General features: G+C 68.1%; 79 protein-coding genes. 8 read left to right on the top strand and 71 right to left on the bottom strand.

Annotation, left to right across the window (positions count from 1 at the left end):
* Positions 1 to 54 precede the first annotated feature (54 nt).
* From FPZ41_RS00710 to FPZ41_RS00695, 4 genes are all read left to right on the top strand, one after another.
* Positions 55 to 333 carry a hypothetical protein gene (locus tag FPZ41_RS00710; RefSeq protein ID WP_152858049.1) on the top strand — a complete coding sequence of 93 codons (279 nt, stop codon included), beginning with the start codon at positions 55 to 57 and terminating at the stop codon, positions 331 to 333.
* 155 nt (positions 334 to 488) lie between these two features.
* Positions 489 to 713 (top strand): hypothetical protein, encoded by a 225-nt coding sequence (locus FPZ41_RS00705; RefSeq protein ID WP_152858047.1) that lies wholly within the window; start codon positions 489 to 491, stop codon positions 711 to 713.
* An 11-nt stretch (positions 714 to 724) separates the two neighbouring features.
* Entirely contained in the window at positions 725 to 1033 is a 309-nt protein-coding gene (locus FPZ41_RS47765) for a hypothetical protein (RefSeq protein ID WP_228022341.1), read from the top strand.
* 2 nt (positions 1034 to 1035) lie between these two features.
* A complete protein-coding gene (locus FPZ41_RS00695) occupies positions 1036 to 1347 on the top strand; it encodes a hypothetical protein (protein ID WP_152858045.1) in 312 nt (103 codons plus the stop codon).
* Between the two features lie 114 nt (positions 1348 to 1461).
* Here FPZ41_RS00695 and FPZ41_RS00690 read toward each other — a convergent pair whose 3' ends face one another.
* The 31 genes from FPZ41_RS00690 to FPZ41_RS46750 form a co-directional block, all read right to left on the bottom strand.
* Positions 1462 to 2421, bottom strand: coding sequence for an exonuclease domain-containing protein (locus FPZ41_RS00690; protein ID WP_194235942.1), 960 nt, complete (start codon positions 2419 to 2421; stop codon positions 1462 to 1464).
* Positions 2418 to 2663, bottom strand: a complete 246-nt coding sequence (locus FPZ41_RS46770) for a hypothetical protein (protein WP_194235941.1) — start codon at positions 2661 to 2663, stop codon at positions 2418 to 2420. The genes FPZ41_RS00690 and FPZ41_RS46770 overlap by 4 nt, the downstream gene beginning before the upstream one ends.
* Before the next feature lie 255 nt (positions 2664 to 2918).
* Positions 2919 to 3077, bottom strand: coding sequence for a hypothetical protein (locus FPZ41_RS46765; protein WP_194235940.1), 159 nt, complete (start codon positions 3075 to 3077; stop codon positions 2919 to 2921).
* Positions 3078 to 3714: 637 nt separating this feature from the next.
* Positions 3715 to 4068, bottom strand: a complete 354-nt coding sequence (locus FPZ41_RS00680; RefSeq protein WP_152858039.1) for a hypothetical protein — start codon at positions 4066 to 4068, stop codon at positions 3715 to 3717.
* A 12-nt stretch (positions 4069 to 4080) separates the two neighbouring features.
* Positions 4081 to 4443 (bottom strand): hypothetical protein, encoded by a 363-nt coding sequence (locus FPZ41_RS00675; protein WP_152858037.1) that lies wholly within the window; start codon positions 4441 to 4443, stop codon positions 4081 to 4083.
* Between the two features lie 27 nt (positions 4444 to 4470).
* Positions 4471 to 5391: an N-acetylmuramoyl-L-alanine amidase gene (locus FPZ41_RS00670; protein WP_152858035.1), complete on the bottom strand. Its 921-nt coding sequence runs from the start codon at positions 5389 to 5391 to the stop codon at positions 4471 to 4473.
* 14 nt (positions 5392 to 5405) lie between these two features.
* On the bottom strand, positions 5406 to 5837 hold the full coding sequence (locus FPZ41_RS00665; protein WP_152858033.1) for a hypothetical protein: 432 nt from the start codon (positions 5835 to 5837) through the stop codon (positions 5406 to 5408).
* Between the two features lie 9 nt (positions 5838 to 5846).
* Positions 5847 to 6458 (bottom strand): hypothetical protein, encoded by a 612-nt coding sequence (locus FPZ41_RS00660; RefSeq protein ID WP_152858031.1) that lies wholly within the window; start codon positions 6456 to 6458, stop codon positions 5847 to 5849.
* Positions 6458 to 6667 (bottom strand): hypothetical protein, encoded by a 210-nt coding sequence (locus tag FPZ41_RS00655; protein ID WP_152858029.1) that lies wholly within the window; start codon positions 6665 to 6667, stop codon positions 6458 to 6460. Before FPZ41_RS00655 ends, FPZ41_RS00660 begins: the two co-directional genes overlap by 1 nt.
* On the bottom strand, positions 6668 to 7387 hold the full coding sequence (locus tag FPZ41_RS00650; protein WP_152858026.1) for a hypothetical protein: 720 nt from the start codon (positions 7385 to 7387) through the stop codon (positions 6668 to 6670).
* The gene (locus tag FPZ41_RS00645; RefSeq protein WP_322619695.1) at positions 7384 to 8412 is read right to left on the bottom strand and encodes a DUF5047 domain-containing protein; all 1029 of its coding nucleotides are present in this window, start codon (positions 8410 to 8412) and stop codon (positions 7384 to 7386) included. Before FPZ41_RS00645 ends, FPZ41_RS00650 begins: the two co-directional genes overlap by 4 nt.
* A gap of 66 nt (positions 8413 to 8478) precedes the next feature.
* Positions 8479 to 10581 carry a hypothetical protein gene (locus FPZ41_RS00640; protein ID WP_228022340.1) on the bottom strand — a complete coding sequence of 701 codons (2103 nt, stop codon included), beginning with the start codon at positions 10579 to 10581 and terminating at the stop codon, positions 8479 to 8481.
* 138 nt (positions 10582 to 10719) lie between these two features.
* Positions 10720 to 15483, bottom strand: a complete 4764-nt coding sequence (locus FPZ41_RS00635; protein WP_194235939.1) for a hypothetical protein — start codon at positions 15481 to 15483, stop codon at positions 10720 to 10722.
* Between the two features lie 21 nt (positions 15484 to 15504).
* On the bottom strand, positions 15505 to 15798 hold the full coding sequence (locus tag FPZ41_RS00630) for a hypothetical protein (protein ID WP_152858024.1): 294 nt from the start codon (positions 15796 to 15798) through the stop codon (positions 15505 to 15507).
* 110 nt (positions 15799 to 15908) lie between these two features.
* Complete coding sequence (locus FPZ41_RS00625) at positions 15909 to 16334, bottom strand: hypothetical protein (protein ID WP_152858022.1); 426 nt, start codon at positions 16332 to 16334, stop codon at positions 15909 to 15911.
* A gap of 92 nt (positions 16335 to 16426) precedes the next feature.
* Positions 16427 to 17014, bottom strand: a complete 588-nt coding sequence (locus tag FPZ41_RS00620; RefSeq protein ID WP_152858020.1) for a phage tail tube protein — start codon at positions 17012 to 17014, stop codon at positions 16427 to 16429.
* A gap of 72 nt (positions 17015 to 17086) precedes the next feature.
* On the bottom strand, positions 17087 to 17479 hold the full coding sequence (locus FPZ41_RS00615; RefSeq protein WP_322619694.1) for a hypothetical protein: 393 nt from the start codon (positions 17477 to 17479) through the stop codon (positions 17087 to 17089).
* Positions 17476 to 17805: an HK97 gp10 family phage protein gene (locus FPZ41_RS00610; RefSeq protein ID WP_322619693.1), complete on the bottom strand. Its 330-nt coding sequence runs from the start codon at positions 17803 to 17805 to the stop codon at positions 17476 to 17478. The genes FPZ41_RS00615 and FPZ41_RS00610 overlap by 4 nt, the downstream gene beginning before the upstream one ends.
* A gap of 377 nt (positions 17806 to 18182) precedes the next feature.
* Positions 18183 to 18599: a hypothetical protein gene (locus FPZ41_RS00600; protein WP_322619692.1), complete on the bottom strand. Its 417-nt coding sequence runs from the start codon at positions 18597 to 18599 to the stop codon at positions 18183 to 18185.
* 8 nt (positions 18600 to 18607) lie between these two features.
* Complete coding sequence (locus FPZ41_RS00595) at positions 18608 to 19642, bottom strand: glycosyltransferase family 4 protein (protein WP_152858014.1); 1035 nt, start codon at positions 19640 to 19642, stop codon at positions 18608 to 18610.
* Positions 19642 to 20598 (bottom strand): phage major capsid protein, encoded by a 957-nt coding sequence (locus FPZ41_RS00590; RefSeq protein WP_152858012.1) that lies wholly within the window; start codon positions 20596 to 20598, stop codon positions 19642 to 19644. Before FPZ41_RS00590 ends, FPZ41_RS00595 begins: the two co-directional genes overlap by 1 nt.
* 20 nt (positions 20599 to 20618) lie before the next feature.
* On the bottom strand, positions 20619 to 21272 hold the full coding sequence (locus FPZ41_RS00585) for a hypothetical protein (protein ID WP_152858010.1): 654 nt from the start codon (positions 21270 to 21272) through the stop codon (positions 20619 to 20621).
* Between the two features lie 63 nt (positions 21273 to 21335).
* Positions 21336 to 22109, bottom strand: a complete 774-nt coding sequence (locus tag FPZ41_RS00580) for a VG15 protein (RefSeq protein WP_322619691.1) — start codon at positions 22107 to 22109, stop codon at positions 21336 to 21338.
* Positions 22090 to 23556, bottom strand: coding sequence for a phage portal protein (locus FPZ41_RS00575; protein ID WP_322619690.1), 1467 nt, complete (start codon positions 23554 to 23556; stop codon positions 22090 to 22092). Before FPZ41_RS00575 ends, FPZ41_RS00580 begins: the two co-directional genes overlap by 20 nt.
* On the bottom strand, positions 23553 to 25331 hold the full coding sequence (locus tag FPZ41_RS00570; RefSeq protein ID WP_322619689.1) for a terminase: 1779 nt from the start codon (positions 25329 to 25331) through the stop codon (positions 23553 to 23555). Before FPZ41_RS00570 ends, FPZ41_RS00575 begins: the two co-directional genes overlap by 4 nt.
* Positions 25321 to 25680, bottom strand: coding sequence for a hypothetical protein (locus FPZ41_RS46760; RefSeq protein ID WP_194235938.1), 360 nt, complete (start codon positions 25678 to 25680; stop codon positions 25321 to 25323). Before FPZ41_RS46760 ends, FPZ41_RS00570 begins: the two co-directional genes overlap by 11 nt.
* A gap of 407 nt (positions 25681 to 26087) precedes the next feature.
* Entirely contained in the window at positions 26088 to 26522 is a 435-nt protein-coding gene (locus tag FPZ41_RS50105) for an HNH endonuclease (RefSeq protein WP_194235937.1), read from the bottom strand.
* A 667-nt stretch (positions 26523 to 27189) separates the two neighbouring features.
* Positions 27190 to 27456, bottom strand: a complete 267-nt coding sequence (locus FPZ41_RS00555) for a DUF6582 domain-containing protein (RefSeq protein ID WP_228022339.1) — start codon at positions 27454 to 27456, stop codon at positions 27190 to 27192.
* A 6-nt stretch (positions 27457 to 27462) separates the two neighbouring features.
* Complete coding sequence (locus tag FPZ41_RS00550; protein ID WP_152858004.1) at positions 27463 to 27681, bottom strand: hypothetical protein; 219 nt, start codon at positions 27679 to 27681, stop codon at positions 27463 to 27465.
* Between the two features lie 10 nt (positions 27682 to 27691).
* A complete protein-coding gene (locus FPZ41_RS00545) occupies positions 27692 to 27985 on the bottom strand; it encodes an HNH endonuclease signature motif containing protein (protein ID WP_152858002.1) in 294 nt (97 codons plus the stop codon).
* 2 nt (positions 27986 to 27987) lie between these two features.
* The gene (locus FPZ41_RS46750; protein WP_194235936.1) at positions 27988 to 28593 is read right to left on the bottom strand and encodes a hypothetical protein; all 606 of its coding nucleotides are present in this window, start codon (positions 28591 to 28593) and stop codon (positions 27988 to 27990) included.
* A 78-nt stretch (positions 28594 to 28671) separates the two neighbouring features.
* Between FPZ41_RS46750 and FPZ41_RS46745 the strand changes: the two genes are divergently transcribed.
* Positions 28672 to 28821: a hypothetical protein gene (locus tag FPZ41_RS46745; protein WP_194235935.1), complete on the top strand. Its 150-nt coding sequence runs from the start codon at positions 28672 to 28674 to the stop codon at positions 28819 to 28821.
* 10 nt (positions 28822 to 28831) lie between these two features.
* On the opposite strand, the gene FPZ41_RS00535 is transcribed toward FPZ41_RS46745, so the two are convergent.
* From FPZ41_RS00535 to FPZ41_RS00505, 8 genes are all read right to left on the bottom strand, one after another.
* Entirely contained in the window at positions 28832 to 29371 is a 540-nt protein-coding gene (locus tag FPZ41_RS00535; RefSeq protein ID WP_152858000.1) for a methyltransferase domain-containing protein, read from the bottom strand.
* A gap of 14 nt (positions 29372 to 29385) precedes the next feature.
* Positions 29386 to 30930, bottom strand: a complete 1545-nt coding sequence (locus FPZ41_RS00530) for a C40 family peptidase (protein WP_228022338.1) — start codon at positions 30928 to 30930, stop codon at positions 29386 to 29388.
* On the bottom strand, positions 30930 to 31619 hold the full coding sequence (locus FPZ41_RS47760) for a hypothetical protein (protein WP_228022337.1): 690 nt from the start codon (positions 31617 to 31619) through the stop codon (positions 30930 to 30932). Before FPZ41_RS47760 ends, FPZ41_RS00530 begins: the two co-directional genes overlap by 1 nt.
* A complete protein-coding gene (locus tag FPZ41_RS00525) occupies positions 31616 to 32734 on the bottom strand; it encodes a hypothetical protein (protein WP_152857998.1) in 1119 nt (372 codons plus the stop codon). Before FPZ41_RS00525 ends, FPZ41_RS47760 begins: the two co-directional genes overlap by 4 nt.
* A gap of 11 nt (positions 32735 to 32745) precedes the next feature.
* Positions 32746 to 33117 carry a phage tail fiber protein gene (locus FPZ41_RS00520; protein WP_152857996.1) on the bottom strand — a complete coding sequence of 124 codons (372 nt, stop codon included), beginning with the start codon at positions 33115 to 33117 and terminating at the stop codon, positions 32746 to 32748.
* Positions 33118 to 33329: 212 nt separating this feature from the next.
* Positions 33330 to 33554: a helix-turn-helix domain-containing protein gene (locus FPZ41_RS00515; RefSeq protein ID WP_152857994.1), complete on the bottom strand. Its 225-nt coding sequence runs from the start codon at positions 33552 to 33554 to the stop codon at positions 33330 to 33332.
* A 119-nt stretch (positions 33555 to 33673) separates the two neighbouring features.
* Positions 33674 to 34321: a hypothetical protein gene (locus FPZ41_RS00510; RefSeq protein WP_322619688.1), complete on the bottom strand. Its 648-nt coding sequence runs from the start codon at positions 34319 to 34321 to the stop codon at positions 33674 to 33676.
* 147 nt (positions 34322 to 34468) lie between these two features.
* Positions 34469 to 35059, bottom strand: coding sequence for a DUF4352 domain-containing protein (locus FPZ41_RS00505; protein ID WP_152857990.1), 591 nt, complete (start codon positions 35057 to 35059; stop codon positions 34469 to 34471).
* Positions 35060 to 35171: 112 nt separating this feature from the next.
* Between FPZ41_RS00505 and FPZ41_RS00500 the strand changes: the two genes are divergently transcribed.
* Entirely contained in the window at positions 35172 to 35366 is a 195-nt protein-coding gene (locus tag FPZ41_RS00500) for a hypothetical protein (RefSeq protein ID WP_152857988.1), read from the top strand.
* Here FPZ41_RS00500 and FPZ41_RS00495 read toward each other — a convergent pair whose 3' ends face one another.
* From FPZ41_RS00495 to FPZ41_RS00355, 31 genes are all read right to left on the bottom strand, one after another.
* Positions 35367 to 35636, bottom strand: coding sequence for a hypothetical protein (locus FPZ41_RS00495; RefSeq protein WP_152857986.1), 270 nt, complete (start codon positions 35634 to 35636; stop codon positions 35367 to 35369).
* Complete coding sequence (locus FPZ41_RS00490; RefSeq protein ID WP_152857985.1) at positions 35636 to 35833, bottom strand: hypothetical protein; 198 nt, start codon at positions 35831 to 35833, stop codon at positions 35636 to 35638. Before FPZ41_RS00490 ends, FPZ41_RS00495 begins: the two co-directional genes overlap by 1 nt.
* A gap of 10 nt (positions 35834 to 35843) precedes the next feature.
* Entirely contained in the window at positions 35844 to 36026 is a 183-nt protein-coding gene (locus FPZ41_RS00485; protein WP_152857983.1) for a hypothetical protein, read from the bottom strand.
* Positions 36027 to 36040: 14 nt separating this feature from the next.
* The gene (locus FPZ41_RS00480) at positions 36041 to 36220 is read right to left on the bottom strand and encodes a hypothetical protein (protein WP_152857981.1); all 180 of its coding nucleotides are present in this window, start codon (positions 36218 to 36220) and stop codon (positions 36041 to 36043) included.
* 2 nt (positions 36221 to 36222) lie between these two features.
* On the bottom strand, positions 36223 to 36525 hold the full coding sequence (locus FPZ41_RS00475) for a DUF7739 domain-containing protein (RefSeq protein ID WP_152857979.1): 303 nt from the start codon (positions 36523 to 36525) through the stop codon (positions 36223 to 36225).
* 16 nt (positions 36526 to 36541) lie between these two features.
* Positions 36542 to 36754 carry a hypothetical protein gene (locus FPZ41_RS00470; RefSeq protein WP_152857977.1) on the bottom strand — a complete coding sequence of 71 codons (213 nt, stop codon included), beginning with the start codon at positions 36752 to 36754 and terminating at the stop codon, positions 36542 to 36544.
* A 5-nt stretch (positions 36755 to 36759) separates the two neighbouring features.
* Positions 36760 to 36966, bottom strand: coding sequence for a hypothetical protein (locus FPZ41_RS00465; protein WP_152857975.1), 207 nt, complete (start codon positions 36964 to 36966; stop codon positions 36760 to 36762).
* Complete coding sequence (locus tag FPZ41_RS00460) at positions 36963 to 37166, bottom strand: hypothetical protein (protein WP_152857973.1); 204 nt, start codon at positions 37164 to 37166, stop codon at positions 36963 to 36965. The genes FPZ41_RS00465 and FPZ41_RS00460 overlap by 4 nt, the downstream gene beginning before the upstream one ends.
* Positions 37167 to 37189: 23 nt before the next feature.
* Positions 37190 to 37681, bottom strand: coding sequence for a DUF6197 family protein (locus FPZ41_RS00455; protein ID WP_152857971.1), 492 nt, complete (start codon positions 37679 to 37681; stop codon positions 37190 to 37192).
* On the bottom strand, positions 37678 to 37872 hold the full coding sequence (locus FPZ41_RS00450) for a hypothetical protein (RefSeq protein WP_152857969.1): 195 nt from the start codon (positions 37870 to 37872) through the stop codon (positions 37678 to 37680). Before FPZ41_RS00450 ends, FPZ41_RS00455 begins: the two co-directional genes overlap by 4 nt.
* A gap of 90 nt (positions 37873 to 37962) precedes the next feature.
* Positions 37963 to 38148 carry a hypothetical protein gene (locus FPZ41_RS00445; protein ID WP_152857967.1) on the bottom strand — a complete coding sequence of 62 codons (186 nt, stop codon included), beginning with the start codon at positions 38146 to 38148 and terminating at the stop codon, positions 37963 to 37965.
* Between the two features lie 6 nt (positions 38149 to 38154).
* Positions 38155 to 38337, bottom strand: a complete 183-nt coding sequence (locus tag FPZ41_RS00440) for a hypothetical protein (RefSeq protein ID WP_152857965.1) — start codon at positions 38335 to 38337, stop codon at positions 38155 to 38157.
* Positions 38338 to 38357: 20 nt separating this feature from the next.
* The gene (locus FPZ41_RS00435; protein WP_152857963.1) at positions 38358 to 38762 is read right to left on the bottom strand and encodes a hypothetical protein; all 405 of its coding nucleotides are present in this window, start codon (positions 38760 to 38762) and stop codon (positions 38358 to 38360) included.
* A 32-nt stretch (positions 38763 to 38794) separates the two neighbouring features.
* Positions 38795 to 38998, bottom strand: coding sequence for a hypothetical protein (locus FPZ41_RS00430; RefSeq protein ID WP_152857961.1), 204 nt, complete (start codon positions 38996 to 38998; stop codon positions 38795 to 38797).
* Positions 38999 to 39230: 232 nt separating this feature from the next.
* Positions 39231 to 41471, bottom strand: coding sequence for a hypothetical protein (locus FPZ41_RS00425; protein ID WP_152857959.1), 2241 nt, complete (start codon positions 41469 to 41471; stop codon positions 39231 to 39233).
* A 59-nt stretch (positions 41472 to 41530) separates the two neighbouring features.
* Positions 41531 to 42004, bottom strand: a complete 474-nt coding sequence (locus FPZ41_RS00420) for a hypothetical protein (RefSeq protein WP_152857957.1) — start codon at positions 42002 to 42004, stop codon at positions 41531 to 41533.
* A gap of 24 nt (positions 42005 to 42028) precedes the next feature.
* Positions 42029 to 43348, bottom strand: coding sequence for a hypothetical protein (locus FPZ41_RS00415; protein WP_152857955.1), 1320 nt, complete (start codon positions 43346 to 43348; stop codon positions 42029 to 42031).
* Entirely contained in the window at positions 43345 to 43986 is a 642-nt protein-coding gene (locus FPZ41_RS00410) for a hypothetical protein (protein ID WP_152857953.1), read from the bottom strand. The genes FPZ41_RS00415 and FPZ41_RS00410 overlap by 4 nt, the downstream gene beginning before the upstream one ends.
* Positions 43987 to 44001: 15 nt before the next feature.
* Positions 44002 to 44526: a hypothetical protein gene (locus FPZ41_RS00405; RefSeq protein ID WP_152857950.1), complete on the bottom strand. Its 525-nt coding sequence runs from the start codon at positions 44524 to 44526 to the stop codon at positions 44002 to 44004.
* Positions 44527 to 44625: 99 nt separating this feature from the next.
* On the bottom strand, positions 44626 to 44829 hold the full coding sequence (locus FPZ41_RS00400) for a hypothetical protein (RefSeq protein ID WP_152857948.1): 204 nt from the start codon (positions 44827 to 44829) through the stop codon (positions 44626 to 44628).
* 37 nt (positions 44830 to 44866) lie between these two features.
* Complete coding sequence (locus tag FPZ41_RS00395; protein ID WP_152857946.1) at positions 44867 to 45055, bottom strand: hypothetical protein; 189 nt, start codon at positions 45053 to 45055, stop codon at positions 44867 to 44869.
* Positions 45056 to 45205: 150 nt separating this feature from the next.
* Positions 45206 to 45586 carry a RapZ C-terminal domain-containing protein gene (locus tag FPZ41_RS00390; protein ID WP_152857944.1) on the bottom strand — a complete coding sequence of 127 codons (381 nt, stop codon included), beginning with the start codon at positions 45584 to 45586 and terminating at the stop codon, positions 45206 to 45208.
* Positions 45586 to 45822, bottom strand: coding sequence for a hypothetical protein (locus FPZ41_RS00385; RefSeq protein WP_152857942.1), 237 nt, complete (start codon positions 45820 to 45822; stop codon positions 45586 to 45588). Before FPZ41_RS00385 ends, FPZ41_RS00390 begins: the two co-directional genes overlap by 1 nt.
* Positions 45823 to 45922: 100 nt before the next feature.
* Positions 45923 to 46051, bottom strand: coding sequence for a hypothetical protein (locus FPZ41_RS49305; RefSeq protein ID WP_265584185.1), 129 nt, complete (start codon positions 46049 to 46051; stop codon positions 45923 to 45925).
* Positions 46048 to 46224 carry a hypothetical protein gene (locus FPZ41_RS46740; RefSeq protein ID WP_407698739.1) on the bottom strand — a complete coding sequence of 59 codons (177 nt, stop codon included), beginning with the start codon at positions 46222 to 46224 and terminating at the stop codon, positions 46048 to 46050. The genes FPZ41_RS49305 and FPZ41_RS46740 overlap by 4 nt, the downstream gene beginning before the upstream one ends.
* Positions 46224 to 46607: a hypothetical protein gene (locus tag FPZ41_RS00380; protein WP_152857940.1), complete on the bottom strand. Its 384-nt coding sequence runs from the start codon at positions 46605 to 46607 to the stop codon at positions 46224 to 46226. The genes FPZ41_RS46740 and FPZ41_RS00380 overlap by 1 nt, the downstream gene beginning before the upstream one ends.
* Positions 46607 to 46885, bottom strand: coding sequence for a hypothetical protein (locus tag FPZ41_RS00375; RefSeq protein WP_152857938.1), 279 nt, complete (start codon positions 46883 to 46885; stop codon positions 46607 to 46609). Before FPZ41_RS00375 ends, FPZ41_RS00380 begins: the two co-directional genes overlap by 1 nt.
* A complete protein-coding gene (locus tag FPZ41_RS00370; protein WP_152857936.1) occupies positions 46882 to 47088 on the bottom strand; it encodes a hypothetical protein in 207 nt (68 codons plus the stop codon). Before FPZ41_RS00370 ends, FPZ41_RS00375 begins: the two co-directional genes overlap by 4 nt.
* The gene (locus FPZ41_RS00365; RefSeq protein ID WP_407698738.1) at positions 47088 to 47408 is read right to left on the bottom strand and encodes a helix-turn-helix domain-containing protein; all 321 of its coding nucleotides are present in this window, start codon (positions 47406 to 47408) and stop codon (positions 47088 to 47090) included. Before FPZ41_RS00365 ends, FPZ41_RS00370 begins: the two co-directional genes overlap by 1 nt.
* A 178-nt stretch (positions 47409 to 47586) precedes the next feature.
* Complete coding sequence (locus FPZ41_RS00360) at positions 47587 to 48378, bottom strand: GntR family transcriptional regulator (protein WP_152857934.1); 792 nt, start codon at positions 48376 to 48378, stop codon at positions 47587 to 47589.
* Between the two features lie 59 nt (positions 48379 to 48437).
* Positions 48438 to 48857: a TIGR03668 family PPOX class F420-dependent oxidoreductase gene (locus FPZ41_RS00355; protein ID WP_152857932.1), complete on the bottom strand. Its 420-nt coding sequence runs from the start codon at positions 48855 to 48857 to the stop codon at positions 48438 to 48440.
* Positions 48858 to 48973: 116 nt separating this feature from the next.
* On the opposite strand from FPZ41_RS00355, the gene FPZ41_RS46735 reads away from it, so the two are divergent.
* Positions 48974 to 49111, top strand: a complete 138-nt coding sequence (locus FPZ41_RS46735) for a hypothetical protein (RefSeq protein ID WP_194235933.1) — start codon at positions 48974 to 48976, stop codon at positions 49109 to 49111.
* 624 nt (positions 49112 to 49735) lie between these two features.
* Positions 49736 to 50170 (top strand): DUF6907 domain-containing protein, encoded by a 435-nt coding sequence (locus tag FPZ41_RS00350; protein ID WP_152857930.1) that lies wholly within the window; start codon positions 49736 to 49738, stop codon positions 50168 to 50170.
* 51 nt (positions 50171 to 50221) lie between these two features.
* Here the strand turns inward: FPZ41_RS00350 and FPZ41_RS00345 are convergent, their stop codons facing one another.
* Positions 50222 to 50512 (bottom strand): GIY-YIG nuclease family protein, encoded by a 291-nt coding sequence (locus FPZ41_RS00345; protein WP_152857928.1) that lies wholly within the window; start codon positions 50510 to 50512, stop codon positions 50222 to 50224.
* Between the last annotated feature and the right edge of the window lie 503 nt (positions 50513 to 51015).

Raw genomic sequence — 51015 nt, 5'->3', positions numbered from 1 at the left:
CTACCTGGCATCGGTTAGGCGCCCCTGACTTGACGCCGTGGCTAGCCTCCGACCATGACCACGTACAAGGGCGATGCCATCCTCCTTGCCGAGGACGGCCGCGAGTTCGAAACCGAAGCAGAGCTCACCAAGGACTCGTCCGGGAGTTGGCGCGGAACCCTCACCTTCCGCGACGTGACGCTGTTCCGAGCTCTGCTGAACATCAGCGACGGCCACCTCCTCATCGACCGGAAGACGGGAGAGTTCGTCCGGCCGGATACCTCCGATTGGACTGCCAGCCCCGCCGGCCCGCAGGTGATGCGCATCCTGGGTAGCGGCGAGGCTCCGTTCTGACGACAGCTCAGTGCCCCGCTCCCTCGCCACACGGCAGGGAGGCGGGGCTCGGTCGTTCCTGCGACGAGCACGTAAGGGAACGTTATGCGCTACCTCTTGCATCCATCCTTGGCATTCACTCTTGACTGCATATCTTGAGTTGCTACCTTGAGTTCATGACGACAGCTACCGAACAGGGCACGCACTGCTGGCACATGTCGTTCCTCGCACGCAACGAGATCGGTCTGACCGCGCAGGATCGCAGCGGGCACTGGACGCCGACGCAAGGCATGACCCGCTTCGACGCCATGAACGAGATCCGCCGCCAGGTCGTCGGGGCCAGCCCGTACCTCGCGGACGCCGCGATGCTCAGCTTCGACATCCAGCCCAACACCCTCTGAGGCAACCAGACATGACGAGCAACCACCGCCTGATCCCGAATGGCTTCTGCTGGTGCGGCTGCGGCCGTGAGATCACCCTCGGGAAGTTCTTCGCCCAGGGCCACGACAAGGTCGCCGAAGCCGCCCTGATGGCGGTCCGGTACGAGGCGTCGGTCCCTCGCCTGCTGGCAGAGCACGGGTTCGGCCCCGACAAGTCGGTGACCGACGCGGCCGTCAACGAGGGAGGCTGGGAGAAGTGCCCGCGCGGCTGCGGCTACGTCGGCGCCCCTGCATCCGTCACCAACCACATCCGCAAGCACCACACGAACAAGGAGAGTTAAGCATGGGATTCCCGAAGATCGTGCGTCAGACGCCGGTCAAGCACGGCACCGAAGTGACGCTGACGGTGTCCACCGTGCAGATCGCTCGCAACTACTACGACACCGTCATCTTCGACGACAGTGCCGACAAGCGTCACAACGGCATGGTCCTGAACGGGCACGAGTACGAGGGCCGCACGTTTGGGCCCTACGTCATCGACAAGTCGAGCACCCGAGTCGGCACTCGCGCCGAGGCCATGGAGCACCATCGCGAAGCCCTGTACGCGGCGCGCACCGAAACGCCCCGCGCCTCACGCGCATTCGTCGAGCAGTGAGCGGTCCCCGCCTGCCGTTAACAGGCGGGGACCTCCCCGAACTCTAGCCGTACCAGCGAGGCGCCCCCGCTCCCCCCGCCGCATCAGCGGCGAGGAGGCGGGGGCGCCTGTGTGTCAGCTCGCATCTGTCGCCATCTTCTTGAGCGTGTCGATGACGGCCCGGCAGTCGTCAGCTGCGCGATGCCCGGCGCCGGGCAGGGGCTGCCACCGGTAGTCGCCCTGCGTGTACAGCGGCTGGTTGTCGCGGAAGTCGTAGTCCCACGTCCAGTCGCCGCACCATTCGGCGTAGGCCCCCATGGCACAGTCTTCCCACGTTTGTGCGGCCAGCCAGGCGCGCGCGGCTGGGTGGATGCGTCGCCGGCCGTTGCGGGGCTTCTCCAGGTTGACCCAGCGGGTGCGGTAGTGGTGGTGGAGTTCGACGGCCAGGCGACGCTTGTCGAAGTCCCGGTTGTAGATGACGACCTTGCGGTTGATGAGCGCGCCAGTGAGCTGTACCAGCAGGTCGCTGAAGCCGGGGGCAGTCTTGACCATGTCGTCGGTGATTCCGTGGATGCGAGTGGCCTCGGCCGGGATGGGCACGCCCGGGTTGATGAGGCTGTCGAGCAGGACGCTGCCGTCGACGCTGAGAACGGCGATCTCGACGATGCGGGCGCCGTCGTGGAGGCCGGTGGTCTCCGTGTCCAGGACGACGCAGGTCGGGTCATCGAGAACTTGGCGCGCCCACCCTGCGGCGGCGTCGTGGTCCTGGCGCAGCATCGTCATGAACTCCTGCTCGCACCACCCCTTGTGGATCTCGTCGCAGAGTGGGCACGCGCGCTGCTTCCACCAGAGTGCGCGCCCTGCGGAGAGTGCGGCGAGCTGAGCAGGAGTCGACTTCGGCTGGGCGGCGGTCTGGTCGAGCGCGTACAGCGGTGCGTGATGGTGGCGGGGCATGCAGTACAGCCACGCCTGTGGACGGTCCTTCTGCCCTGGGCGCAGTCGACGCCCTGCGCCACGGAGTTGGGCGCGGGTCATGAGGCCGATAGGTGCGCTGCCAGTGCTGTAGACGGGCAGGTCTTGGTAGGTGGCGGTCACGGCTGCTCCTCGGCGGGCGGGATGACGATGGCGAGGTAGGCGCGAAGGGCGCCCTCGGTGTAATGGCTCGGCCGGTACGACACTGGGCCGGCGGATCCGCCTGCGGCTTCCTGCATGGCTGCGACCAGACGGCGCACGTCCGTCTCGTGGCCGACGAGTCGGATCTCGACCGGTGAGCCAGGGCCCGTCGGCGACTCTTCGGTTCGGGGGCGTGGGGAGCGGCGGGCTGGTGTGCGAGCCAAGACTGAACTCCTCGGCGTGAGGGGCGGGTTGGGGCTGGCTTGATGCTGCCCGGCCCCCCCGCATCACTCGCAATACCCCACAAATGGCGGAAGTGCCCCCTATAGGGACGCGTGCGCGTGCAGGGGTCTAGAGGTCCTCCCGAGCCTTGGTAACGACTTAGCAAAGAGTGGCGGGCGCCCCTGCGGCAGGGCACACCGAAGCGCCCCCGCCCCCTGCCGCTGACGCGACAGGAAGGCGGGGGCGGTGTCGTTCGGTCAGACCGTCTCGTCCGGTGGAGGCCAGTCGGGTTCGAGGAACGGCTGGGTGGCCGGGGCGGGTACAGGCTGGGGTTCGGCTTCGCCGAGTTGGACGAGGCTGCCCACGTCGGCGGCATTGTCGTCGCGGCGCGGCGGGCGCTCGATGGCGTCGGGCATGCGGGCTCCTAGGGGTACTGGCGGCGTTGCGGATCGAGGCCCAGCGCCTGCGGGTTGTTCCCGTTGCCGTTCCCAGGGTCGGGTGGCGGCGCGTTGTCCTTGCGACAGACCAACGCATCCGCATCCCAGGTTGGGGCTTGGAGGCTGTAACCGTCGGGGCAGGTCTGCCCGTCCCGGCCGTCCTTCCCATCCTTGCCCGCGGCCCCCTGCGGGCCGGTCGCCCCGGTCTCACCTTGGACGCCCTGCGGGCCTGAAGGTCCGGTGGCGCCAACTATGCCGGGCTGCCCCGCCGTCCCGACTCCGTCCGTTCCGTCCGTCCCGTTCTTGCCCGGAGGGCCGGTTGGCCCAGGTGAGCCCGATGGTCCTGGTTCGCCCTTGGGTCCTTGCGGTCCTGTCACACTCCTGCCGGGTTCTCCCCGGCTTCCTGGTGGCCCAGCAACGGGGGTTGCGCCAAGTCGTTGTACCTGGCTGGCCAGCAGGTCGCGAGCCTGGTTGGCGTGCCTCAGGTCCGCAGCCAGGGTCATCACTTGGATGGCCAGCCAGCACAGGAAGAGGGCGACGAGGAGTCCTGTGGCGGCGACGAGCCACTCGGCGCGCGGCTTGCAGAACGGGATCCGCCTGCGCCTCTTCCGAGCCCTCATGTTGCCACCGCCGCCCAGACTGAGATCACTGCTGCGAGCAGGGCGATCAGGATGGGGATGACGGCTTGGTAGAGGCGGCGCTGCCGTTCGGCTTCGCGTCGGTCTCGCTCGGAGAGCTGGTACTGCTCTAGGTCATCCTCCAGTTTCCCGGTGGCCTCCCGGCACGACTGGAGGTCGGCTTGGAGTTGAGCGAGCCGCTGGTCGACATGGGTCGATTGGATCGTGTAGACGTCCAGGGAGACGACCTTGTCGAGGCGGCTGTTCAGCTCCGCGAAGCGTGTGGAGATCAGTTGCTGTAGTGCTCCGATCTGCCGGCCGAGTTCGCCGTTGGACAGCTGCTCGTCGGCCATCGGTTGCTCCGCTCAGGCGCCCTGCGAGGGTTCGGCGGTGGCGGGTGTCGTCGGGACAGTTGGGGAGACCTGGCCGCGGGTGAGCAGTCCGAGTACGGCGAGGACGACGGCATTGAGGGCGCCGACGGTCTCGGGGGTGACGTTGAATCCGTAGGCGGCGAGCAGTGCGACGACCGCGGCGACGAGACCCGTGAACGCGCTGGGCGCGATCGGGCGCGTGATGGTTGCGGTGGCTGCGGCGAACACGGCAGAGGTGACGGCGACGATCGCGCCTGCCTGCTCCGCGGACAGGCCGAACTGGAACGTCACCAGCAGGCTGAGGCTGGCGCTGATGACGGAGATGATGAGAGCCGGTTCACGGCCGAAGATCTTCATGGTGCAGTCTCGTTTCTGCTGGATGAGTCAGGCGACGACGTTGAAGCCGTGCTTCGCGCCGAGCTTGGTGAGGCTGGTCTTGCCGGGGATGCCGTCGGCGTCCCGGCCGGTGTAGCCGAGGCGGCGCTGCCACTTGGCGTAGGCGTCGACCGTGGCGGTGCCGTAGTGGCCGTCGCTGTACTTCTTGGCGAGCAGCCCGGCGTCCACCAGTGCGGCCTCGACGGTGCGCACGCCGGAGTAGGTGACCGGGGTGCCGGACGCAGCCGGGTTGGACCGGGCGGCGGTCACAAGCTTGGACAGATCCACGGTCGGCTTAGCCGGTTTCGGAGCGGGCGCGGGGGTCGGTATGGTCGTGGGCTTGCCCAGGCGTGCGTCGATACGGTCCCGCATGGACGCCATCGTGAAGCCGCGCGGGTCGACCTTGCCTGGCTGCCATTCCAGGTGACCGATGACGGAGCGGGCAGTCCACCCGTGGTGGCGACAGATCGCGGCGGAAACGCGCTCGATCGACTCCAACTGGGCCTCGGGCCAGGGGTCCTTGCCGTCGCCGAGGTTGATGCACTCGAAGCCGTAGAAGTGACGGTTGCCGTCGACGCTGGCCTCGTTGTCGGCGGGCAGCACCTTCTCCTCGATGACGGCCTGCAGGACGTCGGGGTCGCCCAGTCCGGCGTGGTTGGCGCGGCCGTAGCCGACGAGGTGGACAACGCCCTGCTTGTCGATGACGCCGTGGCAGAGCGGGCCGGGGAGTCCGGAGTAGCCGTCGTGGCAGATCTGCACCGAACGGTCGGTGCCGGAGGTGACGGTGTGGTGGATCATCACCCCGTTGACGGGCCCCCACGGGCCCTTGCTGTTGCGGTTGTGAGCCTCCCACTTCCCCACCTCCACAACGGTGAGGCCCTCGTCTCTGAGGATCTGAGCGAACTTGGACGCGGATGCTGGTGTGGCCATGGCGCGGGCCCTTTCTAGTAGTCGCTGGTCGTGCCGACGAACTGGGCGTGCTCAAGCGGCCAGCCCTCGTGGTGGTCGTGCCACACCTCAACCCCGACGGGCTGCCCGGCCTGGCCCGCGAAGGGCCACATGACGGTTTGCCACGACCGGCCGGGGGTGGCGAGACGGTCATCGGCGCCTGTGTAGTCGCGGATGCCGTGCGGGTCGCGGATGAAGCGGGACATGATCTGCCGCGGCCGGGTGTCGCCGTCGGGGAGGCTGATGGAGGCCCAGCGGAGGTTGCGGGCCCAGAGGAAGTCGCCGTCGAACGGGGGCATGATCAGCGCTAGACCGCGCATCATCTTGCGGTCGTTGCTGATGGTCTTCTCGTAGGTGACGAGCGTCCACGTGTTCGGCGGGATGATCTGCGGCTTCTCACCGCGGTACAGCTTGCACACGGTGGCCACGAGCGCCTCCTACAGGCTGACGGTCACGCCGTTGAAGCCGATCCACGGCGGCTTCACGGTGGATCCGGTGCCGAAGACCTGCAGGTAGCCGTCGGTCTGCACGTCGAGCTTCAGTGCGATGCGGTCGCTGCTGACGTCCGAGCACGGTATGAGGACGGTGCGCAGGGTCTGCGGGCGGACCCCGGACGGCAGGGCCGTGTTGTTGATGACGTAGGAGCCGGCCGGTGTCGTCGGCCACGAGGATCGGCCGATCGCCCCACGGAACTGCAGGGACTCCTCGCCTGCGATGTTCAATAGCCGGTACTGCAGCGTGCCGTTGCTGTTGCCGTTCTGCGTGAACGGTGAGCTGAGGCCGATCGTCGTCCACGACGATGTGCCGACGGACAAGGCGACCCAGGCGCCGTTGATACGGGCGTCGAGACGTTGCACGTCCTGCAGGTAGGTGAGCATGCCGTCGACGGGCGACGTAAGCGTCGCGCCACGCGCCGAGGCGGACGCGTACCGCAAGGTGCCGCGCGGAATCACGCCGGCGGCCAAGTCGGCAATGGCTCTCGGTACGTCGGGGGCGTCAGTGAGGGCGGCGAGGCTGATGTTCTGCCCGTAGGTGTCGGTCGTGGGCATCAGTCCTCCGGAAGCTTCGTGGTGGTGATCTCGATCCGCCTCGCCTCAATGCCCGTGACGCTCGGCTGCGCGGCCAGGGACTCACGCACGGCGCGGAGAATGGCCTGCTCGTCGGCAAGGTGGTACTCGTCGAGGACAGCGATCTGCACCTCCACCTGCCCTTCCTCCGAGTCGCCGGTGATGGATGTGTAGGGGTAGCCGAGCGCCATTCACTCCACCCTTTCGAGTCGGATCCAGGAGTCGGTATAGACGGTCACGCCGGAGCCGCCTGCGGTCTGGGAGGACCAGTTCGCGGAGAAGACGCCGCCCGTGGTGGTGCGGATGATGCCGCGCATGGCGTGCCCTGTGACGGGCGCGATAGCGCCATAGGAGCGGGGCGAGCCGATCGCGGTGTCGATGTTGCGGACCGTCGAAGGGACGGCGGTCATGGAGGTGGCGTCGGCGTAGCAGACCCACGATCCGGCAGCGTCGGTGGGGACGTTCCAGCCCCAGTTCATGTCGGACGTGTTGGTGTCCGAGCTCCACTTCGCGAACGCTTCGAGCGTGTATGTAGCGTTCGCGGCGAGAGTGACAGCGAGGTGCGGGTCAACGGACGGTGTCGCGCTGGTCCGCGGCCCGGTGTCGGCGGCCTTCCGCCTGTACAGGACGGTGCCGAGCCCGTCGGAGTCGACGGCAGTGCGGCCAGCGGCGAGCCAGTTGCCGCTGCTGGACTGGGTGATGACGATGACGTCGCCTACGACTGGGTTGCGGTAGGTCTCCAGGCGGCGGCAGACGATGCTGTCCGCGGTGACGGTGCCTGCCCCGATGGCGGTGACGGTGGCGAGCCTCCAGTCCGCGCCCCGCACGGACGGCGACTGCTCGCCCGTCTTCTGCGCCGACTGCTTGAGCGCTGCGGCGAGGTCGCGGGTGCTGGCGTGGCTCGTCTTCACGCGTCCTCCTTCGCGGAGATCGTCGTGATGGGGAACTCGCCTCCCTCGTCCAACGGGACGCTGAACGAGGCGACCTGGTGAAGTTCGCGGGTGCCGTCCGGGTGCGTGACCCGGATGACGTCGCCGGGCTCCAGCGCCGGGTTGGGCATGCTGCTGAAGTCCCCGGATGAGTTGGGAGCTTTCGCCTGGGCGAGTTCCAGTGATGCGGCCTGCGCGCAGGCGTTGACCGTGGTCAGTGTCGACGACGAGATGAACTTCGGGCGCCTGCCGAACGGTCCGCCCCAGTAGGTCGGGGAGCCGGTGTCGCTGTCGACGATGAGCGCAGAGACGGGCGGTGCGTTGTCTGCCGTGTTCTCTCCGCGGGCGAGGACGCCGTTGTAGACGCCGTCGCTTTTCATGGCCCGGTTGCCGCTGATGTAGACGCCGCCCTCGGTGGCTTCGACAGCCCACACGGGCGTTGCGGACAGCAGGTCAGGCAGGGTGGCGATGACGAACACGCCGTCCGCGTTCGCGTACACCTCGGCGCCTGCCGCGGCGGCGATCTCCTGCGCGCCGGCCCACGGATCCGCCTCGATGTCGAACGTGCGGGAACCGATAGGGGCGTCGGTGATCGTGGACACCACATCGGCGTCCGGGAGGGTGCGCTGGATGAGGGCCGCGACAGCGCCGACCACGGTGCCGGTTGCCGTGTACGCTTCGGTGAATTTGTCGTCAGCGACGCATGCTTCCAGGCCCTTGCCCTGCAGGTTCACGGGTCCTTCGCTGATGCTTCCGTCAACGGAGTCGAGCCGGAACACGCCCAGCGGCACCAGCTCTGAGGCACCGTCGCCATACTGGACTCCGCGGCTGATGCGCAGCCGGGCGCCGTAGGTGGCGAGCTGGTCGGTGGGCGTGCGTGGGATGAGTGCCGGGTCGGGGCAGGTGACCGTGCAGGAGCGGCGGATCGCGTTGCTGCGGTCCACCGACACTGACCCGCCCGTGTGGTCGACATCCAGCACCCGGCCATCGGTGAGGAACAGCTGCACCCTGGTGGCGACCTGATGTGATTCGGCTAGCCGGGCCAAGAACCGGTCGGAGACGGGATACACCGATCACCCCCGCCGGTCGAGCAGCAGATCCTCACACGTCGCGTAGGTGGCCAGCACGTCGGCGCAGGTGTCGAACTCGGTGAGGACGTCCTGCCAGGTGCGGCCCGCAGCCCCATTGACGCCGGTCGTCACAGGCATGTCTGCTTCGATGAGTGGCAGCGTCCACGCCCGCCACACGTCCTGCGCGAGCGTTCCGATCCGCGCCTCAGAGACGGCAGCGACGTTGACATACATGTCGTCGACACCCATGCCCGGCGCGGCCTGCCACAGCAACACGTTGCCGGAGTCAAGTAGAAGGTGCAGGGCCCGCCGTTCCTCGTCCGTGCGGGTCCAGATCGCCAGATCGCCCTCTAGGCCTCCACGCACCCCGGACAGAACCACGGCATTGCGGCGTCCGCGCACCCGGTGGACGGCCTGCTCGATCGGCCGTGACCACTCCGGAGCCGTCTGTACCAGCACCTTCAGATTCCGTTGCGGGTTGCCAGGGTCCTTCAGCCACGCCTCGTTGATGTCGGCGAGACTGAGGGTGACGTAGTCGCTGGTGCGGGTCGCCGACGACAGCGAGCCCGGCGGCCACTGCTCGATCACGTAGCGGATCGACGTGTTCAGTGGCGCCTCATGGTCCTCGATGAGCATCAGGTCGGATGCGATGGCCTGGTGGCCTATGAGCCCCGACGGGCCGCGCACCAGCTGCCGGGATCCGTCAGGCAGCTCCCTGTACACGGACAGCTCGTAGCCGACGGTCAACTCCCGCAGGGTCACCTCGACGTAGCCGCCTGCGTCGACCGCCTCAACCGCTGTCAACGGCAGCACCTGCCACAACGCGACCGCATCCACGTGCAGGACGCTGCTCGTCGACGACACCGTGGCAACGAACTCGACGGCGGCCTGCGTGGCGGTCGTCGGCGCGACCGCGTCCGACGTCATCAACAGCCAGCTGCCCGCCGGCACTGGGTACGACGTGCCCACCGAGGCTCCGAGATCCGTGTTGGCGGCGTCGTACCAGCGCACTCTCAGCAACAGGCTAGACCAGGAGCCCGCGCCGACGTGGGCGTAGAGCGCGGCCCGATGGTTCAGGCCTGCGCCGTCCCCAAGGGGAAACCGGGCGGATCTGATGGTGCTAGCCGTCGCCGTCGCGGAGGCGATGGTGAGGGCGTAGGCGCCGTAGTAGGCAACTGCACCCCACGGTGTGGTGCGGGACAGCACGGCCGCCCCGGAAGCGGTCGTCCATCCGGCGATGCCCTGCTCGAAGCTGCCGTCTGCATACGGCACCAGCGTGCCGGCCTGCAGCTCGGGCGCCACGGTGATGACGACGGTCTCCAGGCGCAGGATCTGTCCCGCGCTCGCCCCGTCCAGACCTGCGGCGACCGAGCAGGTGGCCGCATTGGATGGTGCGACGGCAGAAGCCCGCTGCCGGTACATGCCGGTGCCCGGCGCCGCCAGAGTGGACCGGGCGGCTCCGACCTGGTTGTCAGCCGCATCGTAGAACCGGAGCTCAATCCATGCGGCCGAGGCGATCACGGGCGGCTGCAGGTAGGCCAATGCCAGATACTCGACCCCTGGTGTGACTGCGGGGCGGTCGACGGCCAGGACGCTCGCGTTGCCTGCGGCGACCGCTGTCATCGCCAGGGTGTGCCCGCCTGCCGTGTAGTTGTCGACGGCCCAGCCCACCACCGGCACCTGTCGAGTCACGGTGGCGTTGACGACGGCCGTCCACCCGGAGGCGTCCACCTCGCTGCTTTCGGTGCCGAACGGCAACAGGTTGCCAAGCACCCTGATCGGCAGCCCAAGGTAGACGTTCTCCCAGAAGTGGTAGACGGCCACGGCGGTTTCCGTCGACGACAACAGCACTTGCGCATTCGCCGCCCCTGCTGGCGCGGCGCCGGCTACCCCGACTCGATGCCATGCCGATGATGATCCGAGCGTGGTCAGCGACCACGTGATGCTGATCTCCGTACCGCTGGCGTTGAGCCACCGGATTCCGATCCGCTCGGGCACGACGCCCGCCGAGTCGGCGAACACCTGGTAGGTGGTGCCCGCCGACACGACATACGAGGAGACAGTGCGGACCTGCATCTCGCCCGCCGCCGAGGATCGAACGGCCAAGCATCCGTCGCCGTTTCGGCCGCCGATTCCCTTGCTGATAGTGCAGTTCAGCTTGGGCGTCCACCCTGAGGTGTTCGGGTCGATGGACTCCGTCGTCGGGCTGAGAAAGTTCCCGGGAATCGCCACTGGGGCACCTCCTCAGCTCGCGTTGAGTACTCCGATGAGCTGCTGCTGGCCCTCTTGCATCACCGCTGTCGCCTCACCGCGAACCCTGCCCAGGAACTCCCCGGAGTCGAGGAACAGGTCGCCCTCGAACCGAGCGGGTCCGGCGCCGCGGCTCGCCATCGTGGTGAGCGCGTTGGCCTGCGACGTGGTGAACACCGGCTCGGGCCGGCCCGTCCCGTTGTAGGCGAGATTCAAGCCCGGCTGGAGGTAGCCACCGCTGTCGTACTTGCCGGGCATGAACCCGTACCACGACGTGAACAGGCGGTCGTTGTAGCCGCGGGCGCGCTTGCCCACGACGACACCGTCACCGCCGCGGCTCTCGACGTTGGTCTTGCCGAGAGTTCCGGCGGTGTGACCGACACCAGCGTTCGTGATCCCGACACGGAAGGCACTGTTGCCGTTCTTCACCCACCCTGGAGGCGCGGTCTGCCCATGGAAGGCCATCGTCGCCCAGCGGCGGTGCGGCTTCTGGCCTCGGATGACGGACTCGATCGCCGACATGAACCCGGAACAGTCCCAGCTCGGGTTGCCATTGCCCGCCCATTGGTAGGGCTTGCCGTTCTGGGACTTCGCCCACTTCAGCGCTGCCTGGATCCGCGGCCCGCCGATTCCTGCCGCCCCGCGCTTGTCGGCTTCCTTGCCGTACCCGAACAGGGTGTCCAGGATCTTCGTCGGGATGCGGCGCAGCATCTGCCCGAGCGCGGTGTCCATCCCGGGGAAGTTCTTCAGAAGCGGGTCGACGACGCTCTTCACGCCCGCTCTGAGCGATCCCTCAACGGTGTCGGACAGCCATTTCGCGCCCTCCTTGATGCCGTTCCACACAGCCGAGCCCGCACCGCCGGCGGCCGACTTAACCCAGCCCCAGATCCCGCCGTCGGCGAACTGCTGGTGCACACCACCGGACGCGTACTTCAGCGACCGGTCGGTCGACGTGACGGGGTTGCCGCCGAACACCGGCGCCAACGCAGCCTTCACGCCCTGCGCGCCGCGCGACTTGGCGATGGCGTTCATGCTGCCGACGAACCCGGCGCCCACGGCGCGCGTGAACTCGGGCCGCATGATGGCCTCGCCGCCAGACAGGTCGAGCCTGCCGCCTGTTGGCGAGACGAACCGGTGCACGTCGCGACCCGGCGTGTAGCCAGGCATGATGCCACCGGACGCGAACTTGAACGCAGGCAACGTGGGCGCGCCGAATGCCTTCGCGACCTTGTTCCACACGCCGCGGATACCGCCGTTGTAGACGGTGTCGACGATGAACTGGACCGGTTCGCGGGCGATCTTCTTCAGCTTGTCCCACGCGATCTTGATGGCCTTGCGGGCGAACTCGAAGGAGTCCGCCACCCGGGCAACGGCCGACTTCAACGCGCCGAAGATGGGCTGGATACCCCTATCCCACACGAAGGCAATCGCGCTCTTGATGCCCTCCCAGGCAGGCTTAACAGCCTTCTGGTACAGCCAGCCCATGATGGCACCGACCGCAGACACGCCACCGCGAATGTACTGGAAGTACGGCTTGATCCCGTTGTTCCACAGCCACACAGCCAGAACTGCGATGGCATTGAAGGCGGGCTTGATCGCGTTGCTGTACAACCAGGACGCGACAGCGCCGATCCCCCGGAACGCCGGTCCCAGCACCGTGTTCCACAGCCACTCGCCAGTAGCTGCGAGGATCTTGAACGTGGCGATGATCGGCACGAGCGCGATGGTCACCACGGCCGTCATCAGAATCTTCGCCGCTGTCGCGATGAACCCGAACACCGGCGAGAGCACATTGGTCCACAGCCACGAAGCCCACCGGCCGATCGTCTGCAAGCCCGTCCAGATCGCGGTGAACACCGGCTTGAGCACGGAGTTCCAGACGAACAAGGCCGCAATCTTGATGGCGTTCCACACCGCGAGGACCACATTGCGGAAGCCGTCCCAGTGCTGCCACGCGTAGATGATGGCCACCACCAGCGCGGCGATGGCGGTGATGATGATGCCGATCAAGTTGGCCCTCATCGCCGCGTTCAACGCCAGCGTCTGCCCCGTCAGGAGCGCTGTTGCGACCGTCGCCACTGTCTGCGCCGCCCGCCAAATCCCCATGGCGACGGCCGCCAACTTGGCTCCGATCGCGATCGACGCGAACGCCACACCTACCGTCGTCAACAGGTCTGTCGGAATCGCGCTGATGCCCGTCGCCAGGGCGTTAATGAACGAAGTCGCCGTGCCACCCAGCGGTGCCAGAGCCACACCCAGATCGAAGAACGCCCTGAACAGGTTGCCGAGCATCTCGCTGAGGATCGGGGCCTGCTCAGCCGAGTAGGCCAGGAACCGCTCAAACTGCGGAGACCCCTTCAGGCCGGCGCCCCACGTCGCAAACCGGGCTGTGATCGTCTGCATGCGGGAAGAGATCGAGTCCATGTGCGGCAGGAATGCCTGGATGACTCCGCCCATGCCCTTGAAGACGTTGCCGAACGCCACACCGAGACCGACGAGCGCAGGGCCTACCGAGCCCGACAGGTCGGCCTTGAAGGTCTGCCACCAGGGTGACTTGAAGCCACGGCTCGCACGGTCCTGCAGGTCGCCGATCGCGGCAGCCGCTTCCTTCACGAACGGCGTCAACCCAGGCAGGGCACGCCGCATCCCGTCCAGCGCACGGGTGAAGATCGGCATCACCTGCGGCTGCAACGACTTCGACCACTCGGAGAACGCCGACCGCAGATTCAGGAACGCGTTAAACGTCTCCCGCGCCGACGGCGTCAACTTCGCCAGCTCCGCCTGGTACTTGGCCTGGGCGACCGCAGCCTGATCCACGCCGCCAGCTGCCGACATCGACGCCGACTGGATCTGCCGCTGAGCCGACGCCACCGCGTCCGCCGCGCTCTGCTGGGCCACCGCGACGTTCGCCGTCGCCTCGCCGACACGGGCCTGCGCGTCGGCAACCTGCCGGGCGGTCTCCACCTGCGTGCGTGAGGCCTCAGCCTGCGCATCCTTGAGCGCGCGTGCCTGGTCGGCTACCGCGCGCTGCGACTGAGCCACCCGGTCCTGCGCGTTTCGAACAGTGTCGGAGCCCTCGACGCCCTTCCTGTTCGCCTTAGCGGTCTCCGTCGTGAGCTGCTTCGTTTCCTCGCGCTGCTCCTTGAGCCGCTGCACCGCCTGGTCGTACTGCAGCAGCGCCTTCTGCTTGTCGAGCTCGGTCGCGTTCGCGTTCTTCAGGACGGCATCCCGCTGAAGCATCGCCTCCTTCAGCGCGATCTCCGCGTCCCTCTGTGACAGACGGGCGTTCGTCAGCTGGTTGTTCAGGTCCAGCAGCTCCTGCTCAGCCTGCTTCCGCGCGGCAGTCAGGTCTTCCTGGGCGCGCTTCGCGTCCCGCTGGGCGTCCGCGAGGGACCGCTCAGCGTCCTGCACCTGCCTAGCCGCCTGCTGATTCCGCACCGCAGCCTGCGCCACCGCATCCGCCGCGGCCCTTTTCGCCTGACCGACCGCGGCCTGAGCCTGGGCGATCTGCCGGGCACCATTGCGTTCCGCCGTCGCCAGCGCCTGCTGCGCCGACGCCATCTGCAGCGCCTTCGACGCGCCCTGCGACGACGCCTGCCCGCCCTGGTAGGTCGCGTTCGTAGCCGCGTCTTGGGCGGCCTTCTGCGCCTGCAGAGCAGAGGCGATCCCCTTGAACGCGGGGGCTGCCACCAGGGCGATCGAGCCAATGCCCGCGCCCGCCGCGGTAGCCGCCGCCGCGATCGCCCCCAGGCCGGCAGCCACCACCGGCAGCGCCGGGATGATCGCCGGGCCGAACGCGATAGCCGCCGTCGCCAGGGCTCCGAAACTGGAGACGGCCGAGCTCGTGTCGACGTCCACGCGGGCGGTCTGCCCGTCCAACCGGTTCACCTGTGCCTGGAACGCGGCCAGTTGCGCCGACGCCGCGCCGGCGTCCACGCGCACGGCGACATCCGCATCCTGCGTGGACAGGCGGGCAAGCCGAGCCTGCACGTCCTGGATACGGGATAGCGCGGTTGCTGCGTCAACGTCGATGCCGATCCGGGCATCCCGCAGCGCAGTCAACTGGGCGCGCAGGCTCGCGATCTCCGCTTGGGCAGGCGTCGTGTCCGCGCCAATGTTCACGTTCGGCAGGGATGCCTCAGCCTGCTGCACCGCCGCCCGAAGTCGAGCACCCAAGCCGCCATCGGTCTCCACCCGAATCCGCGCCGGGTCGCCGGACACCTCGTCGATCTGCTGCTGCAGCAGGCGCAGTTGAGTGATCGCCGCCGCCGTGTCCGCGCGCACCGCGACGTTCGGGTGGGCGGCGCCGATACGGCGCAGCCGCTCCTCAATGTCCGCGGCCTCCGCCCGTGCGGTAGCCGCATCGACGTCGATGCCGATCGTCTTCCCGGCCAGCGTCTCCAGACGGGCACGCAGCCGTGCCAGATCAGCATCGACGCCCGTGTCCGACAGGCGCACATCCAGGCGCGGCATGCTGCGGAACGCGGCCTCCAGGCGGGCACGCAGCGACCGGGCGAACGCTCCACCCGTCTGCTCACCCTGCCTCGTCGCCGCCGGACGGGCCGCACGTGCACCGTCCTGAATGCCGTCCCGGATCGCTGGCGTCATGTGCGCGGCGATCTGCCGGCCGATGATGCGGCCGACCTCGTCGCCGATCTGCGACGCAGGCGGGACCAGCGCTGCACGGAGCCGTCCCTGAATCCCCTGGGCGTTGGGGAGGACATCAACCTCGACGGATCCGACAGAGATCGCGGGCACTGGGAGCCTCCTCCCAGCGCCCTACGCGGCGCCCCCGTTCAGCAGCTGGAAGAGAGTCTCGGCACTGTTCTCTGTCAGCTCGGCACGCTTCCTCTTCGGCCCCGCACCCGGTCGGCGCAGCGGCTCCGGAGGATCCGGCCGCTGGCTCTTCTTCTCGATGTTGACCGCCCACAGAGCCCACTCGACGCGGGCCACCCGATCGGCAACGACCGCCATCAACTGCTCCAGTTGCGACCAGCGGGACCTCTCCGGCTCACCCGTCTCCGCCTGCCTGGCCAGCTCCTCCGCGGACATGCCGTTTCGCAGGGCGGTCATCGTGTGCGACTCCGGCGGCAGATGCTCGATGAACACCCGCAGCCACCGCCACGATCGCCCGCCCGAGAGGACGTCGGCGATGTCGTAGTGCCGGTCGATCAGATCAGCCTCTACCGCCTCCGCGTGGGCCTGCCAGAGCGCGACGGTGCCCCGGACTTTCCCAGGGACTCCCCCGCGCGCTCGCCCGCCTCCTGCACGAAGTCCTGGAACTCCTGCGCGGTCGGGTCGATCTCGATGAAGAAGTCGAAGTCGTCCGGGTGCAGCACCTTCTCGGCGAACGCGTCGAGGAGGCCCTGCGTGAGCATTCGCTGCCACGACAGGCGCCACCCTGACGGCGGAACGATCCGTACTTCCTCGCCACACAGTTCCGCCGTGACGTAGTGCCCCTCGGCCTCGATCTCCTGCGCCTCCGCCTCCGTGACGTCCTCCCGCTCCTCCGGTTCGGGTTCCGGAGCGCGGCGGGCCGCGGCTGGGCGGGTTGCTGCCGCGGTGCGCGGCTTCCTGCTGCTGTTCGTGGTACTGCGTGTGCTGGCCACGGCGCGGGCCTCCTTCAATCAACGGCGCGGGACAGGGAGTAGAGGTGGGCGGGCCGGGCCCGCGCCGACGGTTGGCGGCCCACCCACCCGTCTCAGGACCCGGTGTACGCGGCGGTCGCCGGCACCCGGTCGAAGTGGTAGACCGTGTTCCCGGCCTCGTCCGGGTAGGCGGTGACCGTCCACTCGAAGCCCGCCACCTCGTCTTGCTTGTGAGTGACGTCCGAGCGCTCGGTGATCTCGCCCTCGGGCACGTAGAAGCCGCGTTGGAACGAATCGCCATCGAGGACGACGAACCAGAACGCGCGCCGGTCCGGCTGCGGGCTCGCGGTCTCAGCGAACGTCGTCAGACCGCTCGACGGGGTCAGATCGGCGACATCGAGACGGTACTGCAGCGCCTGCACCGTCGTGCGGCCCGTCTCCCACACCGTCAGCCCGAACGTGCGCAGCGACGACGTGATCGTGGTACGGATCGGCGCCGTGAAACCCCACGGTGTGAAGCTCTGGGAGTCCTCCTCGAACCCCTGGACAAGACCGTCGTCGCTGATGGCGCCGAGCGGCGCCCACGGCCCCAGCGGCTGCACCGCCGGGTCACCCGGCGACGTCGTACCAAGCGGCGCCACCCAGCCGGCCCCGTTCGCTCCGACCTCCAGAAGATCCGCGGCGCGGGTGATGTTGACCATCGTTGTCTCCAGACATGCGTGAAGCCCGCGCACGGGCGGGGATCTGTGGGTCCGGCGCGGGCCCTCGGCCGGTCAGGAGACCGGGTGACAGAAGATCTCGTAGGTTGCCCCGACGCGACGGAGCGCTGTGTTCTCGTAGGGCCTCACCGCGGGGAGCGTGATGGCGGCCGTCCGTCCTATGACCAGACCGGGCGTTGAGGATCCGCGGAGCTCGCGGGTCACCCAGTCATGCACCTCGCGGGCCAGCGTGATCGCGTCCGCGCGGGTGGCCGCATAGATGTCGACGTCGACGAGCATGCGGGCCAGGCGGACCCCATCGTCGCCGCCGCCGGGGATCTGGCTGATCTGGATCGTCGGCAGCTCGTTGAGCAGGTTGTTGTCGAGCTCGTCCCGCACCACCGCGTCAGGGAAACGCGTCTGGCCGCGAGTGATGAGCTCCAGCTCGATGTCGACGATCGCGGTCACTGGTTCCGCCCACCCAACTGGGCGGCCCGCAGCAGCACATGGTGCGCGGGAACCCGCTCCGTGCCGTACTCCACCCAGCGGGCGTAGAAGGCGGTGTTGCGGACGTAGGCAACCGCCCGGTCTCTGCGGCGCCCACCGCGGGAGGTGCTGTCGGTCTCCCAGGACCCCTTGTAGTGGCCGGGGTGCGGGCTGTTGGAGTCGACCGGTGAGATCGCCACGGCTACGCCCTTGATGACCTCGGCGCGACGCAGCATCTCCGCCTGCATGCCCGGCATCCGCAGCATCTGGCCAACACCCTTGCGCTTGATCTTGACGCGTGCAGGCACAGCCCCTCCCCTTAATCAGCCAGTAACACGGTCGGCAGCGAACTGAATCGGCCCGCGGGTGCCAGTGAACGGGGAGCGACCCCAGTCGCCGGGTTCGCCAGTGATCTCGCATGTGACGCCACGGACCACAGCCTTGTCGGTGGTTCGCAGCGGAGTGCCCGCTGGTGCGTACACGGTCCATCCGACAATGACCGTGTCGCGGTCCTGCTGCTGCGAGCCGCCCACCTGGGGCGACTCGGATCGCGGCGTGACCACGCAGCCGGTCAAGTCGAACGACTCGTCCGGGCCCGGCAGCGGGTGGCCGCGCGGATCCCGACCCGGCGACGCCCCGGTGCGCACGATCCGCACCGTCTCACCGAACGGGTACGGGGCAGGCATCAGGGATACCCCCAACCCGCCTCGTAGTCCTCCGCCCACCCCGTCAGATCATCGATCGGCCACGTCGGCGACGGATCCGCAGTCGCCGGCGTCGGATCCACCGTGAACGCCCCGCCCCGGCCAGCCAGCGACTTCAGCGCTGATTTATCGGACTTCGTCAGGTACAGGCCGCCCGAACCCTGCGGGCGCTGCACCGACATCGGGCCGATCGTCTCGTAGGACACCTGCTGCGGATTCACGTAGGCGCGGCCCGCCACCGACAGCACCACCGCCTCCGCCCCCTCGGGGAGCGGCTTCACGATGGTCTGGCACAGCGAGACCGCCGTCGAGATCAGCAGTTCCGCGCGGTCGCCGTCGATCTCCTCCAGCCCCAGGTAGAGGCCGAGCTGTTCGACGGTCGGAGGGGTGAAAGCCACAACGCCTCCTAACGGGCCAGGCCCTCCACGACATCGCACCAGGCAGCAAGGTCGGCGGCCGGATCCAGCTCGGCGGACCGGGCCTTCGCCCGCTTGGACGCCAGCCGGTACTCGGCGGCCGTCAACAGCTTCCGCAGCACCGCCTCATAGCCCGCCACGTCATTGCGGTCGACGAAGATGCCCGCCTCACCCAGCGACTCGCACAGACCGGGCGTGGGGTGAGCAACTACGGGAATGCCGCTGGCGAGCGCCTCACAACCGGCACGCCCCCACGACTCATACGAGGACGGCATCAGCAGCACACGCGTGCGGGCATACACCCTCTCCCGCATGTCCTCGCCCTGGACGTGGTCGACGACTTCGAGGTTGGGTAGGTCGGGGAGGATCTGCTCGCCGTAGGCGCCCTTCACGGCCAGGAATTGCTGATCCGGCATGCGGCGGGCCAGAGCGGCGAGGACCTTGCCGCCCTTCGCCTCATTGCAGTTGATCAGTGTGATCGCCTTGCCGGGCTTCGTCCGGTACTCCTCCGCGAACACCGGAGGCCGCACGATCAACGACGACTCCGGCTGGGTGCTCTTCGGGTACTCGGCGAAGAACAGCTCCGCCTCCCGCTCCATCCACTGCGAGTTGTACACCGCCAGCGACGTGCCGCCCGCCGCCACATCCCGGAACGTCGGCCTGTGCGTGTTGTGGCACACCACCACCAGCCGCTTCCCGTAGCCGCGGGCCAGCGACGCCGTCGACGGCACCGTCTCCAGATGCGCGAGCAGCACATCCGCCCGCCGGACCGCGGTGGTGAAGTCGAGGCGCGACTCCAGCGGCACCACACGAATTCCCCGGTACTCGTACTCTTCGTGGGCCTTGCCGTAGCGGGACAGCCACACCTGCACGTCGTGCCCGCGGTCCACCAGCGGCCGAACCATCGACACGAGCATGTGCTCGGCGCCCGCGTTGTGCTCGGGCGGCATCGCGTGCACGCGGGCGACGATCTGTAGGGGCTTGGCTGCCCCGCCCGGCGCGGAAGCCGGGACAGCCGTCGCCATCAGGACCCCGACGGAGTGCCGGTGAACTTCACGAACGCCTCGGCGTCGCCCATCACGAAGCCGTAGTAGGCCTCGGCGAGGATCAGGATCAAGTTCTCCTGGAACGCCGAGTGGACGCCACCCTCCTCGTCCACGTAGGTGGCCTGGTCGGACACCCTCACGGTGATATCCAAACCCACGCCGTATGCCGCCTGGCTCCAGTCACCGCCGATCGCACGCAGGCCGGTGTCCGTCGACGCGGACTGCCGGCGCTGCTTGCCCGACACGCTGCGCGAGTAGGCGAGCGGCTCGCCGATCAGCGTGCCCGCGGCGGCCATGTCGGTGCCCGGGGTCTGCGTGTCGACGAGGATCGGCCGGCCGGTCGTGTCCGTCGCGAGCAGCAGCTTCGGCTTCAGGCGGTGGTCGGCGACGGTGCCGGTGTAATCCCAGTCACCGTCGATGACCTCCTCCATGCCCGTCACCAGGTCGGCCCAGATGCCGCCCTGCGCCTGAGTCTTCGTGCCCAGCGCAACCGAGTTGCTGGTGGCTGCCAGGTACTCGGTGAACGGGCCGGTGGCGCCCTTCATCGTCTTGCCGTGGATCGTCGCGTGGTCGTAGGCGCGGGCGAACGCGGTCGGCAGGTCCTTCTGCAGCTGGTCGTACAGGCCGCCCGCGTTGGTCTTCGCGACCTCCATGGCGACCGGGATGAGGACGGCCAGCTTCTTGGCCTGCATCTGCTTCACGTCGACGCCGCCAGTGGACAGGGGCTTCTTCGCCGCCTGCCCGACCCAGTCCGCGGTCGGCACGTCCATCGGGATCGGCACCGACGTGGTGGCGTCCAGAGCCAGCGGCGCCCGGCGCGCCAGCGCCATGACTGCCGACTGTTCCGTGGACTTCTCGAAGATCGGGGCTGTGATCGTGCGCGGCAGAAGCGACGCATCGACGTTGGACAGAGTCAGGGGGGCGGTAACCGCCATGGTGTTCTCTTCTCCCGAAGCTACGTGAGCTTCGAACTCAGCCACCCGGCGAACTCATCGCGCGGGCTGGGGGCCTGCTTCTTGTTGGCGCCGGACGCCTGAGTGCGATCCGGCGCGGGTCGCCGCGGGCCCTCCGGGGGCTGGGTCTTCGCCCAGTGCGGCTTGCGCTCCAACAGCGCCTGGAGATCCGCCTCAATGGCAGTCTCGTCGATGGCACCCGAGTCGTCGTCGATGTACGAGCCGAGATCCAGGGACGTCACTGCGTCCTCGGGATCCGTGAACGCCGCTCGCTCCCCGACCGTCGAGCCGGCCAGGGCCTGGACGCGAGCCTCGACAAGGCGCTTCCGGGTCGCTGAGATCCGCTCGTTCGCGGCCTGCAACTGCTCGGTCAGGCGCTCGGTCTCCGACTTCTGCGCGTCCTCGAACTCCTTGGCCTTCTTCGCCAGCGGTTCGAGCTCCTTCAGGCGCTTGCGGAGGTTCGCGGCCTCGCTGTTTTTCTTGCGAAGTTCGGCCTCGAACTTCTTCCGATCGAACGGCTTCTCCTCGCCGCCGGTCTCCGCCTCCTGGGCGTCCTCCGTGACTTCGGTGCTGCCGTTCTCCTCGGTCGCCGTCTCATCGACGGTCTCCTCGGGGCCGGTGTTCTGCTGCTCGACGGTCTCGGTCTCTTCGGGCATGACGAATCGGCCCTCCAGGGGCTGTGGAAATGAGAAAGGCCACCACCAGGGCGACCTCGTTGATCAGAAAGAGCCAGGGAGCGGGTACTGGTCGTGCTCCGCCAACGCCCGCCGGAAGCGGGCCAGCTGGCTCCCGGAGTGGCCAGCGGCGTACTCCTGGTACAAGCGCGCCCACTCGCGGGCGTGCGGCGACAACTCAAAGCGCTGCCCCGCAAAGACCGGAGTCGCCGCGCAATGGCAGCCGTCGTGGGCTCGAAAGCCCACGGTGTCCTGAGCAAACACAGCCCCGCGGCTGGACAGCATCTTGCAGAAGGCGCACGCGCCGAGGGCCGCCGATCGGGCCCACGCGGTCGCCTGCCGGTCCTGGCGTACCGCCTCCAGGACTGTGTCGCGGCCGGTGTCGGCGACGAGCTTCTGCACGACCAGCTCGGCCTTCCTCTCTGCCTGCTCCAAGCGGACATCGAGGGGCTCAAGCTGCGCAGCCGTCGCGACGTCCGGGTCTCGCTCCCACACGTCCTTCGTCGCCCATCGCAGGCTCGCCTCCGTGCGGCCCTCGGGCGGCGGGTCGGCGACCGGCACCGTGAACGTGCCGGGCACTCCGGCCGCGTCCCGCTGGGCGTCGTAGAACTCGGCGCTCAAAGCGGCCGACGTCTGCGCGTACTGCTCGACCACCGCGTGCACCGCGGCGATCCAGTCCGGAACCGACGTCCGCAACCTCGACGGAATGATCAACCGCCGCAGTCCGCGCACATCCCGCACCAGCAGCCGAGACAGGCCGAACTGCGCGGACCGGTACCGGTCGGCGTCACGGCCACCCTCAGAGACCGTCGTCGCCACCGTCGACCTCCACCACATCCGGCAGCGCCGCAGACGGCGAGCGGTTCAGCGCGTCCAGACGCTCCAAGAGTCGGCCACCAGTCGACGCCGCACCGGCGAGCCGTCGGTCCGCCCGGACCCGCTGCCGTTGCCCCTCCGTCAGCCCAGCCATCTCCAGCGTGACGTCGGAATCGGCGGGCAGGATGCCGGCCTGGACCAGCTTCACCGTGGCGTCCGCCTGCGCCGCCACCGTCGGGGTCGCCGGGTTCCGCCATACCGTCTCGATACGGCGCGTCTTCTCCGGCGGCACGCCATCCCGCACCCACAAGGCCAGCCGCATCGCCTGCTGCCAAGCCGCCCCATACCGGCGGATGCGGCGCTCCGACCGCTTCACCAGCTTCGCCTCGGTCGACCGGATCGCGTCCGCTGAGGCCGGGTTGTCGGTGGTGTAGCCGAGCATGTGCGGCGGCAGACCAAACTGGCTGGACATGATCCGCGCATACAGGTCGATGATCCGCGTCATCGCCGTCGGATCGTGCGCGGCGAACTGGCCGACCGTCGGCACCTGCCCGTCCTCGTCCCGCTCCAACGCGAGAACCCGGCCGATGTACGTCTCCCACGCGCTCTTGGCGTTACCCTCCGCGTCCTGGAACGCCGACTCCGACGCACCCAGGATGTAGCGCTGCGGAGCGCCGAAGAACTCGGCCGCCACTTCCATGCCCATCAGGCGCCGGCACGCCGCGTCCGTGATCGACATGACCTCCGGGGTGATCTCCGACTTCCCCACCCGGTCCGCGGTCCGCTGCCGGTTCGCCATCCGCACCACCGGCACGGCACCCAGGTTGTGGATGTCCCGGTCGATGACCTCCCAGCCGCCAGACTCCGACGGCAACGCAGTCACCGTCTGATCCGGCAGATACAGGACGATCATCCGCTCCTCGGGGCCCGACTCCACGAACGTGTCAGCCGCGCACTCCCGCAGAGCCGCCGTCCCCATGCGCAGCCGGGCATCCCACATCAGGGTCATGTCCAGCGGCGACTCAGCCGAGATCAGGGGCGGGCAGTCATCCGTACCGCAGTCGCCCGAGCCGACCGCCAGATACTCGCGGCCGTACACCAGCGAGTCCAGGTGCGCCAGCGACGATTCGTCGAACAGATCGTTGGCGTCGGCGATCTCCGCCAGGTCCGACGAGTCCGAGCCGTCCGCCCAGCGGAACGCCTCCAGATCGAGACGCTCTTCCAGGCTTTCGACACCGACCCGCGGCCAGCCGATCACCGTATGCAGGCCCTTCAACTGCGGCGGGATGCTGATGCCGAGATCCCGGATCAACTGCTCGCCGTTGAAGTACGCGTCCCGAAGAAGCAGCGCCCAACGGTCACGCTGCATATCCGCGCGCAGCATGTTGATCAGGGCGAGCTCGTCGTCCGACAGGTACACCAGCGGGAGTTCAGGGATGGACAGAGTCACCGCAGCACCACCACCCTGCCTTTGCCGCGCGACTTCGGCCGCTTCCCGTACTGCTTGCTGTTGAGGAGCTTCCTGCGCAGCATCCGGGCGCCGATCATGCACACCGCGAGGTCGATCTTCCGGGCGCTCTCGCGGTGCTCCTTGCCGATCGTGATCCCCCACGCATTCGTGCGGCGGCGGGAGTTCGCGACGTGCGTCCGCATCACCTTGTGGCCGTCATGCGTCAGGCGCCGCTCCAGGATGTCCTCGCCCGTCCGCTTCACGGCATCCGTGAACTCCTCCTGATGGCGCGGGGCGCCCATGTCCCAGCGGACGGCATGCTGCTTCGGCCCCGCCGTCACCGCATGCAGGATCAGCTTCGAACCGTGCTCCTGGCCCCACTTGTCGAGGTAGGCGTACCAGTACCGTTCGCCATCGTCGTCCTTGCCGGAGCCCGGGTCACAGAAGAACGCCAGCACCTTGTACGTGTTGAAGGCACGCTCGACGACACCATCCGCCTCGTCCCGCGGGACCGACCACGGAAGGTCGGGATCCCAGTTCGCCGGCCGCTGCCACACGCCGAGCGTGAAGACGTGGCCGTCCGACATACGACAGCCAGCCAGAGCGGTCGCATCATCGGACTTCGAGCCGTCGAAGAACATGACGACCTCTTCGCCGTCCCTGACTTCGAGGCCGACGGCCTTGCAGGCGTCCCATTCGTAGGGCGCCATCCAGGCGTCCTCGGCTGCGACGATCATGTTGTACCAGAAGCGCCTCGACCGGCTGGGAGGGTTCCTGACGTCGGCGATCGACTTCACGATCCGGTCCACGTTCAGCCACGCCGCATCCCCGCGGATCGACCGGATCACGGCCGGGGCATCCTCGACCGTCAGCGGCGCCTTCGGTGGAGCTTCGATCGAGTCGTACAGCAGGCCCGAGTCCATCACCCGGCCGGCGTCCACAGCCTCCCAGGCGTCCCGGTCCCGCTCAGCAACGGAGTCTTGTCCGGGCTCGTAGGCGTTCGTGATGCGGAGCGTCCGCGCCGCGCCGTCCGCGGACTTGGTGGCGTTGCGCTCGATCACGTCGGCCATGTCGTGGCCCGAGTTCGACGAATCCCAGTGGTGCGTCTCGTTCAGCAGCACAAAGGTCGCCCGCGCGCCCTCCAGTGTCGACGGCGACGACGTCACCGCCTGGATCAGGCGCGAGTCGCCCAGAGCGTTGACCGTCTCCTTGCCGACCTGGATGCGGTAGTGCTCCTTCGCCTCCGCTGTGAACAGCGATGGGAAGAGCCGCATCGTGTTCTTCGTCTGCTCAAGACTGACGGCCGCGGTCTGAACCCACGCCTCGGGGCTGTCCGTTGCGATCGGTGTTCCGTCGGCAGCCCAGTCGACGAAACGGGAAGGCCCCAGGGCTTCGACGGCGCACAAGCATGCGCCCAATGGATCTTTGCCCCAGCCCTTCAATCTTTGGAGGACTCCATCGCGGTATGCGAACGTGCCAGCCTCGTCGAGGGCGAACCACCAGAGAAGGAAACGTGCCTGCTCGTCGGTGAAGCGCCACGGGACACCGCGGGAGTGCTGAAGCCAGACACCACACCAGCCGAGGACTTCCCAGCCCAGCGTGGCCTCCGGAAGCCGCCACGAGCCGCCTGAGTCCCGCTGCCACGTCGGGCCGATCAGCTTCGGCTCCCACTCCAACTCCGGACGCGGAGCAACCCCAGACAGACGCTCCCGGTACCAGGCAATGACCTCGCCGTGCCCGTCGTCCCGGCGCTCGACCGACCGCCTACGCGCCACGGCCCCAACGCGCCATAGCCGCCTGCCGCGCCGACGCCGACGCAGTCCCCTTGGCCGGCTCCTCCTCATCCGGCAGCTTCAACCAGCCCAGCAGCCGAGCCAGGACACCGCGGTGCTGCCGCAGCTCCTGCACGAGCGGCGAGGCAACGGGCTGCCCCATGCTGCCAGTGACCATCAGATCGGCGTCCACCAGCGCAGCCTCAAGCCGCTCGATCAGATCGATCTCCCGGCAGGCATCCTCAAGGACGCGCAGCTCGTCGATACGCAGCTCATAGTTCCCCGAGATCTCCGACCAGACCACCAGGGCCTTAGCTCCGAGACCCTCAGGGGGTTCGATCTTGTATGACATGACGACCCTCCTGGGGCCTCGGACAGAGCCCACCAGGGGCCGAAAAAACACAGCTCAGGCGCACGCAGATTCTGGGGAGCTAGACGGCCCCGATCCGGAAAGATCAGCCACCGGGGATCACTCCCCGGGTGGATCATGGTCGAGTCGGCTGAACCGGAGTCCGGTTTGGATCATGCAGATTTCAAGCCGCCGCGATCTTGATCGGGACTTGATCTGCAACGTTCTCGATCCTCTCGAATCACTCTTCGAATCCTGATCGCTTGATCGCTCATCAGTGATCACGTCGACGAGCTGCGATACGCGATGACCATGACCATCGACCTGCCTCACTCGTGCCTGCCCTGCCCCGCTGCCCGCCCGTGGGTAGGGGCGCTGGCGAGACGGGTGCCAGCGATGGGGGCCTGCCGTCAGCCGGCCTGACCGATGCGCGCGACGGCGTCGACCATCTCCCTGTCGCACTTGCTGCTGTTGCATCCGAGGTGTGCGCTCTGAGCGTTGCTCAGTGCGTGCGCTCCCCCTTTGGATAGAGGGATGATGTGGTCGACGCTTGGGCTCTTGGGATGCGGCCAAGCGATGCTCTGGTCGATGGGCTCATGGCAGAGCTGACAGGTCCAGCCGTCCCGAGTGTGGATGTCGATCGGTGCGAACGTCTCGTCGGTTCGGGCTTGCGTCACTAGGGCACGCCTACGGGCGTCGTAGGCTGCGGCCCGTTCTGGGTACTGCTTTCGCCAGTGGCCGTGCTTGTGTCGACGTCGGAGGCTGGCGGCCCGCTGAGATTCCGGATAGCGGTGGTGCGGCCAAACGCCGTGCTCCGCCTTGTAGTCGCGCTGCAGTTGACGCATACGGTCTGCGGCCGCGCGCAACCTACACGCTTCAAGACCGCATTGGACACGCCGGGGATTCGTCATTGGCGCCCCGCAGTATGGGCAGGGGCGCGCGTTCTCTTGCTGCCGCTGGGCGGTGCGCCTCCGAGCTCTCGCCAACTCCGCTTCGTACCGTCCATCCACGAGGGTGCGTTCGTACTTGACCGCTGCCCGGCATGCACCTGAGCAATAGGTCGGTATCGGCCCACTCCGCCCGACCTTCTTCTCGACTCCGCAGCGGGCGCAGTTGATGAGGGCGGGGCGTATAGCCTTGGTCATGTCGGTCCTGTCGCATCAGGTCGGCCACGCCCCGGGAGTGTTAGCGCACTCGCCGGGGTCCTTTGATCCATTATCGCAGTCCAACTGCCGCTCTGCGGGGGTTTGTTGGCCTACCGCCTGCGGCCTTTTCCGCCCCTGTTGGCCTTCGAACCAGGCCATGCGCCAGTCGCTTCCCGGAACCGAAGGGCGCAGTACCCCTTCGCCCTCGGGCCCATGAAGCGCTGCACGCGGGACACGCATCGGGTGAACGATCCGGAGCGAAGCGCGTAGCCGATGCCGGCTGCTTTGCCGCCGTTGGTGGGGCGGTCGCTCCAGTACCTGCGTCCTTCGCGGACGATGCGCCGGTTGCTCTTGGCTCGGTTGGCCATCACTTGCCGCCCTTCTTGCCGCGCCGGCTCTTGCCGATACTGGGGAACTTGCGGGCGACGGCCTTCTTCACGGCCGCTTTCTCCCCGCTCGTTCCGTGCTGCTGCACCCTGGCGAGCGCGTTGCGGGCGTGGGCGGCGTCGTCGACCCTGTACTTCTTCTGCCGCGGCAGGGCGAAGCTGGAGGGGCTCATAGCTTTGCGGCCGGCTTTGGTGTTACGGCGGGCGTTGGTCTTCTTGCTGAGGCTGGAGGCGCGTTTCCCTGCCACGTCAGGTCACTCCTTGCGCGGCGCGGGCTCCTGGTTGGTGGTGTCCTGCTGTTCGTCTACCCGCTGGATGTGGGCTCCTTGCCCGCTGGGTATGGCGAGGCAGTCGCCGCGCGCGTCGGCGAGGATGGCCCAGCCGGCTTCGAAGCGGAGAGTGAGGGCGGGGTCTTCGATGAGGACGTCGTCGCGGCGTTGGTCGCGAGGGTGGACGATCAGGTAGGCGGGCATGGTCACCTCCTCAGAGGATTCCGGGATGCTGCTCCGGGGGGCGCGTCCGTCCGGGCCGCGGGTTTGCGCGCTGGGCGTCGTTGCCTTCACGGCTGCTTTTTTGATCATGGCATGGGCCGCACACGCCCTGAAGATCCGCATCCCCGTTGAGGTCGGCCTTGGCCACAATGTGATCGCAGAAGCGGCTCGGCCGTACCGAGCAGATTTTGCAGATCGGATCACGCGCGAGAATGCGGGCCCGGATCTTCGGCCAGCCGGACGGCAGCCGGCGCTTGCGGTCCGAGCCTTCCCACCCTCCTGCCATGTCTACTCCTCGGGGCTGTGTTCGGTGTCGCCGTTGAGCGCGCGGAGGGTCGGGCAGTGCTCGTAGCCGCAGGGCGAGTTGTCGGTGGTGTGGCCGTCCCAGGCTGAGCATTCGGCGCAGATGGTGATGCCTTGGTGTTCGACGGGCCGGTGCAGGTTGCGGACGCGTTCGATGGCTTCGGCCTGCGCGTCGCGTTCCTTGCGGAGTCCGCGTGCGGCGTTGCGGATGTCGTCCCAGTCGCGGGTGCGGTCCATACCGAGGGCATCGGTGAGTTCGCGCTTCCGCTTGGCGAGCCGGTCCATGTCGCTTGCGATGTCGGTCCGCTCGGCGGCGAGGCGCGGTCCGTCGAGTGCCCGCACGTCCTGCATGAACAGCGGGTTGCCGTTGGTGTCGAGCGGTACGTCGTTGGCGGGGATGTCGATGGTCTCGGGGCTGACGATGACGCCACACGCGCCGATCTTGTCGGCGATGTCCTGCCAGTAGTCGCGGACCGGGTTGCCGCCGCCGAGCACGACGCGCTGCGGGACGGACTCGTCTACGACGAGGATGAAGGGCGGCCGGTCGTCGTTCGCGCCTTCGGGGAGTTCGAGGATCTGCAGGCGGGCCATGGCGCGGGCTCCTGTGGATAAGGTGGAGGCATGGACTTCAGGCCGGGTGGGTTCGTTGGGGACTGTGGACCGGTCAACATGCGAGACCTGGGCAAGCCGCATCCGTGGAAGACGGAGTTCATCGTGCCGCTCCAGCCGACGCCGGAGCAGGTCGCCTACGTGGTCACGATCAAGGCGTTCCAGGACCAGATCGAACTGCTCGACACGTCCTGGCTGGACGAGATCTAGCAGGCTCCGCTCACGTCCGTGTCCACCACCAGCAGCCGAGCGTGCCGCCGCGGAACGTATCAACGCACCCGCTAAGCCCGCCAACGACGGCGTCCATGTCGTTGGCATCCCACTGGTGGAGGTGGGCTTCGTGCGGGTTGCCGTCGATCTCGCCCTGCACTGAATCGACGATCGGCACGGACACGAGGATGTTCCAGGCTCCGGCGGCCACGATGCGTTCCAGCAGTTGCGCGGCGTCCTCGCGCGGCATGTGCTCCAGTACGTCGCCGGCGATGACGAGGTCGCGGTGGAAGAGATGGTCCTCGCTCTCACGGGCGTCCTCGACGTGGATCTCGTCGTACATACGCCGTGTCTTCGTGGACTTGAGCTTGTACTTGGTGATGTACGGCTTGTGGATCTCGACGGCCGTCCACCACACGCCTTCATGTACGGGCCGGAACAGCTTGGCGTAGGTGCCTTCGCCGGGCCCGATGTCGGTCACGGTGTTGGGCAGGTGGTAGCGGAACCGTTCGAGGGACCAATCCTTGCCCTCGGCGTCGCTGGTGGGCATGGCGCTCTCCTTCGTCAGAACCGTCTGATGAGGCGGAGGCTGGTGGCGTAGGTGCCGCCGCCGGTGAGCGTGGATGCCCCGCCGAGGTCGCCGAGCGTGGGGCCGTTCGGCGTTTTGCGCGAGTTGATGAACCGTGGGACGCCGAGACTGTCCGTGCCGAGGTAGATGCCGTTGTGGTCGAGTTGCCCGGCGACGGCGTCGCTGGTGTCGGCGTCGAAGTGCGGCACGTCCCCGATCTGAATACTGTCGAGCGGCGGGGCGGTGCCGGTGGCCTGGGCGATGATCACACCGGGTCCATACGGCCCGATGTCTTTGGTCATGCGCGGCAGGTTGGTGCCGTTGATGTTCGCGAGCCGGACCATGGGGATGCCCATGTGGAAGCCGTAGATCATGCGGACGAATCCGGAGCAGTCGAGGCATCCGGCTTCTCCGGCGCCTGCGGTCTGTGTTTCGCCGTTGGGGAAGGTCCAGTTGCGGTTCATGTAGTCGTGGAAGTCGGCGCCTTCGACCAGTGAGCCGTCGGCGGCGAGGGGCCCATAGTTGGCTTGGCCTGCGATCTGGGCGCCGGAGAGGGCGGGGCTGGTGACGGTGGGCGCCCCGGTGACGTACATCATCGCGTAGGCGAGCACGTCGGGCGTGGTGTCGACGGCCCAGGCGCGGATCTGGTTGGCGAGCGCCGGCGTCCAGGTGCCGTTGAACGGCGAGCCGAGGACACGCACCCACGTGTTGTGGGTGACGGTGGGGATGGTCGGCCAGCTGCCGGAGATGACCTGAAGGTCGTCGACTTGGACGAGCCGCGGGAGACCGGTCGAGCCGGTGGAGGCGAGCGCCCGGAATCCGACGCGGCCCGAAGGGTTCGCTGGTTCGGTGACGGAGTGCAGCCAGGTTCCGGGTTCGCTGGTGCCGTCGAGCCAGGCGCGGCAGCGGATGGTGCTGCCGGTGCGCTGGGCGCGGATCCTCCACCACTGGCCGGCCGTGAACCCGGTACCGACTTGGGTGGCCGCGCCCAACGTTGTGACGGTACTGGCGACTTCCTTCTCCAAAGCGAGTTGGACTACGCCGGTAGTGAGGACCAGGAGCCTCGCCCGGTTGCTGTTGCTGGTGTCGGTGTACCCGAACGACAGGGCGATGGATGCGGTGGCGCCAGCGGGGACCGTCGTGATCGTGACTTTGGCGGTGACGTCGACGTCGGTGAGGTTGTCGACGATGGTGGTGTGCCGGGATGTGTTGGCGACGTCGCAGCTGATCTGACCGACGCTGCCGTTCACCGTGTACAGGCTGTCGCTGCCGCTGTTGGACCACGTGCCGCCGCCGGGGCTGGTGCCGAAGGTGCTCGTGACGGTTCGCGTGAAGGTGTCGGTGAACGGCCGCTTGTTCTCGGTGAACGTGCGGGTCGGCCCGCGCACGGTCACGGTCTTCGCGCCGACGGTGAGCGTGGCGAGAACGCCGGAGGCGTCGGAGACCTGCAGGCGGTCCGGACTGGTCAGGGTCTGCGTGGTGAGCGCGGCGGGGACAGGCTGGTAGGGCATCAACCCTTCGTCGACCGTGAGGACAGCCATCACGCCCCCTGCAGATCCACCTGGATCGTGACGGCCGTCGGGGACCCGGCGACGGAGCGGATGGCGACGGCGAGACTGTCGCCAGCGGCGAACGATGCATTCTGCACGCCGGGCCCGGACATCCACGTGGCGGCTGTGGACAGTGACAGGTCGGTGGCGAGGAGGTCGGCGGCGTTCTTGACGGCGTTGATGGTGGTGCCGGTGCCGCCGACCCGGTATCCGCGGACGGCGACGATCGTGCAGGCTTTGGGGGCGCGCCACACGGTGTAGGAGACGGCGCCGGTCGGCGCGGTGATGACGAGGCTCTTGCTGACCGTGGTTGCCGCGGCGGGGAGGGTGAGGCTCGGCGCGGTGACGCCTCCGTCGGCGGCCACCGCGAATGTGCCCGGCCCGGATACGGGTCCGGTGAGGGTGCCGCCGCCGAGGGGCAGGAAGGTGCCGTCGGCGTAGGCGCGGTCGCCGTGGGGGTCGGTGGCCGCCGAATGCTCGGCGATCTCTGTGTCCGTGTAGGCGGCTGCCGCGCTCGTGGCTGCGGCTTGGGCCGCTTCGGCGGAGCCGGCGGGGTCGGCGTTGATGTCGGCTGCGTCGATGGTGACGTCGCCGGTGCGCCCGTTGACGGAGGAGACGGGGCCGACCGCTGCGTCGATGACGAGGGTCTCGGACGGTCCGCCGTCGATCTGGACTCTCACCTCGTCACCTCCGGGCTGACGATGGCCGCGCCGTTGAGGAGTCGGACGACCCAGGCGCCTTTGACCATCTCCAGGTCCCACCGCCCGTTGCGGGTGAGGTTCTCGGTGACGGACGCCGGAACCTGGAGGGTGATCTTGTTGCCTGCGATGGTCAGGTACGGCGTGAGGTCGAGCAGCAGATCGGCGCTCTCTGCGGCCTGCGAGCGGATCTGAGCTCGGGCCGACCAGCCATCCCACAGCATGGGGCTGTCGCCGACACCGCACGTGTACGTCTGGTAGAACGTGGCGCCCTGCTCCAGGTGCAGGTCGTGCTCGCCGGCCGCCAACCCGACCACCCCCTCGGGGAATTCGCCAGAGCCGGAAGCGTCGGCGACGAGCTCGCTCTGCCCGGTGAGGGCGGCGGAGGCTTCCGCGACGAGCGTGGGGGCGGCGGTGAGGCTGCCGTCAGCGGTGAGTTCGGCGGCGGCGACGGCGGTGTAGGAGACAGCTGCGGTGAGTACGGATTCGCCGGTGAGTGTCGCGGACGCGTTGTAGACGGCGCCGTCCGACAAGGTGTTGAAGAAGTCGTACTCGGCGTTGTCGACGGTGCCGGCGTCTCGGTGGGCGGACATGTCGAGGGCGCACGCGTCGATGGTGGTGGCGATCCAGGCGGGGCTTGCCAGGGTGCGGCGGTTGGTCCACGTCGATCCGTCGGGGCTGGTGTCCCAGTAGACGTTCGTGCCGTCTTCGCGGAGGCGGAGGAAGGCGTGCGCGACCGGGTCGTAGGGGATCTCAACAACGTCGGGATCGAAGTAGCCCGTGTCGTTTTTGCAGCGCAACAGGTTGGCGACGGCGTTGATAGTGAACCCGATCCTTGTTCCGTCGATACCGGAGTTGACGAGGACGCCGCAGTAGCACTCGGTCGCTGCCCCGGCGGTGGGCACAGTGACGACCTTCACGAAGAACGAGGCCCCGGCCAGGGTCCACGAGTACGCGGTCTGGTAGCCGGCGAACCCAGTGCCGCAGGGGACGCGGGCCTTGCCACCAGTCTCGGTGACGCCGCCGTAGCTGTTGCCCCAGTTGGGGCCGATCACTCCGTCGTTGAAGTTGTCCGCGAGGGACGAGAGGGACGGCACCGACGCCTCCCCTACGAGAGCGAGATTGCGAGTTGCCCCGCACTGATCCTCAGCTCGTCCCCGGCGGCGACGGTGCGGTTGGCGGTGAGTGCTCCGTACCAGAGCCGTACAGGCGCGCCGGCCGAGTCCCAGATCTCCACCCCGACGACCGTTGCGGCAGGCATGTTCGTGAAGACCAGGTCTGCGCTGTTGCTGGTGGCGCCGTTCACCGCGGCGGCCACTGTGAGGTTCTGCCGGGCGTAGGAGCCGCCAGCGACCTCCGTGCCCGCGGCGGTGTCGCTTCCGGCCGCGGTCACCAGTGCCACCTTGAGCGGGGTTGTGGGGGCTGTGGACGACAGCCCCAGGATCCAGTCGAGGGCGCGGTTCTCCGCCGTGTTCGTCATGTTGTCGGCGATGATTACTGCCCTCCTGGATTCACATGGTTGGCTGTCCCGCCGCCCGCAACGGGGGGTGTGCAGGCGGCGGGACTTCGGGGCTGCCGCCGTGGTGGCCCCGGGTTTTGTGTCCGCCCGGTCTCCTCCAAGACCGGGCGGACGGTGGGCCGAGCGCGTGGCGCTTCAAGGCCCGGCCTGCGCACCACCCAGAGCGCAGGAGATCAGGCAGCCTTGGGGGCTCGTTGGGGAAGTGGCGGCGTGTCGCCGAGGTGCGCTTCGCCGGATTCATCGACTGTCTTGGGCGGCAGTTCGTGCAGGTCGTAGCGGACGCCTTTGCCGTGCCCATAGCGGCTGATACGGCCTTCGGATGCCCACCGCCAGATAGTGCCGACGGGGCGGCCCGTGTAATAGGCGGCATCAGCCGCGCTGATGAGCGTTGGAGGCATTGGGCACCTCCTAGTGAACGACGAAGGGCCACCCAGGTTCAGGGTGGCCCTTGCGACAGAAGTTCCATGTGAGCACAGGATGGCTTCGGTCCAGGCCAGATGTCAACTACATCCGTAGTTCAAGCTGCGGCCCGTTGCGCGAGCGGGAGGTCGAGGACTTCACTTCGGTCGTACTGGGTGGCACAGCCACGGCATCGCGCGCCGGGGGTGGACACGGTGACGCGGAGGACGGTTCCGCAGGGGCAGGCTACGGCTATCGGCCGCTCGGGGCGTTCGCCGGTTATCTGCCGTTCGCACTGCCGGACCAAGCTGGTGACTTCCTGAACGAAATCGCCGAACGCAGGGTGTTCGGTGGCGGCCCACTCGAGGTTGACCCGCAACGCATGGACGACCTGGTCGAGCTGCTGTTGGAGGCCGCCTTCCCAGCGGGGGTGGCGCCAGCCGAGGTGTTCGTGCCAGTCGATCAGCCAAGTTTGGAGGATGGTCACCACGCCGCCGCGGGCGATGAGGCTGAGGGGTTCGAGGCGGAGCGGCAGGGGCGCTGTGCGGGAGACTGCGACGATCGGCCCGTCGCCTCCACGGCCGGGAACGAGCCGGGTAGCGAGTTGGGCGTACAGACCATCAGGGCCGGGGAGTTGACGCAGCGCCTGGTCGACGCGTTCCTGGCAGAGTCGGCAGGCGACCCGCCCGAGTTCCTCGTTCCGGAGTTGCCGGCCGCAAGGGCAGGTTGGCCACTCGTAGTCGTCCAGGGCGGGGTGGTCGTGCACGGCGGCTCCTCGGGTGGTACGGAACGCAGGTGACGCTTGAGCCAATTGTGCACGCGAGGGTTGACAACCCGGGCCAGTGACGCAGTCACCCCGCCAGACACGGCAAGGCCCGGCCGCCCACGGGAGCGGCCGGGCCAACCTCGCGGGCTAGGACAGCTTCCACTCCCCGGTCTGATCCGAGAACCCGGAGTCCATCCCGAACTGCACCGTGGCCGCCTTCGACTTCTTCGGCAGCTCGAACGTGATCCACCCGAGCGCCTTGGAGCCCGGCTTCAGGTTCACGTCGGCCTGCATCGAGGGTCCGGCGGAGATGTCGCCGAGGACGACCTGGAACTGCTGGCCCTGGTCGTCGACCAGCTTCGCCCCGTTCATCGGCGCGTCCGAGTAGGCCTTGCTGCCGGTGTTGACCAACTGGAACTGCACGCCCAGCCACCGGTTGCCGTCCTCCGGTGCGAAGAACTCGTCAGCGGGCTTGGCGTTGTCGACGACCTTGACGACAGTCACGTCGAGCTCGTGGCCGGCCTCCAGACCCTTGAGGGCTATGGTGTCGCCGACCTTCGCATCCTGCTGCTTCTTCGCAGCTTCGGCTTTCGCCCCGTCGTCCTTCTTCTCCGCGCCCGTGTCGGCCGCAGCCGGGGCCTTCGGCTTGGTGGTGACTTCCTCGTCGGTGCCGGCGCATGCGGTGGCGGTGCAGGCCAGTAGAGCCGCGACGATAGCGGCGTGAATGCGGAAACGCATTGTCCCCCCTGTGATGATTGAAGCCAGGATGCTACCCGTGAACCAACCGTCAGGAATGACCAAGTGATGCAACTCCCGCACACCGTAGACACTTAGAAGCCACACTGTGGCCATGGCGTTACGTTTCGCGGTACAGGCGGACAGCGAGCAGGAGTGCGCCCGCGGCTTGGCCGCATTGTGCGAGCGCCTCGGTCTGGTGCCTGCGATGACGCCTCGGCTCCTCACCGACGACAGGTGGATGGCGCGGGCGGTCCCGGACACGACGAAGGCCCCGACCGAGGGCCGGGGCCAGGACGTGCAGGGCTGATCAGGTGAACGTGACGGTCATGGCACAGCTGCTGATCGTCTTCCCGGCTTCTTCATGGACGGTCCTGTGAGCTTCGTCGTCTTCGGTGTCGCAGACGAGCCTCCCGTCCGGGGTGTGAGTCCAGCCGCATGATGGGTCGCCCCACTTCTCGGTGACGATGTCGATGACGGCCTGCTCGGTCGACCCGTGCGGTGTGTAGCCCGCGCTGGTCTCGCTGGTTCCGCACAGGTCGCAGACGGCGACGAAGCAGACCTCCTGTCCTATGGCCATCAGGCAGCACCCTCGTAGATGTCGAAGACCAGGCCGTTCGGGCTGACGATGAGTTCGGTGCCGCAGTCGCCGCACGTGTACTCGCGTCCGCCGTCCTCCCTGTCCTTGCCCTCCATCTCGTCGCTACAGCAGCTGGGGGTGGCGTCGAGGCCGAGGTCGTGGCCGTCCTCCAGTTCCATCCCGTAGATCCTGGGCATGCGGATTCTCCTAGTCGAGGTCGCGGGTGTCGTTGAAGATGTCGAGGTATGAGGTGCCGTCGGCGGCGGTCATGGCGGCGAGCACGTCAAGGGCCCTGATGGCGCCCTCGGTGAGGGGAAGGCTTACGACTTTCTTGCCGTCGGCGGAGCTGCCGTCGGGGTTCTCGTTGTCGTGGATGGTCTCGTCGGTCATTGGCGGGTTCTCCTTCACAGGTGGTTGCGGGCGTCGGATGCCCACGGGTCGGTGATGTCGGTGAGGGGCCCGAAGTCGGCGGCGCTCATCGTGGGAACGTCGTCTTCTTCGGGGTTGTCGGCTTCGCGGCAATCGTCGTTGCAGTACGGGTAGCCGCCGGGGGCGCCGCACAGGATGCACTCGTTGCCGGGCACGGTCAGGTCCACTCCCAGTTCTGGCCGGCGCGGGCGGCGCGGTTGGCGGAGTCGCCAATATGGGTGGCGAGGTCGCCCCAGTTGGTGGGCATGAGGCGATGGCCGGCGGCCTTGTGGAGGAGCTCGCCGATACGGTCGGCTTCGTGCGGCGGAATGCTGGCGACGTCGGCGAAGGTGCCGTCGAACAGGTCGGAGATCTCCCGCCATTCGGAGGCGGTGAGCGTGTGGGCAAGATGCTGGCCGAGGTTGCTGATGGTGAGCCCGGACCGGCTACCACCGGCGCCATGGCTGATGCTGATACCCAAGGTGGGGTCCTTTCGGCTACCGGGTGGGGACATGCTTCTGGTTGGGGTCGTGTTCGGCGTGGTAGGAGGCGGCGAGGATCGCTCCAGTGCCGCTGTTGTAGGGCGTGGTCTGTAGGTCGGGGCAGCCGGAGCAGACGACGCGGAACTGGTTGGCGGCGTGGTCGGCTTGCGCGTAGATGAAGGACCCGTCCGGCGCTTCGAGGATCTTGCTGATGCGTTCGAAAGCCATGCCGATCAACCGGTTCCGATGGCGTTGCCGGGCGGCATGTGGACGTGGCCGTCTTCTTCCAGCACCTCACGGTCGTGCTGCTCACAGAAGTACTTGCCGCGGGCCTTGCGTTCTGCGCAGTACTCGGACCACGGCATGCCGTATGCGATCTGGTAGCCGCAGATCTGCCCGGCGGGGTCAGGGTCTGCCCTCAGCGTCTTGGACACAATCACCGTCCGATGGCGTTGCCGGGGGCCATGCGGATCTCGCCGCACTCGTCGAGGACCCAGTCGTGGTGTTTCTGGCAGAAGTAGAGGCCCTTGACCTTGCGCTCGGTGCAGAACCGGTTGCCGTCGTTGTGCCAGCTGCCGATCTGCATCTGGTAGCCGCAGATCTGACTGCCTCGATCGGGTTCCTTGCGGGTGAAGTCCACGTTGATCAGTCCTTTCCGGCGGGCTAGAGCGTTCGGGCGTGGGCGAGGGTCGCGGCCCGGTCGAGGTAGAGCAGCGGCAGGCGCGGGTCCCGACGTGCGTCATTCCATGACGGGATGGATTCGACGTCGCGGAAGTCGCGGCGGATGGCTTCGAGGAGCAGCACGCACGCGTCGTCGGCCTGGCCGCGGCTGGCCGCTTCGGCTCGGATGGCGCCGACCAAACAGGCCGCGCCTTGCTCGTCGCGGAGGGCTCCGGTGCACCAGCCTCCCTGTTCGAGCCGCTGCCGGGCCCGGTACAGCAGGCCCGCGATGGGGGTGTTGTAGGGGCAGGGCGCCGAGGTGGGGGTGAGCGACCGGGGTGCCCGCTCGGGAATCCGGATCACGTCGGCCAGGTCGAGCGGCGTGGTGTCGGTACGGGCGTCGACGGCGAGGGCAGCGAGGGTCAGGCGTTCGTCGAAGTCGAGCGGCTTCGCGGCGGTGGCCGAGGCGGATGGCGTGAGCGTCTTGGCGGTCATGACCGGGCCTTGCCGTCGCCGCTGCATTCACGGCAGCTAACCTTGATTTGGTTGCCACCGAAGGCGCTGTAGAGGACGCCGTTTCCGGTGCAGCACCAGCACAGGCCCTGCGCCTGTGCTTCCGAGGGCTGGAGGGTGCCGTTCTGCGCCTCCCATTCCTGGTCTGTCATTCCGCTGATCTGTACGGGCATGATGAAGGTCTCCTCGTTCGGTCTGGTTCGGGCGGGGGTGGAAGGGGCGCCCCTGGTTGCTGGCAGGCGGGTGGGGGCGCCCCGGCTCAGCTACTGCGGGGCAGTGGCTGCTGCGTAGATCTCGGCGTCCGTGAACCCGGCGGCGATCGCCGCATGCAGGGTGGGCATGACGTTCGCGTAGTCGGGGTGCGACTCATCGGCGCCTTGAGCGTTGAGCTGGTGCCCGCGCCTCATGGCGGCTACGGCAGCGTTGAAGATCTCCTCGCGACTGGGCACTGGCGTTCACTCCCCTTCGCCGAGGCTGACGCGCTCCATGGCGCGCCCGAGCTCGACGATTTCGCTGCCGTCGGTGGTGCGGGCGTCGAAGCGGGCCGTGACTTCGGCGACGATGCGGTCGGTGGTGGCGCGGTCGCCGCGCTTCTTCGCCTCCACGTAGTCCTTCACGGACTGGTGGGTGTACTCCATGGGGTACTCCTTGATCGGTGTCAGACGCGCCAGCCGCCGAGGGGGCGGCGCTTGCGCGGGTCGCTGGTCTGGGCGGCCTGCTTCTCCAGGCCACGGAGCTCGGGCTCGTCCAGCACGCCCTCGTAGTCGGCGCCGAGCGGCCCGGCGACCTGGGGGGCGGGGCCGGCGAGCTTGCGGAGCCCGGCGGGCCGCTCCTCGTACACGGGCCCGTACACCTGGCACATGCGGATGGCGGACGTACCGCCGTCCGTGGCGATGTTCCCGGTGAGCGGGAGGCGGCGGGTGAACTTGACCTCGCTGTACAGGTACGGGTCCTCGTAGGGGGCGAGGTTCGTCGCCATGGTGTGGACGATGTAGTAGCTCTTGCCGAGCTGGACCTGCCGGGCGAACTTCTTCGCCTCGTTCGGCTGCCAGATCTTGGGCATGACGGGGACTCCTTCGAGATGGGCGCGTTGGGTCAGTTGGTGCGGGTGGCAGAGAAGCTGATGACTCGGAAGCCACCATCACGGCCCCAGAACTGGCGGGGCACGTCCTTGAGGATCGGGGGCAGGATCGTGTCCGCAGTCGCGTTGGCGGCGGCGATCGTCTCGCCGGGCAGCGTGTACTGCCTGCCGTCACTGCTGATCACGAGGGTCCAGGCCCATCGGCTTGTTGCACTCACGGCGGTATCTCCTTCGGCTTGCGTGGTTGTTTGCGGTGCTTTGTCCTCACTGCTCAGGCCTGCTCAACAGGCAAACGTGCAGGTCAGGGCCGCTCAGGACCCTGCTCACCCGCCGCTCAGAGCAGACGGTGAGCAGGCCCTGATCAGCAGCCTGAGCAGCTGCGACCTGCGGGTTTGCGGCCTGAGCAGGGCTGAGCAGGCCCTGATCAGGGACACATACTTCGCGTAACGGTCACAGCAGGTGGCGGAGCCGATCACGCTTGAACCCGCGCGGGTTCTTCTCTCCGTCCATCTCGCCGAGCGTGACGGGTGCCCCGGCGCCGGCCTGCTTCATGAGCGCCTTGAACTCATCGACCGTCATCTCGCCGTAGGCGTCGGGGTCGTAGTCCCGGACGGCGGCAAGGAGCGGCTCGGTCTTCATCCGGTCGACGCCCGCCTTCTCCATCACGGTCACCGAGTCCTCGACCGCGGCCCGTGCGGGCCCGTCCGTCAGATCGGCACCGGCAGCCGGCTCCGCGCCGCACAGCTTCAGCAGCTGCTCCCAGGTGAGGAGCTCGACCGGGGCAGGCTTCTTGAGGTTGCCGTCGTTGTCGTAGACGGCCTCGACGTATTCGGGCAGGTCCACGGTCCGCATGGCGTCGAGGCTGTCCTGGTCGGGGTCGAGCAGTCCGGCTTCGAGCCGCTCCTGTCCGAGCTGGCGGAGAACGGCGGACGGTACCTCGTGGATGGCGTACTCGATCGGCTCATCGGCCTTCCCAGGCACGCCCTGGATGAAGATGTGGCCAGCATCCTTGGGATCGGTCTGGGTGGCCGGGGACAGCTTGTGCGGCAGGTAGCCCTCCTTGACAGAGCCGTCGCCGAAAACGGACCGGGTGTCTTCGACCTTGCAGGGGCCGACGGCCTTCAGGGCGACCATCTGGGCGATGTTCGCCCCGAGGTAGGTACTCTGGCCGCCCTGCGACGCGGCCTCGACGACAATCAGTTCCTTGCGGCCGACGAGCAGCAGGTCGTTGTACAGGCGCTTGGCCAGGGCGCTGGCCTTCGGCAGCTCGTCGAAGAAGATCGTGACGGCCGGACGTTCGGGACTGGGCTGCCACTTCTTGCCCATGCCGAGTTTGGCCCGCAGCCGAGCCCGGCCCTTGGCCATGACCAGGAAGAACAGCAGGACCGCTTCGATCTGCTCGTTGGACCGGCCGGTGATCCGCACCGCGTCGCCGAGGTCTTCGAGGCCGTCGCCGAACGGGTCGAGGTCGATGGTGATGTTGTCCCGGCAAGCGGTGACGCCCTCGGCGAGGGCCTGGAGGATGCCGGTCTTGCCGCCACCGGATGCCGCGACCCACAGACCCATGACGCCAGCCAGGGACAGTTCGAGCGGGTCGCCGCCGACCGAGGTTCCGATACGGAACGCGTCGGTGATCGACAGGGACTTGGGAGCGCGGCGGGGCAGGCCGGGGGCGGAAGCGAACGGATCCCCGTCGACGAGGCGCAGCACGGCGCAGGCCCTCCGGACCTTGAGCGGCTGCGGCCGGACACCGTTGGTGGGCAGGTCGAAGCGGGTTTCCAGGTCGCCGCTCTTATCAATGATCGCCTCGGGGGTGCCTTCACCGACGCGGACGGTGCACTGCCAGCCCCACGGCTGCCGCGTCACGTCGGACACTTCGACGATCGGCACGTTCTCGGCTCGCGCCGCCAGCAACACGCACTGGGCTAGCTGCTCGGCGGTACGCGCATCACGGATGGGGAACGGCTTGCCCTCGTCGGGCAGTTGCTCGACGGACATGACGACGTTCCCGCCGACGATCGGCGTCGCTCCCCCGGCCGACTCCGCCTGGAACGTGGCGGGCAGGCTGGGGGCCGGGACGAAAGGGGCCACCCCCTCCTTCCCGCGGGCAACGAAGGGCCGGGAGAGCAGGTACCAGCCGTAGCCGGCCGCGGTGGTCACGACTCCGAGGAGGAGCGGCTGCCCGGTGGCGGCCTGCTCGATCGCGGCACCGAGCACGGACAGCGATCCGAACCCGCCCGCCGCGACGATCGCGGCACGTCCGGCCTTCTTGCTGGTGCGGGCCGCTGCGATCTCCCGGTCAGTGGGAGGCAGCACGGGCGTGGCCTGCAACGCGGCCAGCTTGGACTCCTCGGCGGCGACACGCCCTCCGAGGCTCGCGAGCATCCCCCTGCCTGCGGATTCGCCTTCCTCGGCCTGCATCTTGGCGTGGGCGAAACGGCCGTGGGCTTCGGCGACGGTCCGCTGCTGGCGGGCGAGCTTCTCATCGCGCTTGCCCTGCTTCCGCTGGGTGGCGTACTGGATGACATCGACCTGGTCGAGGTCCCCGCCGGCCAGCCAGTCCTTGCCACGGGCGGAGGCATGGCCGTACTGCTCCTTGAACGCGGTCTTGATGCGGTCGGTGCGGGTGGGCTCGGCGGCATCTTCGACGGGCTGCTGCTCGATGTGGTCGGGCTGCACTTCGGTGGCCACTGGCCGTGTCCTTCCTGGGGTGGGTGCGGGGCCCGGATCTGCGGGCCCCGCGAGGTGGGCTAGAGGCCGCCGAGCATGCTGCCGATGGACCCGATGGCGGAGTCGGTGAGCTGGTCACCCAGGGCGCCGATGACAGTGCCGGACACGGCGATCCCGAACAGGGTGAGGACGACGGCGTCGCCGACCTTGACGTCCCGGCCCTTGATGCGGACGACCACGATGATCCCGAGCACGAGGATCGCGACGACACCGGCGCCGATGACGCCACCGGATGCCTGGGTCTGGATCTGCTGGTTGTAGCCGGCCGGGACCTGTCCGTTGGCGGGGTTCTGCAGCGGCGCGCCGACGCCGCCGTTGGGGGTGAGGTCGCCCGTGATGCCGTCAGCGCTGCCCGGTCCGGTGTCGGTACGGGCGATTGCGATGACGGTCGCCTCGTGCTCCGGGCTAGCCGCCACGGCGGTGGCGGTGGCGCCTCCGAGGAGGGCTACGGCCGCGCCGCCCGAGACGGCAATCTTGCGAAGGGTCGCGTTCATTTCTGATCTCTCCAATGGGGTGGGTTAGTTGGCGTTCGGGCGGGAGTTCTTGGCGGGCTCGGGGGTCCGCTCGGCGCGGGCCTGGGTGCGGGCAAGGGGGCTGTTCGGCTGGCTGTCGCCGGGACGACGCACGGGCGGAGTACCACCGTTGTTGCGGCGCCCGTCGGGTGCGTTCGGGTCCTTCTTGGGGCGCGAGGGTCGTTGGGAATTGACCAGCGACAACTCACCGAAGATGGGGGCCTCGGTGACGGTCCGCATGTGCGCCTGCGCGGCCCGCGACTGAGCCTCGATTTCGGCGCGGATACCGACGGTCTTGCAGCCGGTGACGAGGAGCCAGGACTCGGCCCAGATCTGCTCGGTGACGAACGCGGAACCTCGCGCGGCACGGAGGGCGTCGGCGACCTCCCACACGTCGGGGTGGCTGGCCTTGCGGTCGACGTCCTTGCGTGCCTGCTCCTCCTCCGCGCGCTTCTGCGCGGCAGCCTTGTCAGCGGCAGCCTTCGCCTCGGCCGCCTGCTTCTCGCTGCGCGTCTTCTCGCGGGCTGCATCCGCTTCGGCCTTGGCTCGGGCAGCGGCTCGACGCTCCCGCAGCGACGGGATGCCATCGACCTTCTGCGCGATGCCGTGCTCGTAGGCCATGAGCACGATCGGCCCGCCCAGCGAGGCGATGGTTCCAATCAGGCCGGCGTTCAACCCGATCGCCGGGTCAGTGATGCCGTGCCACAGGTTGATGCCTGCGGCAATCAGCGCGCCAGCCATGATGCCGATGCGGTACGGGAGGACGTCCCGACGGTGGGCGACGGCCCATGCGGCACCGCAGGCGAGAACGAGCGCCAGGCCCTCCAGCAGCGCGGGGGCGGCGACGAGGAACGGGCGCTCCCTGTCCCAGAAGGCGAGGAACTGCACGGGCGCGGCGATGACCAACCCGACGAGATAGATACCGCGGGCCCCCCACTTCCACAGGTTCTCGCTGCGTTCCTGCTCCTTGGCGCGCTGCTCCTCGCTGGCGGCCTGGTCGACATCGGCCTGCTCGGCCTTCTCCTTCTCGGCGCGCGACTTGGCGGCCTCGGCCTCCTTCTTGGCGACGTAGGCGTCGTGGTCGACCTGGTCCTTCTCCAGGCGCAGCCGCTGCTTCTCGTTGGCGAGCCGCAGCTTCTCAGCTTCCTCGACGGCCCTGACCTTCTCGGCCTCGGCCTTGCCGGCCGCTTCGGTGCGGAGGGCAGCGGCTTCGGCTTCCGCGCGTGTCCGGATCGCCTCCGCCTCGGCCAGGGCGACGGCGTCAAAGCCGCGCTCGGGCTGGGCCAGCGATGCGCCGTTGACCTTCTCGACGGATGTGGCGGTCACGGTGCTTCGTTCCCTTCCGTGTTACGGGCCCGGTGCGGGCCGTTGGGGATGCGGATCAGGCCGGCGATGTCGTCGCCGTCCAGGCGGATCTGCTGTACGAGGGCGTCAGCGACGACGTTGATCTCTCGCCAGTGGCGGTCGATGACCTGGTCGGCAAGGTCGTGAACGACGCGGTAGTCGACCTCTCGGTCACCGAAGCCCACGTGCGGGTTGACCTCCAGGAAACTGGCGCGATCGCTGCGGGCTCCGGACTCGACAGCGACGGCCAGCCGCGGCGTCCACAGGCCGGCTTCGCGCAGCCAGCGGTCGTTGGCCCGTTCCCCGGCCCCGCTGAAGACGGCGTAGAGGTTGCCGTCGTCCAGGCCGCAGGCCTCGGTGACGCCTCCGTTGTCGGTGGCACTGTCGAGGGTCTCGATTTGGGCGTGGTGGAGGTGCGCGCCTCCGGCGATCGCGGTGACGGCGTGGGCGGCCTCGTGGATGGCGCGGATGTAGTGCAGTTCGTCGGGCTTCAAGCCGAGGACGGTTTCGGTGCCGTCGTCGTCCTCGTCGAGGAGGGCGTAGTGGCGGGTGGGGTACGCGACGCCGTCCACGTACACGTTGGTGTGCCAGGGGGCGATGTTGGCCGGGGCGGCGGTCACGGTGGATCAGTCCTTTCAGGTGATGTTCTGGGCGAGCAGGGGGTGGTGGCGTTCCATGTGGGCGGCTTCGCGCTCGTCGGCGTCGACACGCTTGTTCGCGGCCTTGGCCTCGGCGCGGGTCATGGGCTGGATGCCGTAGTTGTTGGCGAGACTCCGCATGATCAGATCGCGTGCGCCCGACCGGTTGAACTGCACGGCGTGCGTGAACTCGTGCAGCAGCGTCTTGTCGACCTCGGCATCCCGCCCGCGGCAGGCCTGCGCATTGATGACGACCAACACCCCGGACCGGGTGATCGTGGTGGTGCCAAAGGCATTGCGCTCGTACCGCCACACCTTCGGGTCCTGCCGCCCGAACATCGGCCGGTGGGCGTCGGCGACGAGCTCCCACATGCCGGACTCACTCGACACCGCGAGCTCGACCGAGCCCACGCAGCCACGCAGCTGCGCCTCGACGAGATCCACAGCAGCGCCAGCGGCGGCGTTGATGCGGTCGATGGTGGCCGCATACTGGCGGCCGACCCGGTGCAGGCTGCTGCGCATGACGGACTCCTCTCAGGTCAGTGGGTGATCAGGTTGGATGCCGCTGACTGCGGTTCCCCTCGGCCTCGTCCGTGCGAGACGGGCGAGGCGGGCAGCCGCTCAGGCGGCCGGCTTGTGGTTGTTGGTGTGGTGGGCGGCGAGCACGATCTCGGCGGCCATCACGGCGTCCCGCCACGTGCCCTCCTGGGCCACCGCGGTCAGCAGCTGGGCGGCATCGCCGGTACGGCCATCACCCAGCGCAGCCAGCGCAGCGTCAGCTGCAGCTCGCACCGGCGGGGAGAACGGCGAGTCCATGGCGGCCATCAGACGGTCCTCTCGGGTCGGGTAGGCGGACAGCCGGTCAACGGCCGTTGATCGGATGGTTGGGCTTCCAGGTGCCGTTGTTGACCTGGTTCAGCTCGTCGAGCAGGCTGTCGACGGAATCGCCGTGCCCGGCACCGTGAAAGTCGGCGATGTCCTCGCCGATCTGCTGCCTCAGCTGGTCGGTGCTGTAGTAGCCGGCCGGGCGGAAGTGGCGCTCGGAAGCCATGCAGTACTCCTCAGTTCGAAGGTTGAGTTGGTGGTGCAGCGCCCCGGTCTGCTGGTGAGGCGTGGCCCGTGTTCGGCCTGGCCGGGGCTGGGTGCCGCTCCCTCGCGGCCGTGGGGGAGACGGATGCGCGAGGGAGCGGCGGCTCGGTGGCTACCGGTCGATGACCGGCAGGCGGATGTCGCGATGCTCGACGGTCACCTCGTGGCCGCGGCGGCGGAGCCGGCGGGCCAGCTGCTCGGCCACCACAACCGACCTGTGCCTGCCGCCCGCACAACCCGGGGCGACCACGATCCGCCCGCCCGACGGGCCCGCCACGAACGCCTGCACCTGCCGGGTCGACGCCCGCAGGAGCCGCCGCACACCGCTGGTGTGGAGAACCGTGCGCCGCACCAGCCGGTCGAACCCGGTCAGCTCGCGCATCCGCGGGTCCACGTGCGGGTCCCGGAAGTGCTCGCGCAGATCCAGCACCAGATGCGCGGCCGGGGCGCCCGCATGGCCGAAGCCGAAGCTGACGATCTCCACCGTGGCCATCAGGCAGCGGCCTCGTAGTCGAAGCCGTCCAGCTCGGCCGCCAGAGCGGGGTCGAGCGCGGCGGCGGCGCGGATCGCATCCATGCGGGCCTGGTCGCCCGCCGCGCGGGCCTCGGCGAACGCGGCGAACAGATCGGTGATGCTGAGGACGGTGGCCTCGGCGACCGTCGTGGTGGCGCGGGCTCGCTGGCCCAGCTCGGTAACACCCAGATCGGCAGACAACAGGTACGGAGACATGGCTCATGAGCCCTTTCAGGAAGTACGGGATAGGGATGGGGTGCCGCGGCTGACAGGACGGGGGGGAAAGGAGGTCCGCCAGCCGCGGCGGCTTGAGGGGTTACTTCTGCTGCTGGGCAGCGGCCAGACGCGCGGCCTCGGCAGCGGCACGCTCAGCAGCCTCCGCGGCGGCCAGAGCCTCCGCGATCCGCTGGGCGGCCAAGGCGTCCGCGGCTTCCTGCTCCGTCACGACTGCTCACCGCCCTCGGACTTCGAGACGACCAGGAAGCGGTCGGTTCGCAGATCCATGCGGACCTCGGCCGGGGTACCGGACTGGCGGAGGCGCTGCGCCTCCTCCTCCGCCGGCCACGAACCACGGGGGTGAGACGCCGGGAACTCGGCGTGCACAATGCGGGCGGCCATCATGCCTCCCCGTCTTCGAAGCCGACCAGACCGGTCGTGTCGACAGCCATCGGCGACGTCGCCGAGTGCATACGGTCGAGGGCAGCAGCAAGGTCGGTGGCGTGCGTGCTAGCGGCGGCGAGCGCATTCCGCATACGCCGCACCTGCTCGTCAGCGTCCAACCCGCCGTCGATGATGAGCCGGCCAGCCCGATGAGTGCGCTCCGCTGGGAACGTGGCCTGCTCGATCGCCTGACCCAGCATCCGCACCAAGTGGGCGAGGTTGCCGAGCGCATCGTAGGAGTGCGACGGGAAACGCCACTCGTCGCCCGTGTCCCGCGACACGTGATTGAAGGCGCGGACCTGCTCGGCGGCCGAGTCAAGCAGACGGGACGGCACAGTCATCACGCACCGCCAATCAGGTCCAGGCGGCCGGCCTCGACCAGCGTCGCCTTCGCGGCGGCCATCAGATCCTCGGCGAACTCCCACGACCGCACATCCAGCGCAGGCAGACCCTTGCCGGTCGCAGCCTTCGCAGCCAAATCAGCGGCACGCAGAGCCGCGGTCTCGTACACGACGACCGCATCGACGACAGACTTCGGGAAGCGGAGCCGCAGCTCCAAGTGGTCCATCGCATCCAGCGCAGCCGGCGGCAGCGGAGCGGTGGGGGTGGGGGCGGTCATGCCGTCACCGCCCCGGAGCGCGCGACGCGGAAGCCGAGCTGGATGCGGTCACGGCGCTGCATCGACTCACCGTTCTCGACGGCCGCAGCCTCGACCGCGTCGGCAATCTCCCGGCAAGAGACGCAGCGTGCGAGATGGTCGGCGCGGGCAGCAGCCACATAGATGTCGCCCGGGGTGAGGGCGGGGGTTGCGGTGGTGCTCATCAGGCCACCTCCGTGGCGGACGAAAGGGTGTCCGTCGAGTTCAGGACGGACTCGGGGATTCGTAGAGCGCCGGTCGCACCGTCCCCCGGCTTGAACGGCTGGGAGCTGCGCAGGTACTCGACGACGGCGGACTGCGGCACCTTGAGACCGGTGCGGCGCTTCCGGCCGCTCCCGATCCGAATGGTGCGCAACTGCCCGCTAGCGATCAGGCGGTAGACGGTCGCGGGGTGGACTTCCAGGTACTCGGCGACCTCTGCCGGCTTGAGCGCGCCCTGCAACTGGGCGAGCTCTTCGGCGAGTTCGTCGTTGGGCGTGGGCACAGAGGCCTCCGGTCATTTGGGCAGGTCAGGACTGGGTTGCCGCATCTTGGATATCCATGTTGCGACTAGTGAGACCGTAGCCGCTACAGCTTGGGTATGCAAGTGCTGCGACAAGTACAAGGGCAGCAAAAAGCCCCCAGCTGCTAGGCAGTTGGGGGCTCAGCTGGAGTAACGCCGCTTACACATCGATCACGTATCGGAAGACGTGTCGATCACACGGAACGATGGAGTCGAGGACTTCGAGTACGTCCCCGGCGGAGTCGTAGGCGGTGCGGATCACGCGGGCGACGGGCACACCCACGGGGATGTTGAGCTGCTCGATCTCGTGCGGGTAGGGCATGCGGATGTCGAGGTCTTCGATGAATTGCGTGATGCGACGCCCTATGGGGCCGTCAGGGTCCTCAATGAGGGCGTTGGCACCCCCCTTAATCAGGCGCGCCTCCGCCAGCCGCGTCTCCCTCGCAACGGCCGCATCGTAGTAGCCGTCACACAACTGCAAGGGCGTGTCAGCCCCCCCGTCCTTGCTCTCTGCGACGAAGAGTAGCCGTCGAACGACGACGGGTGCCCCTGGCGCTAGCCGAAAGCGTTCGGCGATCACCTCCGGGGCGGGCGCTTCGACCACCTCGCGAATCTCTTGATGGACGCGCTGCCCCTGAGCTCGGGCCTCAGCGTTGAAGTTCGCTTCCCCGGTCGCACGGCGTGCCCGATAGATACTGCCCGTCTGCCGCAGACTCACGCTGGGGCGCTCCCGGACGATGGATGCCTTTCCCTGGCTGGTCGTAACGAGCCCTTCCGTCGCCAGCACAGCCACTCCCTTACGCACGGTGGCGCGGCTGGCCCCGAAGCGCTGCTCAAGCTGCTCCTGTGACGGAATCTTGTCCCCGGGCGACAGGTCCCCCCGGAGGATCTCGGCTCTGAGCTCATTGGCGATCCGCCTGAAGGGCGGAACTTTGGACGGGTTGGTTGACATCGCGCTCCTGACTGCTTGGATACCCAAAGTCAGCGTAGCGGGATATCCAAGTTGCGCGTCTACTCCGCGTGCGCCACCCACCCTGACCAGCGGTTCACATGAATCTCGATCACCGGGCCGCTCGGGCGCCGGTCGCGGTATTGGTCGTACTTGGATAGGAGCGCCTGTACAAGTTCGTCGGCGTCAACGTTCTCAAGCACTCGCGCCAGGCCGTCCGCGCGAACCCACCACAACCGCTCCCAGTCCTCATCGAAGTGATCGACGAGCAGGGAGACTGCGGGATTCTCCTGGATGTTCCGAAGTCGCTTCAGATTGGTGTGGCGCTTTGGCTTGTGGTCCACCGCTATCACCACGCGGTCGCCCACGACGGCGAAAGTCGCCGGCACCAGGTGCGGCTTACCCTCGGCGTCCGCCGTCGACAGGCGCAACACCCTGGCGTCCGCGAAACGCTGGCGCCGCTCCACCTCTGGCATCTCCATGGCTCGACGCTACCTACATCGCGATTCGTCGCACCACTTGCACGCTCCGCGGCAGTGGCGCTACTTTCGGTGGGTCATCTTGGATACCCAAGTGAAGATGACCATGAAGGAGCGGCATGCCCGAATCCACCGAGCGCACCGCGCTCTACCGCTACTACGATGCCGACGACGTCCTGCCCTACGTCGGCATCTCGACCAGACGAGTGGCACGACTCACGCCCTCTTACCGAGCCCGGGGTACTGGTGACGGGTGACTTCCCGCCAAAGGAGCGCGGACGCAGACGCCTGTGGTTCGGGCCTCTTGGCCCGGTTTGCGGTTTCGTAGGCGACTTGCGCATAGGAAAGTCCACAGTTGGGAGGTCCGGGTGACACATTCTCATTTTGAGGATTCGCAAGAATCGGCTGGTTAGAGACCTGCCGAATCTATGTGATCACTTCGGGCCTGGGTCGCACGCCAGCCCCGCCACGAGCTAAGTTCTGGCCCGCCCCACGACGAACGCGAACGCCCGGTCGCCGGAGGCCGCCGCCTATGAAGATCGACGATTTTCAGCCGTCCAATGGAGCTGTCAGATGCTGTCGCCTCCGGGACTCATCCAAGTCCCCGGTTTCCCGCCTCGCAAGAAATGCAAGGTGGAAAGTACCCCGTGTGACATTGGGTTTGCACGCGGTGGTGCGCCGTTGATCGGGTTGTGCCACCTGCTCGGGGGCGGCGGGGGCATCCGATTTTCGTACCCGCTCCCGGTGGCGTGATCTAGCGTCTCACTTGTCGCCGTTCCGCCAAGACGACGAACGGCCGGGCGTCGCCACGCCCGGCCGCTGTTCGACAGCGAGTCGCCACTCGCTGACCAGTGATCCATCTCGCGAAAGAAGGAATCTCGATGAGCGTACTGCACAGCGAGTCTGCCGTCTCTGCGGCGCCCGCCGCTCCCTCCGTCTCTCCCGATTTCCGGCTGGTGCCGGCGCTGATCGGGCGCGAGGGTAGCGCCCGGCACGTGTGGATCGAAGACCCCGCGTGGTGCACGCAGGACCACGCCAACGACCGCCAGGTGGCCGTCGAGGACATCTGGCATTCGGGCCCGGACGTCGACATCGAGCTCCCGCACCGGGACGGTACGGAGCTGCTCGCCTACTTCCGCATGGGCCTGGACCCGTACAGCAGCGAAGAGGACAAGCGGCGCCCGTTCATCTTCGCCGAGGACGGCACGACCGCCAACGGCTACTACATGGACCCGCAGCATGTGGCGGAGTTCTGCGACAAGACCATCGCCAACCTGGAGAAGCTCCGGGACATGGCCCGCGCCATCGCCTCCTAAAACACCAGAAAGGCGCTCCCGGTTATATGCCGAGAGCGCCTTTCTGATGTTCTACGCGGCAACATCGAGGGCGAGCTGCTCCGGCTCCTCGACTGGCGCTGGCGACCTGGTCCACCCGTCGACCACGTCGAGGACCAGGCCCAGAACGCGCGCGGGAAAGTACTCGCGGCCACGCACCGGCGCCTCGCGAGCATCTCGTAGCGCGGCGAGGACGGCTCGTTCCAGCCGCGGCGCCAGGTCACCGGGCAGTCCCTCGATGAGGCGTATGACGCAGTCGAAGCCGTCACGGGCATGGTCACTAAGCCGAGGACGCGGATCTCCCGATGTGATACCGAACTTCACGGTGTCATTGATCTCGTCAACAACGACGTAGAACACATCCCATGACCTACCTGCGCACACCCGGCAGATACCGCACCCTTGCTGCACAGCGCCCGGCGTGGGTGAGCACTCATGGCCCTTCGCGCATCGCACGCGGTGAGGCTGCTTATTGCCAAGCCATTTGAGCTCAAGGACAACGCCACCGAGCTCCGCGACGCGTGCCCGGAATTGGCTCTCGGCCACCTTTGAATCATTTCCCGCACACGCCCCGCAGATTCCCTGTCCCTGCAGGACATTGCTGGGGGTTGGCGTGCATTCATGGCCGACCGTGCAACGCACCCTATGCGGGGCCCTGCCCAACCATTCCGTCTCCAGGACGGTTCCGCCCAGTTCCGCCACGCGGGTCCGGAAGGCGGCCCACGCGACTTTCGGGTCCCGGCCCGCACACGCCCCGCAGATTCCCTGTCCCTGCAGGACGCTGCTCGGGCGCGGTGTGCAGGCGTGGCCGGCTGCGCAGCGGACCC

Source organism: Streptomyces acidicola (genome assembly GCF_009377235.1).
Classification (GTDB): domain Bacteria; phylum Actinomycetota; class Actinomycetes; order Streptomycetales; family Streptomycetaceae; genus Streptomyces; species Streptomyces acidicola.
Note: the sequence above shows the minus strand (reverse complement) of the source record. Positions and strands in the feature narration are given on the sequence as shown.

Coding starts and splice junctions, on each gene's coding strand:
- FPZ41_RS00710 (WP_152858049.1), top strand. CDS start 55: ATGACCACGTACAAGGGCGATGCCATCCTCCTTGCCGAGGACGGCCGC.
- FPZ41_RS00705 (WP_152858047.1), top strand. CDS start 489: ATGACGACAGCTACCGAACAGGGCACGCACTGCTGGCACATGTCGTTC.
- FPZ41_RS47765 (WP_228022341.1), top strand. CDS start 725: ATGACGAGCAACCACCGCCTGATCCCGAATGGCTTCTGCTGGTGCGGC.
- FPZ41_RS00695 (WP_152858045.1), top strand. CDS start 1,036: ATGGGATTCCCGAAGATCGTGCGTCAGACGCCGGTCAAGCACGGCACC.
- FPZ41_RS46765 (WP_194235940.1), bottom strand. CDS start 3,077: ATGCCCGACGCCATCGAGCGCCCGCCGCGCCGCGACGACAATGCCGCC.
- FPZ41_RS00680 (WP_152858039.1), bottom strand. CDS start 4,068: ATGGCCGACGAGCAGCTGTCCAACGGCGAACTCGGCCGGCAGATCGGA.
- FPZ41_RS00675 (WP_152858037.1), bottom strand. CDS start 4,443: ATGAAGATCTTCGGCCGTGAACCGGCTCTCATCATCTCCGTCATCAGC.
- FPZ41_RS00670 (WP_152858035.1), bottom strand. CDS start 5,391: ATGGCCACACCAGCATCCGCGTCCAAGTTCGCTCAGATCCTCAGAGAC.
- FPZ41_RS00660 (WP_152858031.1), bottom strand. CDS start 6,458: ATGCCCACGACCGACACCTACGGGCAGAACATCAGCCTCGCCGCCCTC.
- FPZ41_RS00655 (WP_152858029.1), bottom strand. CDS start 6,667: ATGGCGCTCGGCTACCCCTACACATCCATCACCGGCGACTCGGAGGAA.
- FPZ41_RS00630 (WP_152858024.1), bottom strand. CDS start 15,798: ATGACCGCCCTGCGAAACGGCATGTCCGCGGAGGAGCTGGCCAGGCAG.
- FPZ41_RS00620 (WP_152858020.1), bottom strand. CDS start 17,014: ATGGTCAACATCACCCGCGCCGCGGATCTTCTGGAGGTCGGAGCGAAC.
- FPZ41_RS00595 (WP_152858014.1), bottom strand. CDS start 19,642: ATGGCGACGGCTGTCCCGGCTTCCGCGCCGGGCGGGGCAGCCAAGCCC.
- FPZ41_RS00590 (WP_152858012.1), bottom strand. CDS start 20,598: ATGGCGGTTACCGCCCCCCTGACTCTGTCCAACGTCGATGCGTCGCTT.
- FPZ41_RS00585 (WP_152858010.1), bottom strand. CDS start 21,272: ATGCCCGAAGAGACCGAGACCGTCGAGCAGCAGAACACCGGCCCCGAG.
- FPZ41_RS46760 (WP_194235938.1), bottom strand. CDS start 25,680: ATGTCATACAAGATCGAACCCCCTGAGGGTCTCGGAGCTAAGGCCCTG.
- FPZ41_RS50105 (WP_194235937.1), bottom strand. CDS start 26,522: ATGCGTCAACTGCAGCGCGACTACAAGGCGGAGCACGGCGTTTGGCCG.
- FPZ41_RS00550 (WP_152858004.1), bottom strand. CDS start 27,681: ATGCCCGCCTACCTGATCGTCCACCCTCGCGACCAACGCCGCGACGAC.
- FPZ41_RS00545 (WP_152858002.1), bottom strand. CDS start 27,985: ATGGCAGGAGGGTGGGAAGGCTCGGACCGCAAGCGCCGGCTGCCGTCC.
- FPZ41_RS46750 (WP_194235936.1), bottom strand. CDS start 28,593: ATGGCCCGCCTGCAGATCCTCGAACTCCCCGAAGGCGCGAACGACGAC.
- FPZ41_RS46745 (WP_194235935.1), top strand. CDS start 28,672: ATGCGAGACCTGGGCAAGCCGCATCCGTGGAAGACGGAGTTCATCGTG.
- FPZ41_RS00535 (WP_152858000.1), bottom strand. CDS start 29,371: ATGCCCACCAGCGACGCCGAGGGCAAGGATTGGTCCCTCGAACGGTTC.
- FPZ41_RS00530 (WP_228022338.1), bottom strand. CDS start 30,930: ATGGCTGTCCTCACGGTCGACGAAGGGTTGATGCCCTACCAGCCTGTC.
- FPZ41_RS00520 (WP_152857996.1), bottom strand. CDS start 33,117: ATGACGAACACGGCGGAGAACCGCGCCCTCGACTGGATCCTGGGGCTG.
- FPZ41_RS00515 (WP_152857994.1), bottom strand. CDS start 33,554: ATGCCTCCAACGCTCATCAGCGCGGCTGATGCCGCCTATTACACGGGC.
- FPZ41_RS00505 (WP_152857990.1), bottom strand. CDS start 35,059: ATGCGTTTCCGCATTCACGCCGCTATCGTCGCGGCTCTACTGGCCTGC.
- FPZ41_RS00500 (WP_152857988.1), top strand. CDS start 35,172: ATGGCGTTACGTTTCGCGGTACAGGCGGACAGCGAGCAGGAGTGCGCC.
- FPZ41_RS00495 (WP_152857986.1), bottom strand. CDS start 35,636: ATGGCCATAGGACAGGAGGTCTGCTTCGTCGCCGTCTGCGACCTGTGC.
- FPZ41_RS00490 (WP_152857985.1), bottom strand. CDS start 35,833: ATGCCCAGGATCTACGGGATGGAACTGGAGGACGGCCACGACCTCGGC.
- FPZ41_RS00485 (WP_152857983.1), bottom strand. CDS start 36,026: ATGACCGACGAGACCATCCACGACAACGAGAACCCCGACGGCAGCTCC.
- FPZ41_RS00470 (WP_152857977.1), bottom strand. CDS start 36,754: ATGGCTTTCGAACGCATCAGCAAGATCCTCGAAGCGCCGGACGGGTCC.
- FPZ41_RS00455 (WP_152857971.1), bottom strand. CDS start 37,681: ATGACCGCCAAGACGCTCACGCCATCCGCCTCGGCCACCGCCGCGAAG.
- FPZ41_RS00450 (WP_152857969.1), bottom strand. CDS start 37,872: ATGCCCGTACAGATCAGCGGAATGACAGACCAGGAATGGGAGGCGCAG.
- FPZ41_RS00440 (WP_152857965.1), bottom strand. CDS start 38,337: ATGGAGTACACCCACCAGTCCGTGAAGGACTACGTGGAGGCGAAGAAG.
- FPZ41_RS00435 (WP_152857963.1), bottom strand. CDS start 38,762: ATGCCCAAGATCTGGCAGCCGAACGAGGCGAAGAAGTTCGCCCGGCAG.
- FPZ41_RS00420 (WP_152857957.1), bottom strand. CDS start 42,004: ATGAACGCGACCCTTCGCAAGATTGCCGTCTCGGGCGGCGCGGCCGTA.
- FPZ41_RS00405 (WP_152857950.1), bottom strand. CDS start 44,526: ATGCGCAGCAGCCTGCACCGGGTCGGCCGCCAGTATGCGGCCACCATC.
- FPZ41_RS00400 (WP_152857948.1), bottom strand. CDS start 44,829: ATGGCCGCCATGGACTCGCCGTTCTCCCCGCCGGTGCGAGCTGCAGCT.
- FPZ41_RS00395 (WP_152857946.1), bottom strand. CDS start 45,055: ATGGCTTCCGAGCGCCACTTCCGCCCGGCCGGCTACTACAGCACCGAC.
- FPZ41_RS00390 (WP_152857944.1), bottom strand. CDS start 45,586: ATGGCCACGGTGGAGATCGTCAGCTTCGGCTTCGGCCATGCGGGCGCC.
- FPZ41_RS00385 (WP_152857942.1), bottom strand. CDS start 45,822: ATGTCTCCGTACCTGTTGTCTGCCGATCTGGGTGTTACCGAGCTGGGC.
- FPZ41_RS46740 (WP_407698739.1), bottom strand. CDS start 46,224: ATGGCCGCCCGCATTGTGCACGCCGAGTTCCCGGCGTCTCACCCCCGT.
- FPZ41_RS00380 (WP_152857940.1), bottom strand. CDS start 46,607: ATGACTGTGCCGTCCCGTCTGCTTGACTCGGCCGCCGAGCAGGTCCGC.
- FPZ41_RS00375 (WP_152857938.1), bottom strand. CDS start 46,885: ATGACCGCCCCCACCCCCACCGCTCCGCTGCCGCCGGCTGCGCTGGAT.
- FPZ41_RS00370 (WP_152857936.1), bottom strand. CDS start 47,088: ATGAGCACCACCGCAACCCCCGCCCTCACCCCGGGCGACATCTATGTG.
- FPZ41_RS00360 (WP_152857934.1), bottom strand. CDS start 48,378: ATGTCAACCAACCCGTCCAAAGTTCCGCCCTTCAGGCGGATCGCCAAT.
- FPZ41_RS00355 (WP_152857932.1), bottom strand. CDS start 48,857: ATGGAGATGCCAGAGGTGGAGCGGCGCCAGCGTTTCGCGGACGCCAGG.
- FPZ41_RS46735 (WP_194235933.1), top strand. CDS start 48,974: ATGCCCGAATCCACCGAGCGCACCGCGCTCTACCGCTACTACGATGCC.
- FPZ41_RS00350 (WP_152857930.1), top strand. CDS start 49,736: ATGAGCGTACTGCACAGCGAGTCTGCCGTCTCTGCGGCGCCCGCCGCT.